General features: G+C 36.4%; 49 protein-coding genes and 3 pseudogenes (1 of these 52 cut by a window edge). 51 read left to right on the top strand and 1 reads right to left on the bottom strand.

Annotated elements, in window-relative coordinates:
- From leuA to HMPREF1135_RS08920, 12 genes are all read left to right on the top strand, one after another.
- Positions 1–1374, top strand: the 3' portion of a protein-coding gene (gene leuA / locus HMPREF1135_RS08980; RefSeq protein ID WP_007594418.1) for a 2-isopropylmalate synthase. It extends 291 nt beyond the left edge of the window; only the last 1374 of its 1665 coding nucleotides appear in the window; its start codon lies beyond the left edge, outside the window; its stop codon occupies positions 1372–1374.
- A gap of 78 nt (positions 1375–1452) precedes the next feature.
- Positions 1453–2433, top strand: coding sequence for a glycosyltransferase family 8 protein (locus tag HMPREF1135_RS08975; protein ID WP_007594410.1), 981 nt, complete (start codon positions 1453–1455; stop codon positions 2431–2433).
- Positions 2434–2442: 9 nt separating this feature from the next.
- Positions 2443–3321, top strand: a complete 879-nt coding sequence (locus HMPREF1135_RS08970; RefSeq protein ID WP_007594408.1) for a glycosyltransferase — start codon at positions 2443–2445, stop codon at positions 3319–3321.
- Positions 3322–3329: 8 nt separating this feature from the next.
- Positions 3330–4310 (top strand): glycosyltransferase family 2 protein, encoded by a 981-nt coding sequence (locus tag HMPREF1135_RS08965; protein ID WP_007594406.1) that lies wholly within the window; start codon positions 3330–3332, stop codon positions 4308–4310.
- Complete coding sequence (locus HMPREF1135_RS08960) at positions 4310–5737, top strand: lipopolysaccharide biosynthesis protein (RefSeq protein ID WP_007594404.1); 1428 nt, start codon at positions 4310–4312, stop codon at positions 5735–5737. The genes HMPREF1135_RS08965 and HMPREF1135_RS08960 overlap by 1 nt, the downstream gene beginning before the upstream one ends.
- A gap of 2 nt (positions 5738–5739) precedes the next feature.
- The gene (locus tag HMPREF1135_RS08955) at positions 5740–6747 is read left to right on the top strand and encodes an ATP-grasp domain-containing protein (protein WP_007594402.1); all 1008 of its coding nucleotides are present in this window, start codon (positions 5740–5742) and stop codon (positions 6745–6747) included.
- 13 nt (positions 6748–6760) lie between these two features.
- Entirely contained in the window at positions 6761–7993 is a 1233-nt protein-coding gene (locus tag HMPREF1135_RS08950) for a lipopolysaccharide biosynthesis protein (protein ID WP_007594399.1), read from the top strand.
- Positions 7990–8925, top strand: a complete 936-nt coding sequence (locus HMPREF1135_RS08945; protein WP_007594397.1) for a glycosyltransferase family 2 protein — start codon at positions 7990–7992, stop codon at positions 8923–8925. Before HMPREF1135_RS08950 ends, HMPREF1135_RS08945 begins: the two co-directional genes overlap by 4 nt.
- Before the next feature lie 2 nt (positions 8926–8927).
- The gene (locus HMPREF1135_RS08940) at positions 8928–9620 is read left to right on the top strand and encodes a glycosyltransferase family 2 protein (protein WP_007594394.1); all 693 of its coding nucleotides are present in this window, start codon (positions 8928–8930) and stop codon (positions 9618–9620) included.
- Positions 9617–9976, top strand: coding sequence for a DUF2304 domain-containing protein (locus tag HMPREF1135_RS08935; RefSeq protein ID WP_007594393.1), 360 nt, complete (start codon positions 9617–9619; stop codon positions 9974–9976). Before HMPREF1135_RS08940 ends, HMPREF1135_RS08935 begins: the two co-directional genes overlap by 4 nt.
- A gap of 470 nt (positions 9977–10446) precedes the next feature.
- A complete protein-coding gene (locus HMPREF1135_RS13780; RefSeq protein ID WP_007594391.1) occupies positions 10447–11844 on the top strand; it encodes an Rpn family recombination-promoting nuclease/putative transposase in 1398 nt (465 codons plus the stop codon).
- A 61-nt stretch (positions 11845–11905) separates the two neighbouring features.
- On the top strand, positions 11906–12391 hold the full coding sequence (locus HMPREF1135_RS08920; protein ID WP_007594383.1) for a flavodoxin: 486 nt from the start codon (positions 11906–11908) through the stop codon (positions 12389–12391).
- A 452-nt stretch (positions 12392–12843) separates the two neighbouring features.
- Here the strand turns inward: HMPREF1135_RS08920 and HMPREF1135_RS13775 are convergent.
- Positions 12844–14167, bottom strand: a pseudogene (locus HMPREF1135_RS13775) (IS1380 family transposase).
- 355 nt (positions 14168–14522) lie between these two features.
- Between HMPREF1135_RS13775 and HMPREF1135_RS08905 the strand changes: the two are divergent.
- From HMPREF1135_RS08905 to HMPREF1135_RS08715, 39 genes and pseudogenes are all read left to right on the top strand, one after another.
- Positions 14523–15350, top strand: a pseudogene (locus HMPREF1135_RS08905) (Rpn family recombination-promoting nuclease/putative transposase).
- Between the two features lie 393 nt (positions 15351–15743).
- Positions 15744–17168, top strand: coding sequence for an RNA-binding domain-containing protein (locus HMPREF1135_RS08900; protein WP_007594373.1), 1425 nt, complete (start codon positions 15744–15746; stop codon positions 17166–17168).
- A 177-nt stretch (positions 17169–17345) separates the two neighbouring features.
- The gene (locus HMPREF1135_RS08895) at positions 17346–17528 is read left to right on the top strand and encodes a hypothetical protein (RefSeq protein WP_007594371.1); all 183 of its coding nucleotides are present in this window, start codon (positions 17346–17348) and stop codon (positions 17526–17528) included.
- Between the two features lie 42 nt (positions 17529–17570).
- Entirely contained in the window at positions 17571–17771 is a 201-nt protein-coding gene (locus tag HMPREF1135_RS08890; RefSeq protein ID WP_007594365.1) for a helix-turn-helix domain-containing protein, read from the top strand.
- Positions 17772–17933: 162 nt separating this feature from the next.
- The gene (argC, locus tag HMPREF1135_RS08885) at positions 17934–18974 is read left to right on the top strand and encodes an N-acetyl-gamma-glutamyl-phosphate reductase (RefSeq protein ID WP_007594364.1); all 1041 of its coding nucleotides are present in this window, start codon (positions 17934–17936) and stop codon (positions 18972–18974) included.
- Positions 18941–19432, top strand: coding sequence for a GNAT family N-acetyltransferase (locus tag HMPREF1135_RS08880; protein ID WP_051007202.1), 492 nt, complete (start codon positions 18941–18943; stop codon positions 19430–19432). Before argC ends, HMPREF1135_RS08880 begins: the two co-directional genes overlap by 34 nt.
- 69 nt (positions 19433–19501) lie before the next feature.
- Complete coding sequence (argJ, locus tag HMPREF1135_RS08875) at positions 19502–20728, top strand: bifunctional ornithine acetyltransferase/N-acetylglutamate synthase (protein WP_007594362.1); 1227 nt, start codon at positions 19502–19504, stop codon at positions 20726–20728.
- An 11-nt stretch (positions 20729–20739) separates the two neighbouring features.
- Positions 20740–21606: pseudogene (gene argB / locus HMPREF1135_RS08870) on the top strand (acetylglutamate kinase).
- Positions 21603–22790 (top strand): aspartate aminotransferase family protein, encoded by a 1188-nt coding sequence (locus HMPREF1135_RS08865; RefSeq protein ID WP_007594359.1) that lies wholly within the window; start codon positions 21603–21605, stop codon positions 22788–22790. Before argB ends, HMPREF1135_RS08865 begins: the two are co-directional and overlap by 4 nt.
- Before the next feature lie 14 nt (positions 22791–22804).
- Complete coding sequence (gene glnA, locus HMPREF1135_RS08860) at positions 22805–24109, top strand: type I glutamate--ammonia ligase (RefSeq protein ID WP_007594358.1); 1305 nt, start codon at positions 22805–22807, stop codon at positions 24107–24109.
- Between the two features lie 42 nt (positions 24110–24151).
- Positions 24152–24703 (top strand): ANTAR domain-containing response regulator, encoded by a 552-nt coding sequence (locus tag HMPREF1135_RS08855; protein WP_007594356.1) that lies wholly within the window; start codon positions 24152–24154, stop codon positions 24701–24703.
- A gap of 18 nt (positions 24704–24721) precedes the next feature.
- Entirely contained in the window at positions 24722–25525 is an 804-nt protein-coding gene (gene dapF, locus HMPREF1135_RS08850; protein WP_007594354.1) for a diaminopimelate epimerase, read from the top strand.
- A gap of 326 nt (positions 25526–25851) precedes the next feature.
- Positions 25852–26940, top strand: a complete 1089-nt coding sequence (locus HMPREF1135_RS08845) for a PucR family transcriptional regulator (RefSeq protein WP_007594353.1) — start codon at positions 25852–25854, stop codon at positions 26938–26940.
- Positions 26941–27043: 103 nt separating this feature from the next.
- Positions 27044–28369 (top strand): S41 family peptidase, encoded by a 1326-nt coding sequence (locus HMPREF1135_RS08840; RefSeq protein ID WP_007594351.1) that lies wholly within the window; start codon positions 27044–27046, stop codon positions 28367–28369.
- A gap of 2 nt (positions 28370–28371) precedes the next feature.
- A complete protein-coding gene (locus HMPREF1135_RS08835; RefSeq protein WP_007594348.1) occupies positions 28372–31797 on the top strand; it encodes a DEAD/DEAH box helicase in 3426 nt (1141 codons plus the stop codon).
- 35 nt (positions 31798–31832) lie between these two features.
- Positions 31833–32762, top strand: coding sequence for an HPr(Ser) kinase/phosphatase (hprK, locus tag HMPREF1135_RS08830; protein WP_007594346.1), 930 nt, complete (start codon positions 31833–31835; stop codon positions 32760–32762).
- Positions 32763–32792: 30 nt separating this feature from the next.
- Positions 32793–33674, top strand: coding sequence for a UDP-N-acetylmuramate dehydrogenase (gene murB / locus HMPREF1135_RS08825; protein WP_034243472.1), 882 nt, complete (start codon positions 32793–32795; stop codon positions 33672–33674).
- Between the two features lies 1 nt (position 33675).
- Complete coding sequence (gene rapZ / locus HMPREF1135_RS08820) at positions 33676–34551, top strand: RNase adapter RapZ (RefSeq protein WP_007594342.1); 876 nt, start codon at positions 33676–33678, stop codon at positions 34549–34551.
- Positions 34552–34559: 8 nt separating this feature from the next.
- Positions 34560–35522, top strand: coding sequence for a DNA-binding protein WhiA (gene whiA / locus HMPREF1135_RS08815; RefSeq protein ID WP_007594340.1), 963 nt, complete (start codon positions 34560–34562; stop codon positions 35520–35522).
- On the top strand, positions 35515–35775 hold the full coding sequence (locus tag HMPREF1135_RS08810; protein ID WP_007594339.1) for an HPr family phosphocarrier protein: 261 nt from the start codon (positions 35515–35517) through the stop codon (positions 35773–35775). The genes whiA and HMPREF1135_RS08810 overlap by 8 nt, the downstream gene beginning before the upstream one ends.
- Positions 35776–35987: 212 nt before the next feature.
- Positions 35988–36791: a basic amino acid ABC transporter substrate-binding protein gene (locus HMPREF1135_RS08805; RefSeq protein ID WP_007594337.1), complete on the top strand. Its 804-nt coding sequence runs from the start codon at positions 35988–35990 to the stop codon at positions 36789–36791.
- A gap of 1 nt (position 36792) precedes the next feature.
- The gene (locus HMPREF1135_RS08800) at positions 36793–37485 is read left to right on the top strand and encodes an amino acid ABC transporter permease (protein ID WP_007594330.1); all 693 of its coding nucleotides are present in this window, start codon (positions 36793–36795) and stop codon (positions 37483–37485) included.
- Positions 37475–38212 carry an amino acid ABC transporter ATP-binding protein gene (locus HMPREF1135_RS08795; RefSeq protein ID WP_007594329.1) on the top strand — a complete coding sequence of 246 codons (738 nt, stop codon included), beginning with the start codon at positions 37475–37477 and terminating at the stop codon, positions 38210–38212. Before HMPREF1135_RS08800 ends, HMPREF1135_RS08795 begins: the two co-directional genes overlap by 11 nt.
- A 93-nt stretch (positions 38213–38305) precedes the next feature.
- Positions 38306–39703 (top strand): ATP-dependent Clp protease ATP-binding subunit ClpX, encoded by a 1398-nt coding sequence (gene clpX / locus HMPREF1135_RS08790; RefSeq protein ID WP_007594326.1) that lies wholly within the window; start codon positions 38306–38308, stop codon positions 39701–39703.
- Positions 39704–39711: 8 nt separating this feature from the next.
- Positions 39712–40191: a signal peptidase II gene (locus HMPREF1135_RS08785; protein WP_007594324.1), complete on the top strand. Its 480-nt coding sequence runs from the start codon at positions 39712–39714 to the stop codon at positions 40189–40191.
- A gap of 19 nt (positions 40192–40210) precedes the next feature.
- Positions 40211–41476 carry an HlyC/CorC family transporter gene (locus tag HMPREF1135_RS08780; protein ID WP_007594322.1) on the top strand — a complete coding sequence of 422 codons (1266 nt, stop codon included), beginning with the start codon at positions 40211–40213 and terminating at the stop codon, positions 41474–41476.
- Positions 41476–42120 (top strand): HAD-IA family hydrolase, encoded by a 645-nt coding sequence (locus HMPREF1135_RS08775; protein ID WP_007594321.1) that lies wholly within the window; start codon positions 41476–41478, stop codon positions 42118–42120. Before HMPREF1135_RS08780 ends, HMPREF1135_RS08775 begins: the two co-directional genes overlap by 1 nt.
- Positions 42114–42434, top strand: a complete 321-nt coding sequence (locus HMPREF1135_RS08770; RefSeq protein WP_007594312.1) for a hypothetical protein — start codon at positions 42114–42116, stop codon at positions 42432–42434. The genes HMPREF1135_RS08775 and HMPREF1135_RS08770 overlap by 7 nt, the downstream gene beginning before the upstream one ends.
- Positions 42422–42964, top strand: a complete 543-nt coding sequence (locus HMPREF1135_RS08765) for an NUDIX domain-containing protein (protein ID WP_007594311.1) — start codon at positions 42422–42424, stop codon at positions 42962–42964. The genes HMPREF1135_RS08770 and HMPREF1135_RS08765 overlap by 13 nt, the downstream gene beginning before the upstream one ends.
- 114 nt (positions 42965–43078) lie before the next feature.
- Complete coding sequence (locus HMPREF1135_RS08760; protein ID WP_007594309.1) at positions 43079–44218, top strand: trans-sulfuration enzyme family protein; 1140 nt, start codon at positions 43079–43081, stop codon at positions 44216–44218.
- A gap of 12 nt (positions 44219–44230) precedes the next feature.
- Positions 44231–45409 carry a MalY/PatB family protein gene (locus HMPREF1135_RS08755; protein WP_007594306.1) on the top strand — a complete coding sequence of 393 codons (1179 nt, stop codon included), beginning with the start codon at positions 44231–44233 and terminating at the stop codon, positions 45407–45409.
- 156 nt (positions 45410–45565) lie between these two features.
- Positions 45566–47824, top strand: coding sequence for an endopeptidase La (gene lon / locus HMPREF1135_RS08750; protein WP_007594304.1), 2259 nt, complete (start codon positions 45566–45568; stop codon positions 47822–47824).
- A 66-nt stretch (positions 47825–47890) separates the two neighbouring features.
- A complete protein-coding gene (locus HMPREF1135_RS08745; protein WP_007594302.1) occupies positions 47891–49060 on the top strand; it encodes an iron-containing alcohol dehydrogenase in 1170 nt (389 codons plus the stop codon).
- 119 nt (positions 49061–49179) lie between these two features.
- Positions 49180–49689: a QueT transporter family protein gene (locus tag HMPREF1135_RS08740; protein ID WP_007594299.1), complete on the top strand. Its 510-nt coding sequence runs from the start codon at positions 49180–49182 to the stop codon at positions 49687–49689.
- A gap of 287 nt (positions 49690–49976) precedes the next feature.
- On the top strand, positions 49977–51395 hold the full coding sequence (locus HMPREF1135_RS08735; RefSeq protein ID WP_007594297.1) for an S-layer homology domain-containing protein: 1419 nt from the start codon (positions 49977–49979) through the stop codon (positions 51393–51395).
- Positions 51396–51402: 7 nt separating this feature from the next.
- Positions 51403–55833 carry a S8 family serine peptidase gene (locus HMPREF1135_RS08730; protein ID WP_007594289.1) on the top strand — a complete coding sequence of 1477 codons (4431 nt, stop codon included), beginning with the start codon at positions 51403–51405 and terminating at the stop codon, positions 55831–55833.
- Positions 55834–56526: 693 nt separating this feature from the next.
- The gene (locus tag HMPREF1135_RS08725; protein WP_007594287.1) at positions 56527–56703 is read left to right on the top strand and encodes a type II toxin-antitoxin system HicA family toxin; all 177 of its coding nucleotides are present in this window, start codon (positions 56527–56529) and stop codon (positions 56701–56703) included.
- A gap of 49 nt (positions 56704–56752) precedes the next feature.
- Positions 56753–57181: a type II toxin-antitoxin system HicB family antitoxin gene (locus tag HMPREF1135_RS08720; RefSeq protein ID WP_007594266.1), complete on the top strand. Its 429-nt coding sequence runs from the start codon at positions 56753–56755 to the stop codon at positions 57179–57181.
- Between the two features lie 252 nt (positions 57182–57433).
- A partial coding sequence (locus HMPREF1135_RS08715; protein WP_007594263.1) for a DUF1722 domain-containing protein occupies positions 57434–57671 on the top strand: 238 nt, incomplete at its 3' end.

Genomic DNA, 57671 nt, shown 5'->3' with positions numbered 1-57671 from the left:
CAGATACTTTGCCAGTGTAGAGAGCATCTTATAAAAAGAAGCTTTGAAGCTATAAAGGGAATTAAAAAATGTATAATGCATATCTATAATTCCACCGATACATTACAAAGAGATGTGGTATACGCTCTTGACAGAGAAGGAATAAAAAATATTGCACTTGAAGGTGTGGCTCTTGTTAAGAAGTATATGAAAGACCATGACGGTGAAATTATATTGGAATATTCACCTGAGAGCTTTATGGGAACAGAACTTGACTTTGCACTTGATGTATGTGATGCCGTAGTTGATGCATGGGGTGCTACAAAGGATAATAAGATAATAATCAATCTGCCAAATACAGTGGAGATGACAACACCTAATGTATTTGCAGACAGAATAGAGTGGATGAGTACCCATCTTAAGAACAGGGAGGCAATAATACTTTCCACACATCCTCATAACGACAGAGGTACAGGTACAGCTGTTGCAGAGCTTGCACTTTTGGCAGGAGCCGACAGAATGGAGGGTACTCTTTTTGGAAACGGTGAGAGAACAGGAAATGTGGATATATTAAATATAGCCTACAATATGTTTTCACAGGGTATTGATCCGAATCTTAATATCAGCAATATCAAAGAAATCATAGATGTATATGAGAGAACCACAAAGATGCGCATCGACCCGAGACATCCATATGCCGGAAAGCTTGTATTTACGGCCTTTTCAGGTTCACATCAGGATGCAATCAATAAGGGTGTTCAGGCTATGAGACAGAGAAACAACCCATACTGGGAGGTTCCTTATCTGCCTATAGATCCTGCAGATATCGGTCGTGAGTATGAGCCTGTAGTAAGAATAAACTCACAGTCAGGCAAGGGCGGAGTTGCATTTGTTATGGATACATTCTACGGCTTCAAACTGCCGAAGGGTATGCATAAGGAATTCGCAGATATTATCCAAAAGATTTCAGAAGCACAGGGTGAAGTTTCACCGGAAGAAATCTACAAGGAATTTGAAAAGAATTACATTGAGAAGAAAGAACCTCTGCATTTTGAAAAATGCATTATTACAGATGCCGATGAGGACGGAGATTTCTCTACATATGTCAAGGTTACATACACATTTAACGGCGAAGAGAAAGTATTTGAGAGTACCGGAAACGGTCCTATCGATGCTGTCAAGAGAGGTCTTGAAAATGTGGTCGGCAAGGGAATTAAGGTTCTTGATTACAATGAGCATGCTCTTGCATCAGGTTCAAACGCAAAGGCGGCTTCATACATCCATATGCTTGATGTGGAAAGCGGAAAGACCACTTATGGTGTAGGTATTTCAGGCAATATTACAAGATCATCTATCAGAGCTTTATTCTCTGCAGTAAATAGATTGTTCTATTAAAAGTACTTTTAATAAAGGAATACATGCGTATTAAAGTGTGTATTCCTTTATGTTCATATAATAATAAATGAGGTAAGTATGAATATAGTTTATATAGCAAATGAGAAATTTGCAGTGCACCTGGGTGTCAGCTTATATTCGCTATATGAGAGAAACAGATACGAAAAAGATATCAGAGTCTTCATCATTTCCACAGGAATTGGTGAGGACTCTTTGGGCAAATTGAAAAGTATAGCAAAAAAGTTTGGTAGAGATGTAGAAATAATAGAACTGAATGACACATCAAAATATTTTGATACAGGTATACAGGACGCTACATTTGATATCAGCAAGATGGGTAGACTGCTTGTAGGTGAGATATTGCCGGAAGATGTCGATAGAATACTTTATCTGGATTGCGATATGGTTATATTGCATTCTATAAGGGAATTATACAATACAAAGCTTGGAGAAAATATAATAGCTGCAGTGGAAGAGCCTACAGTACTTGAGAGAGTCAGGTATGAAATAGGACTTGACTATGAGGCATCTTATGTAAATGCCGGACTTTTGCTTATAGATTTGAAAAAGTGGAGAGAGAATAATCTTGGAGAAAAGACTATAAGCTACAGCAAAAGTATATGGGATAAGAGCCTTTTCGGGGAGCAGGATGCCATAAACGGTGTACTCAGATGGAAGATAAAGAAGCTTTTGCCTAAGTATAATTTCTTTTCAAATTATAAATATTTTTCATACAATTCATTTATTAAAGTTTATGGTGCAAGCCTTTCCTACACAAAGAAGGATCTTAAAGAAGCAAAGAGAAGACCGGTAATATTACATTTTGCCGGAGATGAGAGGCCTTGGATTGCGGGAAGTTTTAATCCGTATAAGAAAGCATATAATTACTTTAAGAAGAAGACTCCTTTTAAAGATGTTCCTATAGAAAAGGGGAAGAATCTGTATATGCTTATATATCATATGATGGATTTGGTTACGTTTATTTGCCCGGTGGTAAGAAAAAGAATATCCGAGTATTATATAGATAAAGCATATAAAAAGCATTCTGAAAGAAAATAAGGAGAGCAAATGAAAACAGCTTTAGTAGTATTAAATTATAATGATGCGGATAATACCTTAAAGGTCCTTGGAAAGACGGCAGACTATGGTGTATTTGATAAAGTAATTGTGGTAGACAATGACTCAAATGACGACTCAAGAATCAGATTGAAAAGCTACTGTGAAGATAATGAAAAAATTTACTTTGTAGAAAACCATGAAAACAAGGGATATGGAGCAGGAAATAATATCGGTATTTTTGTGGCGAAAAAGCTTGGAATGGATTTGGCTTTGATTGCAAATCCCGATACGGACTTTGAAGAGCGAGTGATTAAAGTTTTAAAGTCCGCTATGGAAAAAAATGTGGATATCGGTATATGCGCTCCTTTGGTAGAGACAAATGATGTATACGGCAGCAGAGAAAATGTACTTAAAGGTGCTTCATGTTGGCCGATGAGAGATTTTCTTCATTCCTTAGCGGAGAACGGTCCGATATGCAGGCGAATCTTTACAAAGGCTCTTCATTATGACAGAAACTTTTATAATGCCAAGATAAGAAAAGTAGGTGCCGTACTTGGTGCACTTTTGATGGTAAGAGTTGACGCCTTTATAAAGGTCGGAGGCTATGATGAAAAGATGTTTTTATACGGTGAGGAGGATCTGCTTTCAAAAAAGATGGAAGGCATAGGCTTAAAGACTGCCGTTATTACAGGGTATAAGTATAAGCATATACATTCCGCAAGCATCAAAAAAAGTTTAAAAAGCCTCTACTCACGTCAGAAAATCAGAGAAGAGTCCACAATGTATTTTTATAAAAATTATCTGAAGATAAACCCTCTTTGGCAGATATTTGCAAAAGTTTTCTTTGCATTTGTAAGGCTTGAAGTGATTATTTTCGGATTACTCTAGGAAAGTTTATGATAGAAATTTTACTTGCGACCTATAACGGTGAAAGATTTTTGCCTGAGCAGATAGAAAGTATAACAAGTCAAAGTTTTGAGGACTATAATATACTTGCAAGTGACGATAATTCAAGCGATTGTACTTTTGAAATATTAAGAAGCTATGAGAGTGTATTTGGCGAGAAGATAAAGGTTGTTCAGAGCAATACTCACAGTGCAAAAGAAAACTTTTACAATCTGCTTGATATGGCTGATGCCGAATATATTGCGCTTTGCGATCAGGATGACTTTTGGGAAAGCGACAAGCTCGAAAAAAGTTTGAAGGCCATACAAAGGCTTGAAAAAAAGTATGGTAAAGAAACGCCGATACTTGTGCATTCGGATTTGGAGATAGTGGATGGAAACCTGAATTCACAAAACAAAAAAATGAGTGAGCTTACAGGTATAAGTGAAGCCATAAAGTATGCAAAAAAGGAGTCAAAATACCTTTATACAATAAGTACAGAAAAAAGCTTTTCAAGATATCTTGTTGAAAACAATATTACAGGAAATACGGTGATTATAAATAAAGCATTGCTTGATATATATAAAAGGCCTAAAGTATCTTTTATGCATGACTGGTGGCTTGGACTGATCGCTTTTACATTCGGTAAGGTTGGTTTTCTTAATGAGTGCCTTGTAAAATATCGTCAACATGAAAGCAATGAACTTGGTGCAAAGAATCCACTTGAACTTCACAATATAAAAAAGAGAAACAAAAAAAAGATAAGAGAAAACTATGACTGTATGTTTGCACAGGTAGAGGAGTTTTTAAGATTATATAAGGATGAACTTGGAAAAAGCAGGTCGGCCGATACATATTTTGCACGTAAATATTTAAATGCCTTTGCAAATATGAAATCTAAAAACAGAGTATCAAAGATAAGAGATATCTTGAAATATTCATTTTTTAAAAGTTCAAAAATACTTACAATAGGAGAGATGTTGAATATCTGATGAATAAAAAAAATAAAAGTGAGATTTCCACATCTCTTTTTTGGAAAATACTTGAAAACGGAGGTTCGCAGGGAGTCCAGTTTATAGTGTCGGTACTCCTTGCAAGGCTTTTGAGTCCGTCAGAGTATGGAATAGTTGCAATAGTTTTGATATTTACAACAATAGCCAATGTTTTGGTGCAAAACGGATTTGCTTCAGCACTGATACAAAAGTTTCATGCGGATGATTTGGACTTTTCATCTGTGCTGATTTTTAATGTACTCTTATCACTGGCAATATATATACTGCTATTTTTGGGCTCTCCCATAATAGCGGATATATATAAAAATCCCGAGCTTATCGACATACTTAGAGTTATGGGCATAATAATACTGCCCGGAAGTATTATATCAATAGAAAATTCATATGTTGCCAGAAATATGAAGTTTAAAACTCTTTTTATAGCAACATTTCTTTCGTCTGTAATTTCAGGCAGCGTGAGTGTAATTATGGCACTTGAGGGAGCAAAGGTCTGGGCTTTGGTTTTTCAGCAGATAGTATATTATTTTGCACTCCTTATAATACTCGGTATAGGTATAAAATACTTTCCGGGACTTAAGTTCAGCTTGGAGAGATTAAAAACCATGTTTGCCTATGGCTCAAAGCTCTTGGTGGCATCACTGATAGATACGATTTTTACAAATATACACGGACTTGTTATAGGTAAGGCATACAGTGAAGATATGCTCGGCTCATTCAACAGAGGTGAGCAATTTCCAAAGCTTGTAGTAAGCAATCTTTCATCCGCCATACAGTCCGTACTTCTTCCTGCCATGTCAAAGAAACAGGAAAGTAAGGAAGATGTAAAAGCACTTTTAAAGTCCTCGGTAAGACTTTCCACATTTGTGGTGGCGCCTATGATGTGCGGGCTGGCGGCGGTCAGTGATAATCTGATACTTTTACTGCTTGGAGAGAAGTGGAGGATTGCAATACCGTTTTTGCAGATGATGTGTTTTTCATATGTATTTTGGCCGATTCATGTATCAAACCTTGAGGCGTTAAATGCTATGGGTAGAAGTGATATATTTTTAAAGCTTGAAATTATAAAAAAGATTCTTGGAATTGCCATATTACTGATTGGAATAAGGTATAATGTATTTGTGTTTGTGGGGCTTAAGGCCTTTTCGGATCTGATTTGTGCATATATCAATGCCACGCCGAACGGAAAGCTCTTAGGGTACACCCTAAAAGAACAGAGTTTGGATGCTTTAAATAACTTCATCCCTGCTATAATTATGGGAATTATTATTTACATTGCAGGTAAGCATATAGGAATCGGTATTTTAAGTCTTCTGATACAGATAGTGCTTGGTGTAATTATTTATATAGCATTGGCTGTAGTTATGAAAAATGAGAACTTTAAGATGATAGTGAGTAAGGTGAGATAATAATGAATATACTTTTAACCAGTGTGGGTAGAAGAGCATATATAATTGATTATTTAGGGAGTATATATAAGGACCTCGGATTAAGCGGAAATATTGTGGCGACAAATTCGGATATGAATACCACCGCTATGAGTGTAGCCGATAAGGCTTTTGAGTCACCGCTTATATATGACGAAGAATATATTCCGTTTCTACTGGAAATATGCAAAAATGAAAAAATAGATATTTTAATTTCACTCTTTGACATCGACCTTATGATACTTGCAAAGAATAAAGCCGAATTTGAGGCTTTGGGTATAAAGGTCATTGTTTCAAATGAGGACGTTATAAATATTTGTAATGATAAGTTTGAAATGCTTGAGTATCTTGAGAAGATAAAAATGCCTGTGCCTGAAACCTATTTGGATCTTGATAAGGCAATTGAATATGCAGATTTTAATAATAAAACTTATATTTTAAAACCCAGATGGGGAATGGGCTCACTAAGTATCTTTGAAGCTGAGGATAAAAATGAACTTGAAGTTCTTTATGAAAAGGCAAAGAGAAGTATTCAAAAATCATATTTGAGATTTGAGTCAAATGCCGATATGAACAGGGCAATACTTATACAGGAAAAGATCAAAGGCGATGAGTTCGGACTGGATATTTTCAATGATCTTGAAGGTGAGAATCTAAGTGTTACGGTAAAGAGAAAATATGCCATGAGATCGGGTGAAACCGATATTGCAGAGGTCACCGAAAACAGTGAGCTTGAGGCTGTAGGAAAGAAGATTGCAAAAAGCCTTTCTCATATAGGAAATCTTGATATGGATATACTCTTATCGGAAGGTAAAGCCTATATAATAGATATGAATGCAAGATTCGGCGGAGGCTATCCTTTTACTCACAATGCAGGAGTAAACGAACTGGAGGCGATTATAAGACTTTGCAGAGGCAAAGAGCTAAATGATTTAAGTGTCAAAAAATACGGACTCTTTGCAAAAGAAATAACCATGGTGGAATTAAAATAGATTTGGATATATTATGGACAGTAAAGAAAGAAGTGCATATTTTTGGAATATGCTTGGGAGTCTCGTATATGCTGTTACAAGCATGCTGCTTGGTGTGGCTGTAACAAAGCTTGCAGGAGCATATGCAGGAGGAATATTTTTCTTCGGATTTTCCACATTGGGCCAGCAACTTTATATAGTTTCATACTTTGGAATGAGGCCGATACAGGTTACCGATGTTTCAAATGAATACAGTTTCGGAGATTATCTTAGGCTTAGAGTTATTACCTCAGCTTTGGCTGTTTTGGCAGGCTTTGTATATACAATCATTATGACTAAAGACAGCTATGTCTTTGAAGTATATATGATATTGTCACTGTATAAGATTTTAGACGGATTTTGTGATATATTTGAGTCTGAAATGCAAAGGCAGGACAGGCTTGATATGACCGGAAAGGCAACGCTTTTCAGAACAATATTTTGTGTAGGCATATTCCTTGCGACACTTGGTATTACAAAGGATTTAAAATTAAGTTCTTTGGCGCTTTTACCAAGTATAGTGATAGCCGCAATAATATTTGATATACTGCCCTTAAGAAGATTAAGACCTGATAAAGTTGTAAAAAAGAATTCTTATATAACTTTGATAAATAAGAGTAAATGGCTTTTTTTGGGAGCTTTTATAGATCTTTATATATTTGCAGCCGCAAAGTATGCTGTAAATTACACGCTTGGAGAGGAGCTAAACGGCTACTTCAGTATAATATTTATCCCGACATCCATTATAAATCTGATGGCAGGTTTTATAATAAGGCCGATACTTACAAAGCTTTCATTGCTGTATAAGACAGGTAACAGAAAAAAGTTTGTTTCGACCATATCAAAGATTGCGGTATTTATATTTGTAGCAACTTTATTCGGAATGGGAATGGCATATACTCTCGGAATTCCTGTTTTGAAACTTGCACTTGGAAGTGTCGGAAATGCAATAGAGCCTTATAGAATAGCCTTGGTTTTGGTAATACTTGGCGGTGGACTTTATGCAATAGTAAATCTCGGATATTACTGTTTGGTTATCTTTGAAATGACAGGAGTTATATTTTCAATATATGCTGTAGGGGCAGTGTTTGCATACTTTATCAGTGATTTTATGGTAAAGAGTTTCGGAATGAACGGAGCGGCTTTTGCATATATGATAATAATGCTGTTACTTTCAATATCCTTCCTTGTTGCAGTGATTTTCGGACTCAGAAAGGTTAAAAAATGAATTTAGTAGATGTAATAATACCTACATACAAACCTGACAATAAATTTTTGGTATCAATAAAAAGACTTCTGGCTCAGACAGTGGCGCCCGGTAAGATTATTATTATAAATACAGATAAAAATGTATGGGATAAGACCGGAATAGAAGAGAAATTAAAAGAGCTTTTTGAAGAAAGCGATACTGAACTTATATTGGAGCATATAGAAAAGCAGGATTTTGACCATGGAGCCACCAGAAATTTCGGGGTGTCAAAGTCAAAGGCCGAGTATTTTGTTTGCATGACTCAGGACGCAGTCTGCTTTGATAAGAAAACTATCGAATATTTGCTTAGAGGGATGGATAAGTCTATTAAGATGACTTATGCAAGACAGGTACCGGATAAAAATGCAAATAAAATAGAGAAGTTTACAAGAGAATTTAATTATCCTATAGAGTCAATGATAAAGTCATTTAATGAAAGACAGACTCTTGGAATAAAGACATATTTTGCTTCAAATGTCTGTGCGGCATACGAAAGAGAGACCTTTGATGCTTTGGGCAGATTTGATACCGGACAGATTTTGAATGAAGATATGCTTTATGCCTACAAGCTTATAGAAAACGGCTATTTTATAAAATACGAAGCATGGGCAAAGGTAGTACATTCTCATAATTACAGCGGAGTCGCGCAGTTTAAAAGAAACTTTGATATCGGAGTTTCACAGGCAAGCAATCCTCATATCTTTAAGAATATAAAAAGTGAGAACGAGGGCAAGAAAATGGTATTAAAAACCATGGAGCATCTTCTTTCAACACATTCATATATCAGTGCAATCAGGCTTGTATATATAAGTGCCTGCAAATATGCAGGATTTTTGGCAGGAAAAAACTATAAGAAGTTGCCAAAAAGTGTTGTCGGAGCCTTCAGTATGAACAGAGAGTTTTGGAGATAGATATGGCTGATACATTGGTAATAATACCTGCGTTTAATGAAGAAAAGAATATTGCAAATGTAATAGAGCGACTTACAAATACATTAAATGATGTGGACTATGTGATTGTAAATGACGGCTCCATTGACTCTACATCTAAAATCTGCAGAGAAAGAGGATTTAACATTATAGATTTGCCGGTAAACCTGGGCCTTGCAGGTGCATTTCAGACAGGGATGAAGTATGCCTACAAGCACGGCTACAAGTATGCGGTACAGTTTGACGGTGACGGACAGCACAGACCTGAATATATACCTGAAATGAGAAAAAAATGTGAGGAATGTGATATAGTTATTGTTTCAAGATTTGTAACCAAGAAAAAGCCGTTTACAATGAGGATGCTGGGCTCAAGACTTATTGCCCTTGCAATAAAGATAAGTACGGGTGCTACAATCCATGATCCTACATCAGGCATGAGAATGTATAATGAAAAGCTGATTACAGAGTTTGCGCTCAGACTTAACTATGCACCGGAGCCGGATACGGTATCCTATCTTATAAAACAGGGCATGATAGTCTGTGAAATACAGGGCGAGATGGATGAAAGAGTGGCCGGAATAAGTTATCTTACTCCTATAAATGCCGCAAAATACATGTTTAGAATGCTTTGCTCCATTATATTTATTCAAAGTTTTAGAGAGAAGAAAAAAATATGACTGCTATACTAAGAATAGGTTTGATTTTAATATCTGTAATGTCGTTTTTGGTCATTATAAGAAAAATAAGAAAATCAAAGATAAGAATAGAGGACGGACTCTTCTGGGTGGTCTTTGCCATCATACTGATAATTTTTGCCATATTCCCAAGAATAATTTATTTTATATCGGACCTGGTCGGCGCCAAATCCCCGGCCAATATAGTCTATCTGATAATAATAGGCATGCTCCTTATCAAGCTTTTCTTTATGAGCATACAGATGTCGCTCCTTGAAAACAAGGTAGTGAATCTGGCTCAGGAGATGGCGCTGAAGGAGAAGGAGGATAGGGATAAGATAGAAGAGGCATCGAAATAGTAAGTAGGAGTTGTGGAAATAGCAAAGGGAAATCTTACATTAAGGATGGACAGTGAGTTGAAAGCGCTCTTAGATGTCATGGTCTACCATTTGAGGTGAAAATAGATGAGCCTAATGAAACCACATATAAAGCTATGTAGTCTGCTAAAAATAATGAAGACTTATACGGCCCTTTTGATAGTGTAAAAGATTTGATGAGTGATTTATTTTGATTTTCAGTCCCAGGGAAACCGGGGCTTTTTTGTTGAGAAAATTTATAAAAGAGTAATTAGTCAATAAATTTAAGAGAAATCAAAAGTGTGTTGTATTTCTATCAAGTATAAAGTGTGTTGTATTTCTATCAAGTATATTGATTTAATCGATAGCATTTATTATAATAGTTAAAAGGGCAGTTCATTATATCTAATAATTCTATATCTATATTTCTTATATTTTCTAATTTTAAAAGGTTCTATTTATAAAGGAGGTTTATGTCTGACAGGTCTATACAAAAATTCAAAGAATATGTACAAAAGTTAAATCCCATTGATGATATTATATTTAGAAAGATGGCAGAGAATAAGGAGTTTTGTGAAGAAATATTAAGAACATTTTTGCAAGATTATCAGCTGAAAGTCTTAAATAATAAGTCGCAATATGCTATAACTAATATAGAAAGACGCTCTGTTATACTTGATGCTTATTGTGAGTTAAGAGACGGAAGGCGAGTGAATATTGAGGTTCAAAATGCCGATAATGTAAATCATCAAAAGAGAGTGAGATATTACAGTAGTGTATTGACTACAAGCTTGATGAAAAAAGGCGAAAGCTTTGATAATGTGCCGGAAGTGTGCATGATATATATTTGCAATTTTGATATATTCAAAGAAAACAAGAGCTCATATTTAATAAAAAGGGTGATAGCCGGAAGTAATACGGAAGTTGATAATGGGCTTAAAGAAATATATATCAGTGCCAATATAAATGACGGTACTATACTATCTGAACTGATGGGAGTTTTTACAAAAGATGATTGTTACAGTGACAATTTTCCTGTAACATCTAAAATGAAATATGATTTTAAGTATGTTAAGGAGGGTAATAAGATGACAGATGCAATGAAGGAGTTATACGACATATTTAAAGAAGAATCTAAAGACAAGTGGATAAAAGAGGGTAAAAAAGAAGGTAGAAAAGAGGGTATAAAAGAAGGTGTTATAAATACATTACTTATGCTTGTAAAAGACGGAATAATATCAGTAGAAGATGCTGCAAAAAGAGCAAACCTAAGCGTAAGCACATTTCAAAATCCCGATGCGGGGGTACATTGGACTGTGGGCAGGAAGTATTGGCAGATTATAAGGGATAACTGGCCGGCATATGATAAAAAGCTTACCCCCACCAATACAATGGGTGCGGTGGCTGAAATGTTTCGCCTGTGGGAAGGCACTGTCAGAAGCGATCATCCGGCAAGATCGGTTGCGGCATGGGGAAAGAATGCCCTGTATTTAACAAAAAATCATGACCTGTCAGACATTTTAGGCAAGGCTTCACCGGTGGGGAGACTGTATGAACTTGACGGAAAGGTGCTTTTAATAGGTGTGGGCTATGATAAGAACACCTCACTTCATCTGGCGGATACTGTTGCAAATTATGGAGGGAAGCATAATGTGACTGAGCACAGTGCGGTCATGGAAGAGGGTAAAAGGGTGTGGAAAGCCTATGAAACTTTGTATGTGAACGGAGAGGACTTTAATGAAATCGGAGAGGCCTTTGAAAGGGAGAGAGATGTAAAAAAAGTTAAATTGGGAAATTGTGAAATTAGATTAATGAGGCAAAGGGATTTGGTGGACTTTGCAAAGAAATGGATTGAAGAAAACAGAAGATGATAAAGTCTTTATAGAAAATATAAATTTTAACAGCCGATGGCTGAAGAAGGGATAAAGTACAATGATTGAGAAAAAGATATTGGTAGCATATTTTACTGCCAGTGAGGGCAGGGTTACAGAGAGGGTGGCAAAAAATCTGGCGGCTGCCGTAAGTGGAGATATTTTTGAAATAGCGGCCAAGGACAGGTATACAAAGGCGGATATAAACTGGGTAAATCCACTGTCCCGTTGTAATAAGGAAAAGCTTGGAAAAAAGGATGTGGAAATCGCCGGTAAATTGCAAAATATACAGGACTATGATTTGATTTTAATAGGTTTTCCGGTGTGGTACGGAGGAGCCCCCAATATTATAAATACATTTTTAAAGGGATATGACTTTTCTGGCAAAAAGATTGCCCTGTTTGCCACATCAGGAGGCGGAGGAATGGGAAGAAGTAAGGAGAAGCTGCAGTCACTTTTACCGAATGCAAGGATAATGGGTGCGAAGCTTTTTAAGATAAAGGCAGGCTCTGATGAGATGAGAGCCTGGGTGGAGGAAATGCAGTAAAATCCTAAATTAGTATATTGTGCAATCCATAGACTGTATGATAGAATAATCGTGTTAATAAAATATTCAACCTAAAAAAATAAAAAAGATAGGATATGATAGATAAAATAAAGAAAAAAGTTATCTTTAGAGTAGGCTTTATTAACATATAAAGAAGATTTGCGGAAGTTGGATGATGGTGCATAATAACGAGACTTTATGCTTAAGGGTATAATAAAGCATTGGATATAGAAGCAGAGGGCTTAGGATTAAGCTGCTCTGCTTTTTTTTGAGCAAAATTATAAAAGATCCTGAATTATTCACGACACAATATTTAAATTAAGTACCGTGCTATAAATCTTTAAACTTAATCCATGACGCTGTAACTGACTTAATACACCTAAAAATGGGTGGACTTCCCCTAGGTAAGGTTTACAAGTAGTTATTAAGCTGTCAAGGTTCACTATTAATTGTTATTCAAGCTGTATACATAGCTTGCTGATATTGGATAGAGTCTCATAGAACTCATTCTTATATGGGCAACTGCTACACAGCTTAAATGTTATATACCTTGCTGAACGAATTATTTTTGCAGCAATCTTTAGCAGTTTTAGACGGACAGTATCAATACGTTGTTTTCTCATGTTTGCAGATAATACCAATCGTCTAAACCAATTAAATATATTATAAGCAAGTGCATGTATTTGGAGCCTGTTGGCATTTACAATCCTTGTATGACTGCTGACAGAGGCAAAGTCAAAACCTGTTTTACTTTCCTTTATGAAGTTTTCCATCAAGCCTCTTTTACAATAGAACTTGATTAGATATTCAGGGGATGACTCCATGTTTGTAACAACGAATGTATACATATATGTCATTTGGTTTTCAGGTTTTTCAGCTTTACAGACAACACGTCTTTCATAAGGCCAAGGACCTGCCTGATACATGAATTCACCATAAGCTACAGCATAATCTACTTTGTTGTTTTTTGTGATTTCATCAAGTTCATCTACAAGATATGATGCCTTATCACGAAGTACAGCATTTTCTTTCAAACGAATTACATAGCCGGTACCGTTTTCTTCACACTGTTTATATAAACTCGGTGTTGCAAAGCCACTATCTCCGCGAAGGAGAAGTTTAATTTCCGGAAAGTCTTCAAGATATTCATCAAGTATAGGCTGAAGAAAGTCCACAACCCCTGTACTTGAATACTGAGTTCCATCCCGGAGCTGAATTTTAATTAAATCTCCGGTAATTCCATCGTAGCAAACAAGCGGATGGTAACCGTTACTTTGATAGTGAAAGTTAAATGCTCTGCCTTCCTGCTTGCCGTAGGCATTAAGAAGTGTTGAATCCAAATCTAAAATGATAGCTTCAGGCATCTGAATACTATAAACTTTCTTTCGAAGAATTTGATTTATTGAAAGGAACTGATTCAGAGAATCTTCATCCATTCGATTATGAAATCTTGAAATAGTCGGTTGTGATTAAAGTGTCTTTATTAAGCACTGCTTTAAACACAGGATCATTTGTAAGTTCATCTGAAGTGTCATCTTCAAAATAGCCTGCAATGATCATATATATCATCTGAAGAAGGTTTTCTTTATCAGTATGATAACGGAATAATGCAGAATCATTGGTTTTAAATGATTGACTGAAAAGTTTATCAATGCCAAGTTTACTTACGAATTCTTTTATAAGAAGTAAGCCTGCATCGGAGGATAAATCGCCTCCATCGAAATTAATTTTAATTTTTCTATTGCTTTCAAGTGATAAGGTGTTTACAATACTCATAGAGGGCTCCTTTGTGTGATTTTTGAGTTTTAGCACCTTAAATTTACCACAAATGGACGCTCTTTTTTCATTCACTTGATAAGTGAATGGTAATATTTAGTAAAAACATAGTAATAATGAGGCTTTAAGCCACTTTCATGGCATTGACATGAATAATCTAGGTTAAACCTCCAAAATCTGAAATATTTTTATATGTTGGTTATAGTACAGAATGTTATATTTCTATCAAGTATATTGATTTAATCAATAGCATTTATTATAATAATTAAAAGGGCAGTTCATTATATCTAATAATTTTATATCTACATTTCTTATATTTTCTAATTTTAAAAAGTTCTATTTATAAAGGAGGTTTATGTCTGACAGGTCTATACAAAAATTCAAAGAATATGTACAAAAGTTAAATCCCATTGACGATATTATATTTAGAAAGATGGCAGAGAATAAGGAGTTTTGTGAAGAAATATTAAGGATATTTTTGCAAGATTATCATCTGAAAGTCTTAAATAATAAGTCGCAATATGCTATAACTAATATAGAAAGACGCTCCGTTATACTTGATGCTTATTGTGAGTTAAAAGACGGAAGGTGAGTGAATATTGAGGTTCAAAATGCCGATAATGTAAATCATCAAAAGAGAGTGAGATATTACAGCAGTGTATTGACTACAAGCTTGATGAAAAAAGGCGAAAGCTTTGAGAATGTGCCGGAAGTGTGCATGATATATATTTGTAATTTTGATATATTTAAAGAAAACAAGAGCTCATATTTAATAAAAAGGGTGATAGCCGGAAGCAATAGAGAAGTTTACAACGGGCTCAAAGAAATATATATCAGTGCCAATATAAATGACGGTACTATACTATCCGAACTGATGGGAGTTTTTACAAAAGATGATTGTTACAGTGACAATTTTCCTGTAACATCTAAAATGAAATATGATTTTAAGTATGTTAAGGAGGGTAATAAAATGACGGATGCAATGAAGGAGTTATACGACATATTTAAAGAGGATTTTGATCAGGAAGTATTAGAAAAGTCTAAAAGCAAGTGGATAAAAGAGGGTGTAATAAATACATTGATTATGCTTGTAAAAGACGGAATAATTTCAGTAGAAGATGCTGCAAAAAGAGCAAACTTAAGCGTAAGCACATTTCAAAAATATTTGAATAAAAAAATGTAAATACTTTATTAGGGCTTAAGACAATGAGGACACTGTAAAAGGTGTCCTTTTTATTATGACAGACAGGTTGTCAATCCTTTGTGAAAGCCTACAAGGTGAGTAGTTACTGATGAACCTCTTAGTTAATCATAAGGTTTATCTCATGAGTTATCACAGATGGTTTCGATAATCAAACAGGGCAACTATATGAGGATAACTCCAAGTTTTTAAAAAAGAGGTATGAACTCAAAGAAAACTTCAAAATAGAGGTGATACGTGAAAATGTGTTACATGTGCTTATTCACTTATTAATATTCATAAGTGAAATGTAGTAGTTTTGTTACATTGTATGGTCTATCACCATTGTGATATAATCTAATATATGTAGTAGTAAATTGTCGGGAGTAAAATAATATGAATAGCACATTGATTTCAAAAATTGATGAACTTAGACAATATGATACGGAACGTGAGTGGTTTGAGTTTAAAGAAAATTGGAATGATCCGAGGGAATTGGGAGAATACATATCCGCAATTTCAAATAGTTCAGCCTATGAAGGTAGGGAGTGTGGATACTTTATATGGGGGATTCATGATAAGACGCATGAACCGGTTGGAACTAAATTCGATCCGAATCAAGATGTGAAAGGAGAGCCTTTAAAGCACTTTCTAGCCAGACAAATATATCCTGATGTTAATTTCCACTTTGAAGAAATTTATTTAGGGGATAAGAGAGTGGTTGTATTGGTTATTCCGGCAGCTAAGACAATACCTACTTCTTTTTCGGAAGAGAGATATATAAGAATCGGATCAAGCAAGGAAAAGCTGAGAAAGTATCCGGAAAAAGAATCTTTTTTATTTTCTATTTTGAGAACCGGATTTCCAACAATAGAGAATACAGCAAGTGAGTATCAAGAACTATCTTTTGAAAAGCTGATAATTTATTATGGAGCAAAGGGAATAAAACTGAATACCACACAATATAAAAAGAACCTGGGATTATATACACCGGATGGTAAGTATAATATTATGGCACAGCTGCTATCAGATAATTCACATATTCCTGTTAGAGTGGCTATATTCTCAGGAAAAAGTAAATCTGACAATATGTATTCAGTACGTGAATTCGGATTTCAGTGCTTGTTATATACATTAGATGAAATATTAAGATATGGGGATGTGTTAAACATTATACAAGCAGATGAGGCGGATAGAGTTGTGGAAAGGAAAGAAGTGCCTCTATTTGATAAAGATGCTTTTAGAGAAGCTATAATTAATGCCTTCTTACACAATAAGTGGGTAGAAATGAATGAACCCATGGTAACGATTTACTCTGACAGGATGGAGATTTTATCAAGAGGAACAATACCACAGGGACAGACTGTAGAAGGATTCTTTTTAGGTGAGTCCATTCCTGTTAATAAAAAATTGTCTGAGATTTTTTTACAACTGCATATCAGTGAGAAGACAGGTAGAGGTGTTCCTAAAATTACAGAGAAATATGGAAAAGAAGCATTTGAATTCAGAGAAAACTCTATTATAGTAAAGATTCCTTTTAATTGGATTAATACTATGTATGATAAAGAGGGTAATAAAGAGGGTAATAAAGAGGGTAATAAAGAGGGTAATAAAGTTGTAAGTTATTCAGATTTAAATGAAACACAGAAGGTTATTCTTCAAGAAATAAAAAACAACCCCAATATTACAAAGAGAGAGATTCAAGAAAAAATAGGTAAAGGAAAGACTGCAGTAGATCGTGGGATTTCCAATTTAAAAGAAAAAGGGTATATAGAACATATCGGTTCAAATAGAACGGGGTATTGGAAAATACTTATATAAAAGTATTTGTAATAAGTTTTTAAGTAACCTGATATTGAGTTTTTATCTTAGCTATATTAATGATAATAAATGATTTTATCATTAAGTATCGGAAGCTTTGGAACTTGATAACTTTTGGACTGATTTTATAAATAAGTGTAAATAAAATACTTTATAGTTAAAGGAATAAAGACAATAATGGCACAAAATAGTTTAAGAATTGATGATGCAAGGGTAAACACAGAGAGACGAATACCGTTCGAAGTATCGACGGATCCTTTTTACAGTAAAGAGAATATGGATGAATTGGTGCGGAGAGTTGCCAATATTCGCACAGGAAAAAGTGTGTTAAAAGAACATGACTTAATAGGAGAAAAATGATGTGAAAAATATGATTTTAAGTATGTTAAGGAGGGTAATAAGATGACGGATGCAATGAAGGAGTTATACGACATATTTAAAGAAGAATCTAAAGACAAGTGGATAAAAGAGGGTAAAAAAGAAGGGGCTATAAATACATTACTTATGCTTGTAAAAGATGGAATAATTTCAGTAGAAGATGCTGCAAAACGAGCAAATCTAAGCGTAAGCACATTTCAAAAATATTTGAATAAAAAAATGTAAATGCTTTATTAAGGCTTAAGACAATGAGGACACTGTAAGAGGTGTCCTTTTTTGTTCAAAAAATTTTTATGCACGAAACCTTGATTTTATTCATAAAAAGTGTATAATTATGAAACTATAAAAGTAATTATAACAAAGTGGGAAAGGAAGAGAGGTGTTTTTATGATAAAGGTAGGTATTGTCGGAGCTACAGGATATGCAGGAGCCGAGCTTATTAGACTGTTGTTACAAAGAGATGATGTGAAAATAGTCGGATTCGGTTCAAAGAGCTTTGCAGGCGAGAGTTACTCGAAGGTATTTAGAAGTATGTATAAATATGCAGATGAAATCTGCGAAAACGACAATGTCTTTGAACTGTCAAAGAAAGCGGACATTATATTTACGGCTACACCTCAAGGCTTTCTGGCTGAGAATATAAATGATGAGGTACTTTCAAATGCCAAGATAATAGATCTTTCGGCGGACTTCAGAATAAAAGATGTGGATGTATATGAAAAGTGGTATAAGCTTGAGCACAAGTCAAAAAATCTTATAAAAGAGGCTGTATACGGCCTGCCTGAGCTTTACCGTGAAGATATAAAGAAAGCAAGGCTGATTGCAAATCCCGGTTGTTATCCGACCTGTTCGATACTTTCGTTGCAGCCGCTGTTAAAGCATAAGCTGATAGATAAAAACAGCATTATAATAGATGCAAAGTCGGGAACTTCGGGAGCCGGAAGAAGTGCGAAGGTTGACAACCTTTTTTGTGAAGTAAATGAAAATATGAAGGCCTACGGAATCGGAAGCCACAGACATATGCCTGAAATAGAAGCTCAACTTTCAAAGGCGGCAGGAGAAGATATTGTGATTAGTTTTACACCTCATCTGGTTCCTATGATGAGAGGAATTCTGGTGACTGCATATGCCGCATTGAAGTCGGGAGTAAGTGAAGAAGATATAAAAAATGCCTATGAGAGCGAGTATGCAAATGAGAAGTTTATAAGGCTTCTTAGGAAAAATGAGAATGCAGAAACAAGATTTGTTAAGGGAAGCAATTTTGTGGATATAGGCTATGTAACAGATAAGAGGACAAACAGGATAGTGGTGACCGGTGCCATTGACAACCTTATAAAGGGGGCTGCAGGTCAGGCCATCCAGAATATGAATTTAATGTTTGGGATAGATGAAGAATGTGGATTAAAAAGTTTACCGATGTCAATATGATGAAAAAAGATATAGAAATAAGGACAATGAAAATAGAGGACTATACTGAGGTGATGGCGCTTTGGAAAAGTATAAAGGGCTTCAGAATCAGGGCGGTTGATGATGATTTTGAACATATAAAAAGATTTCTTGACAGAAATAAGGGGCTTAGTGTTGTGGCCGTAAAGAATAATCAAATAGTCGGAACCATACTTTCAGGTCATGACGGCAGGCAGGCATCGTTTTACCATGTATGTGTGGATTCAAAATGCAGAGGAGAAAATATAGCGGCAAAGATGGTAAAGGAAGCTATAGAGAGGGTAAATGCCGAAGGAATAAGTAAGATAACTCTTATAGCATTCAAGCAAAATCTTGCAGGAAATATTTTTTGGAAGAGTCAAAACTGGAAGCAAAATAAGGATATAAACAGCTATGAGCTTGTACTGAATGAGGAAAATATTTCAAGTATCGTAGCATAACCGGCTATACAAGGCTTAAAGCTTGGCATAAAGAGTATATTTAATCTTAACAATATATAAGGAGAATGTATGAAGATAATAAAAGGCGGAATATGTGCACCGAAGGGATTTTTTGCAAGTGCAACCGAGGCGAATATAAAATATAAAAACAGAACCGATATGGCCATGTTTTTTTCAAAAGTTCCGGCAATATCTGCAGGAACATATACTACAAATCTTGTAAAGGCGGCACCTGTACTCTGGGACAGAAAAATAACGGACAGTGAAACTTATGTGAATGCAATAGTTATAAATTCAGGTATTGCAAATACCTGCACCAAGGATGAGGGTATGGAGCATTGTAAGCAGAGCGCAAAGAAGGCTGCATCCGAACTTGGAGTCAAAGAAGATTCAATACTTTTGGCATCCACAGGTGTCATCGGTATGCAGCTTCCTATAGAAAAGATTTGCGCCGGAATAGAATCGCTTTCAAATTCTTTGGAGCAGAGCGAAAAGGCTGCCAATGAAGCCGCAAAGGCCATAATGACTACGGATACCGTTTCAAAGGAAATCGCGATAGAGTTTGAAATATCCGGAAAGACGGTAAAGATGGGTGCTATGTGTAAGGGTTCGGGGATGATACATCCGAATATGTGCACGATGCTCGGATTTATCACAACAGATGTGAATATTTCAAAAGAGCTTTTATTAAAGGCGCTTAGAGAAGATGTGGTGGATACCTTCAATATGGTGAGTGTAGACGGTGATACATCCACAAACGATTCTCTTATAATACTTGCAAACGGACTTGCGGATAATGAAAAGATAGCCTGTGAAAGCAGTGAGGAATACAAGGTATTTAAGAGCAATCTGAATTTCGTTACAACCGCTCTTTCAAAGATGATTGCAGGAGACGGTGAGGGAGCCACAGCGCTTTTTGAAGTGGTGGTAGAGGGAGCAAAGACTAAGGAGACTGCAAGAACTTTGGCAAAATCTGTAGTTACCTCATCACTTACAAAGGCGGCAATATTCGGACATGATGCCAACTGGGGAAGAATTCTTTGTGCGCTTGGATACAGTGGCGAAAAGTTTGATCCCGACAATATGGAGCTTTACTTTGAGAGTGAAAACGGAAAGATTTTGATATATAAGGACGGTGTATCTGTAGGCTTTGATGAAGAAAAAGCAACCAAGATATTATCTGCAAAGGAAGTCAGAGCTTTGGTAAAGCTGAATATGGGAGATTTTAGTGCAACGGCATGGGGATGTGATTTGACATTTGACTATGTAAAAATAAATGCGGACTACAGAAGCTAGAGAGGTGTTTTATGGATAAATTACTTGAAAAGGCGGGAACTCTTATTGAAGCACTGCCGTATATACAGGCGTTTAATAAAAAGATAGTGGTTGTAAAGTATGGTGGTTCCGCAATGCTTGATGAGAACTTAAAGAAAAAGGTAATACAGGATATCGTGCTGTTAAAACTTGTAGGTATGCAGCCTGTTATAGTCCACGGAGGAGGCAAGGAGATTTCCAAATGGCTTGAAAAAGTAAATATTGAACCTCATTTTGTAAACGGGTTAAGATTTACAGATGATGCAACCATGGAAGTTGTGGAAATGGTACTTAATAAAGTGAATAAAGAGCTGGTACAGATGATAGGAGAGCTTGGAATGAAGGCTGTAGGTATCAGCGGAAAGGACGGCTCGCTCTTGCATTGCCATAAAAAGGAAGTGGACGGAGAGGACATAGGTCTGGTCGGAGAAGTGAGTGAGGTAAACCCCGATATTATTTTTGACCTTTTGGAAAAAGATTTTTTACCTGTTATATGCCCTGTAGGTTTTGATAAGGAGTATACAAGCTACAATGTAAATGCTGACGATGCGGCATGTGCTGTTGCAAAGGCACTGAAGGCCGAGAAACTGGCATTTCTTACGGATGTTTAAGGTGTATACAAAGACTTTAATGATAAGAGCAGCCTGATAGAAAAGATAAGTATAAGCGAGATTGAAAAACTTATAGAAAACGGACAGATGGGCGGAGGTATGCTGCCGAAGCTTTCAAACTGTGTGGATGCGGTGAAAAACGGAGTAAACAGGGTGACGATTGCAGACGGCAGGGTTGCGCATTGCCTTTTGCTTGAAATGTTTACAAACAAAGGTATAGGTACCATGATAGTAGGAGATCAGTTATGAAGATGAAAGATTCAATAGATTGCGCCGAGCAATTATTATTAAAGACATATAACAGGTATCAGGTTGTTTTTGACCACGGTGACGGAATAAAGCTTTTTGATACCGACGGAAATGAATATCTGGATTTTTTTGCCGGTATTGCTGTGCAGGGACTGGGATATAATTATAAAGGAGTGAATGAAGCCCTGAAGGATCAGGCTGATAAGCTTTGGCATATATCAAACTATTTTTATAATGTGCCGGTTATAGAGGCGGGACAAAAGCTTCTTGAAATAAGCCAAATGGAAAAGGTGTTTTTTACAAACTCAGGTACCGAGGCTATAGAGGGTGCGATAAAGATTGCAAAAAAATACGGTACAAAGACAGGCGGCAGATTTGAAATAATTGCTATGGAAGGAAGCTTTCACGGCAGAAGCCTCGGAGCGCTTTCTGTAACGGGAAATGAGCATTACAGAGAGGATTTTTATCCGCTGATTCCGGGAGTAAAATTTGCAAAATATAATGATATAGAGTCTGTAAAAAATCTTGTTAGTGACAAAACCTGTGCTATAATACTTGAGACGGTACAGGGTGAGGGTGGAATTCATCCTGCAACTAAAGAGTTTCTTGAAGGTATCAAAAAGCTTACGGATGAACATGATTTGATATTGATTTTGGATGAGATTCAATGTGGAATGGGAAGAACAGGACAGTATTTTGCCTGGCAGGAATACGGCATCAAGCCTGATGTTATGACGGTAGCAAAGGCACTTGGTAACGGTGTGCCTATAGGTGCCTTTTTGACATCGGGTAAGGCAAGCGGTGTACTAAAGCCGGGAGACCACGGTTCTACATATGGAGGAAATCCTTTGGTATGTGCGGTGGCATCCAAGGTGCTGGATATCTTTAAGGAAGACGACATAACAGGAAATGTAAAAGCAGTGGGAGATTATCTCAAAGAAAAACTTGAGGGTATGGTAGAGGAATATCCTTTTATAATGGAAGTCAGAGGAAAGGGATTGCTTCTCGGTATGGAGTTTGACAGACCTGTGGCCGATATTATAAAGTATGCGCTCCTTGATGAGAAAATGGTACTTATCAATGCCGGAAGCAATGTTTTGAGATTTATTCCGCCGCTTATTATTTCAAAAGAAGATGTTGATGATGCACTCGAAAGGTTAAAAAGGGTGCTTAATAAGTTTTAAAGAAAAGGTGAGCGATGACGAAGGAAGAGATTTTTGCCATAGTTGAAGAGGAAGATGTAGAATTTATCAGATTGCAGTTTACCGATATTTTCGGAACTTTGAAAAATATCGCAATAACTGCAAGCCAGCTTGAGGATGCGCTTGAAAATAAAATTCTGTTTGACGGTTCAAGTGTGAAGGGATTTGCACCTATAGAAGATTCGGATTTGTATTTGCATCCGGATCTTTCCACGTTTTGTATATTTCCATGGAGACCGCAGCAGGGTAAGGTTGCAAGATTTATCTGCAATATTCACAGAACGAACGGAAGCATTTTTGAAGCTGACCCGAGGGCGGTATTACTTGATGCATATGATAAAGCAAGGCAGTTAGGACTTAATATATTTATTGAAGCCGAGTGCGAATTCTTTTTGCTTAACACTGATGATAAAGGTGAAGTGAGTTTGAATGTAAAGGAAAAGGCCAGCTATTTTGATATCGGCCCTCTTGATATGTCTGAAAATATCAGAAGAGATATTGTGCTGACTTTGGAAGAGATGGGTATAAAGATAAAGTCTTCACATCATGAGATAGCAAAGGCACAGCATGAGATAGATTTTACGGATCAGGATGCGCTAAAATGTGCCGATGCCATTCAGACATTCAGAATGGCGGTAAAAACTTTGGCAAAAAGACATGGTCTCAGTGCTTCCTTTATGCCGAAACTTTTTGAGAATGAAAACGGAAGCGGAATGCATTTTAAAATATCCGCTTTTGACGATAACGGAAAAAATATATTTGAAGATAATGCAAGGCTAAGTTCAAAGGCAAAATCAACAATTGCGGGAATTCTTCATCATGCAAGGGAATTATCACTTATAAATAATCCTTTGGTAAATTCTTATAAGAGATTGAAGCCGAATTTTGATGCACCGGTCTATGTGTCGTGGAGCTCAAATTCAAACAGAAGTGCTCTTCTTAGAATACCGACAGAAAGAAACAATCAGATAAAACTTGAACTTAGAAGCCCGGATTCCGCTACAAATCCGTATCTTTGTATTGCGATGCTTATATATTCAATACTGGACGGGATTGAAAACAATATGGAGCTTGAAGATGCCATTAATGAAAATATGTACTCGGGAAAAAATTATAATATTAAAAAGCTTCCGGATACATTAAGTGAGGCAATAGATGAATTTGAAAATTCAAATTTTGTGAAGGAAAAACTTGGAGCTCAAATATTTGATGAGTACATAGAGGCAAAGAAAATCGAGTGGAACGAATTTAACAATGCTATAACAGACTGGGAGATTAAGAAATATCTGGAAAGATTCTAGTAAAGAACTTTTTCAGTTTTTAATCAAGGAGAAAGGACAGTAATGTCAGATATAATCATTGCATTTCCAAATCCTAGTGACAGCAAGGTTTTGAGGTCGATTTTGATAAAAAACGGATATTCTATTGTCGGAGTGGTGGCATCAGGTGCTCAGGCAATAAATCTGTCTGACGATATTGATTATGGCATTGTGGTCTGTGCTTATCAGCTTAATGATATGCAATATATGGAGCTTAAGGAGAATATGAATGAAACCTGCGAGCTTTTGCTGGTGTGTTCACCCGGTAAGCTTGATGAAAACCCGGATGAAGATATAAACTTTTTACCGATGCCTTTTAAAGTAATAGAACTGGTAAAAAAGGTGAGTGAAATATCGGATAAACTTTATTATGAGAGAAAAAGAAAGAAAAAGCAGGAAGAGCGTGGCAGCAAGAATTTTATGGCTATACAAAAAGCCAAGGAACTTTTGATAAAGTATAAAAATATGACTGAGCCTGAGGCACATAAATATTTGCAGATCAGCAGTATGAAAAACGGAGAAACCATTATCAATACGGCAAAAAAGATTTGTTTGTTATATGGTGGTAAGGAATAAATATAGATGGAGAATTTTATGAAGTTTGTAAAAATGCAGGGAGCGGGAAACGACTATGTATATGTGGACTGCTTCAAGGAAAAGGTGGAAAATCCAAGTGAGGTTGCTATAAAGGTAAGTGACAGACATTTCGGTATCGGCAGTGACGGTCTGATACTTTTATGCCCTTCAGATATAGCGGATGTAAAGATGGATATGTACAATGCCGACGGAAGTAGGGGGCTTATGTGTGGAAACGGCTCAAGATGTGTGGCAAAATATGTATACGACCATGGCTATGTGAAGTCTGAAAAGTTTACCATGGAAACAGGCGCAGGCATTAAGTACATTGAAGTGGAACCAAAAGACGGTGTTGCCGAATATATTAATGTAAATATGGGCAAGGCAAAAATTACATCGGATTTTCCTGAGAAGATATTGATAAACGGTGAAGAGAAAGAGTTTATAGGAGTGGATATAGGAAATCCGCACGCCGTATATTATGTAGATTCTTTGAAAGAACTTAAAGAGATGAATCTTGAAAATGTCGGCGAGTACTATGAGAAACATGAGAGATTTCCGCAAAAGGTAAATTCCGAATTTATCTATATAGAAGACAGAAAGAATATTCATATGAGAGTATGGGAGAGAGGATCCGGAGAAACTCTTGCCTGCGGCACGGGAGCATGTGCAAGTGCGTTTGCCACAATGAAAAGAGGATTATGTGAAACTACCGTAAGAGTTCACCTGCTTGGAGGAAATCTTGACATCAGTCTTGTCGGTGATGAGATATATATGAGAGGTAAGGCCGAGTATGTATTTACCGGTGAAATAAACTTTTAAAGTTTTTATATAATATCTACAATAAGTGAAAACGGCACATGACGTTCTTTATAGATATGGTAAATTTTTAATAGAACACTCGTATACCCTATTATGTATGGGCAAAATTACATAAACAAATTAAAAAAATCGTATTTCCTATTGATTTACTTGTGATAATGCATTATTATTTATGTGAAACTTGTTAATATCTGCTATCAGGTATTTAGAGCAGATCGGATTCGAAAATTAATTGTTGTCAAATATGACGGCTGATTAATGACTGTCTCATTCTGATTTTTGTATGAGATGGTAGAGAAAAGTAATAGAGTAAAGGAGATAATTATATGATCTCAAACCAGATTCTTCAAAATACCATAGATGGTTTAAAGAGTATTACGAGAACAGAACTTTGTGTTTGTGACATTGAGGGTAAGGTTTTAGCAACAACTTTTGCCGAGGCCGATACTTACGGATTACAGGTAAGTACATTTGCGAGTTCTCTCGCAGACTCTCAGGCAATAGGAGGATTCCAGTTTTTTAAGATTTTTGATGAGCATCAGCTTGAGTATGTTCTTATGGTTGAGGGAACAACCGATGACACCTATATGGTGGGAAGAATGGCATCATTCCAGGTAGAGAACCTTCTTATAGCGTATAAGGAGAGATTTGATAAAGACAACTTTATAAAGAATCTCTTGCTTGACAATTTGCTGCTTGTAGATATCTACAACAGAGCAAAGAAATTACATATCGAGACTACTGTAAGAAGAGTGGTATATATCATTGAAACAAAGAATGAGAGAGATGTATCAAGCCTTGAAGCTGTAAAAGCTCTTTTTGCATCAAGAAATAAGGACTTTGTTACGGCTGTTGATGAGAGAGATATCATTCTTGTAAAAGAGATGAAGGAAGGATCTGCATACGAGGATTTGGACAGGGTGGCAAGATCTGTTATAGATGAGCTTAATTCTATCGGAATCTTGAACGTTACAGTTGCTTACGGAACTATAGTAAATGAGATCAAAGAGGTGTCAAAGTCTTATAAAGAAGCTAAGATGGCACTTGATGTAGGTAAGATATTCTATGCTGCAGAGAACATTGTTGCATATTCAAGACTTGGAATAGGAAGACTTATTTATCAGTTACCTATACCTCTTTGCAAGATGTTTATCAAGGAGATATTTGACGGAAAGAATCCTGAGGATCTTGATGAAGAGACACTTACTACAATCAACAAATTCTTTGAAAACAGTCTGAATGTATCCGAAACATCAAGACAGCTCTTTATCCATAGAAATACTTTGGTATATCGTTTGGATAAGCTTCAAAAGAGTACAGGACTTGACCTTAGAATGTTTGAGGATGCAATCACCTTTAAGATCGCATTGATGGTTGTAAAGTATATGTCATACATGGATAAACTCGGCTACTAAGTTTGAAAATAAAATTTAATAAATTAGTATATGGGGAGATTTATATCTCCCCTTTATTTTTAATGTGTGATATAGTAGGGGATAGAGAAAATGGAGGTGTTATATGTTTGAGCATCGTGAAATAGATGACTATGAGAAATATATCAATGAAAGACAACAAGGAAGAGCCGGTGCAAACGGTTCCGGCCTAAGAGATGATAGGAATCGGGAAAGAAATCAAAAAAGAAAAGGGAGAATGAACGGGGTTATAGGATTTATTCTGGGAATCATGACATCGTTTGTTTTGGTATATGTAGGATTTGCTTTTGCATTCAATAACGGAAATGTACTTTCGCTGTTTTTAAAGAGAAACAGTAAGCTGGACTATAAAAAAATAGAAGAAAAGACATCGGTTTTACAAAATATCATAGACAGGTATTTTCTGTTTGATGAAGATATGACAAAGTTGGAAGACGGTATTTACGCCGGAATGATGAACGGACTTGGAGATCCTTATACGGTATATTATACAAAGGAGGAATACAAGGCGCTCAATGAAGATACCGAGGGTAAGTACTCAGGTATTGGTGCCGTGGTTTCACAAAATCCGAATACCAAGATTATCACCATTGTAAAGATATTTGATAACAGTCCGGCAAATGATGCGGGGCTTCAGGTCGGAGATATTATCTATAAAATAGACGGTGAAGAAGTTGCCGGAACGGATATGGATATACTTGTAAAGACCAAAATCAGAGGTGAAGAGGGCACAAGTTTTAAAATGACAGTCCTCAGAGGTGATGAAAGAAAAGAAGTTGAACTTGACCTTACAAGAAGATCTATAGAGGTGGAGACCGTAGCAGGTAAAATGCTTGATAACAATATCGGCTATATAGCTGTAAGTCAGTTTGATGCGGTTACCTCGGAGCAGTTTAAATCAAATATAGAGTCGTTGCAGTCACAGGGAATGACAAAGCTGATAGTGGACCTTCGTGGAAACCCGGGAGGATTGCTTGATCAGGTGGTGGATATGCTTGATTATATACTGCCTGACGGATTGGTTTTATATACGGAAGACAAGTACGGAAAAAGAGAGGAGTATTATTCTGACGGAAGTCATGAGTTGAAGATTCCTATGGTTGTACTTGTAAATGAGAACTCGGCATCCGCATCGGAAGTTTTTACAGCCACATTCAGAGACTTTGAGTGGGGTACAGTGGTAGGAAAAACCACATTCGGTAAGGGTATAGTACAAAATGTACTTCCGCTTGGAGACGGTACGGCAGTTAAAATTACTACACAGCATTACTATCCTCCGTCAGGTTATGACTTACATAAGGTAGGAATAAAGCCTGATTTAGAGGTGGATTTAAATGAAGGTGCAAAGATAGGAACTGATTCCGACAATCAGCTTAGTGCTGCTATTGATATATTAAAGAATGAGGAATAAAAATGGATTTTCGTTTTCTTGACGGCGTGAAAACAGCCGCTGATTTAAAAAAAGAAAAAGAAGATATGGAAAATATAAAGGCGGATATGATATCCGCTTCGGATACGGAAGAGAAAAAGGCTATTTATAAATACTTCGACGGAGAGGCTATTATAGATAGCCTTTCTATGTCTGCCGATACTGCAAAGAAGGCTAAAGAGCTGATAAAAAACAATCAGGTACGTTTGACTGAAGTAAGCGACGGTATAATATCATATGGAAATGCATACGGATATTATACTCAGGATCCTAACGTTTGCGGAATAGCGGTTGCAAAGGTTGAATCATCTGAAAATTGCAAAGTGGATATAGAGTTTGGCAAAGACAGATTAAAAAGAGCATATTGTAGTTGTTCGAAATGTTCTGATAAAAACAGAATCAGAGGGTACCTTAATGATACAAGGAACTGCGAACATGTGGTTGCAACGGTGTTTCTTTTAAATGCATATTTAGACAGCCATGAGCTGGGGGATGAAACAAATTACTTCGGGGAAGCTTTTCTTTCGCATTTTGATGAAGAAACCGACATTAATGAAGAACCTGTACATATAGTACCTAAGCTTATAATGTCGTATAAGAGCGAGTATGATACAAGCTTATATATACAGTTTAAAATCGGCAGAAAAAAGCTCGTGCAGATAAAAAGTTACAGAAATTTTGTTGATGCACTAAGAGATAATGAAATTTATCCTCTTGGGAAAAACGACAGTGTTAAGCTTGGCTATGGGGCATTTGACGATAAGAGTATAAAATATGTAAAGTTTATTGAAGAGCTTGTGGATACAGAGGCTTCTATAAGCTATAAACTGCTTGACTATGTAAAGACAGGTCTTAATGTATCAAAAATACAGGTAGACGGAGCAAATATAGATGATATTTACAACTTACTTGTCGGAGAAAAAGTAGAGCTTACAACAGAGTACTTCTCAAAGAAAACCGTTACGGATATTGAACTTAGAGATTTCAATGAAAAGATTACTATCGAGATAAATCCTATTTATGACAGAGATCTGTTTGCAGGTATAAACCTGGAAGTGGATTTTCCTCTGTCGTTTATATCAAACAATTATGTATACTGCATTAAAGATAATTATCTTAACAGATGTGATGAAAATCTTTTGAAGATATTTAAAGCAATGAATGATTCGGGGTACGGATATCGGGAGATAAAAATAGGAAGAAAAAATATAGGCAGGTTTTATTCCAATGTATTGCCAAGTATAAAAGATTATGCGAATATAGTAGATAATGCTCCAGAGGCAATAAGTTTTGTGCCTGAAAAGCCGGAGATTACATATTATCTTGATATGGAAGATAACATTGTAACGGGAAGAGCGGAAGCGACTTATACCGGCGGCAGAGTGGATATTTTATCGGGGAAAATATTTGAAAGAAATGATAATGAGCTTTTAAGAAATCAAAAACGGGAAGAAAAGGCTATAGAGGCTTTAAAGATATATCTTCCCTATGAGGATAAGCAAAATTTCCTTAGTGCAGAGACAGAAGAGGAACTTTATGAGCTGAAGGTTTCGGGTATTGATAAATTAAATAAATACGGGAAGGTACTTGGAAGTGAGGCTTTCAATAATATCAGAGTATACAAAAAGCCTGCTGCCGGAGTTGGAGTATCTGTAAATTCAAATCTTTTGCAACTGGAATTCTTATCAGATGATATGAGTGTAGAGGAACTTGCAAATATTGTTACAAGTTACAGAAAAAAGAAAAAATATTATCGTTTAAAGAGCGGAGCTTTTATAAATATGGATTCCGAGTACATGAAGAATTTCAATGAGATGCTGAATGTACTGGAAATTTCTCCGAAAGATTTGAGAGCCGGTGCACTTACAGTGCCTTTGTATCGTTCACTCTATATTGATGAAATGATGGAAGCGCATAATGAACTGGTAGAAAGAAGAGATGAGAGTTTTGTAAAACTGATTGAGAAATTTGACAATATAAAATCCATGGACTTTGTTCCGCCGGCTGAAGTGTCAAATGTTTTAAGGAAATATCAAAAAGAAGGCTTTAAATGGTTGCGTTCCGTGGAAGAGCTGGGATTTGGCGGAATTTTGGCAGATGATATGGGACTTGGAAAGACCCTGCAGATTATATCTCTTTTGATAGATGCAAAAAAGAACGGAAGGCTTAAAAAAGCTCTTATAGTATGTCCGGCATCTTTAGTATATAATTGGAGTGAGGAAATATCAAAATTTGATACAAAGGGTGAACTTAGAGTATGTGTACTTGCGGCCGCCAAAGAAGAAAGGCAAAAAAGTATTGAAGAGCATGAAGCTTTTGATATCTATATAAGTTCTTATGATACCTTAAGAAGAGATATTTCACTGTATCATGATATGAGATTTTCTCATCAGATAATTGATGAGGCCCAGTTTATAAAAAATCAAAATACCGGAGTTGCAAAGGCGGTAAAAACTGTGAAAGCTGATGTAAAGTATGCTTTGACCGGAACACCGATAGAGAACAGATTAAGTGAGCTTTGGAGTATTTTTGATTATATAATGCCGGGATTTTTGTACAGTTATAATTCATTCAAATCAAAGTATGAAAATACGATAGTAAAAGACGGTAATGATGAAAGCGCAAAGCTTCTTTCAAAGATGATCAGTCCTTTTGTACTTAGAAGGCTTAAGTCCGAGGTGGCAACGGATTTGCCGGATAAGATAGAAGAAGTCAGAGTATCAAGGTTTGATAAAAAGCAGCAGTTGGCATATGATACCGAGCTTACCAAACTGAAAAATGTATTAAACGGCAATGAAGAATATAACAGTTCAAAGATGATAATATTGTCGGAGATTACAAAGCTAAGACAAATCTGCTGCGATCCGGGGCTTATTTTTGAAGATTATACCGGAGATTCAGCAAAACTTGAAACCTGTATCGATCTTGTAAAGAGCGGTATAGAAGCAGGACATAAAATTCTTTTATTTTCACAATTTACTTCAATGCTTGATATAATAAAGAAGAGATTTGAAGAAGAAAATATAAGCAGCTACGTTATTACAGGTTCTACAAGTAAAGAAAAAAGAATCAAGCTTGTAAATGATTTTAATAATGACGATACAAATGTATTCCTTATTTCATTGAAAGCGGGAGGTACAGGTCTTAATCTTGTAGGTGCCGACATAGTTATTCACTATGATCCGTGGTGGAATTTTGCGGCACAAAATCAGGCCACAGACAGAGCCCACAGAATAGGGCAAAAAAATAAAGTAACGGTTTACAGACTTATTGCAAAGGGAACTATAGAAGAGAAGATAGTTAAGCTTCAAGAGTCAAAGAAGGATTTGGCTGACAGAGTATTAAACTTTGAAGAGGGCATATCCTTGGCAAATATTTCAAAAGAGGAATTGCTTGAGCTTTTGGGATAAGTCTTAAGATAGGGGGAATCATGATAGGAGGTACTATGGGAGAAAACGTAACAATCAAGGAACTAATAAAGGATTTGAATCTGGAAAACTTCACACCGGATATAGATACGGAATCTATAATATTGAAGCATCCTGATATAAACAGACCGGCATTACAGTTGGCAGGTTTCTTTGATCATTTTGACAGTGAAAGAGTACAGATAATAGGTAATGTGGAGAATGCATTTATTCAGACATTAAATGACGAAAAGAGAAAGGAAACCTATGATAAGCTGCTTTCATATAAGGTTCCATGTGTATTATATGCAAGAGGAATAAAGCCGGATGAGGATATGATTTCTTACTGTGTACATTACGGTGTACCATGTCTCGGCATTGAACAGTCTACAACTTATATTACCGCAGAGCTTGTAAGATGGCTTAATGTACAATTGGCTCCTGTTATTTCCATACATGGTGTTTTGGTGGATGTATACGGTGAAGGAGTACTTATAACCGGAGACAGCGGTATCGGAAAGAGTGAGGCGGCTCTTGAACTTGTAAAGAGAGGTCACAGACTTGTATCCGATGACGTTGTTGAAATCAGAAAGGTGTCACAGCAGACTTTGGTAGGAACGGCACCTGATATAACCAAGCATTTTATTGAGCTTAGGGGAATAGGAATTATAGATGTAAAGGCGTTATTCGGTGTACTCAGCGTTAAGGATACCCAGTCCATCGATCTGGTAATACAGCTTGAAGATTGGGTACAAAATAAGGACTATGACAGACTCGGACTTGAGGATAATTATATAGAGTACTTGGGAAATAAGGTTGTATGTCATGTTTTACCTGTAAGACCCGGAAGAAACCTTGCAATCATTGTAGAAACCGCGGCTGTAAATCACAGACAGAAGCAGATGGGATACAATGCGGCAAAGGAACTCTACAACAGAGTACAGGCAAATATAGCCGGAAAAGATTGATATTAAAATAGTAGCGGAGACAAAATGCAGATGGATTTTAAAAGTATCCTTGGTGAAAATTGCAAAACAGGTGAATTGTTAAAAAAGCATACTACTTTTAAAGTAGGAGGGGAGTGTGATTATTTTCTGACTCCCGTCACTGAGGAAGAACTGAGCCGATGTATGGATATAATAAAAAAAGGAAACTTAAAATATTATATTTTTGGAAAAGGCAGTAATATACTGGCTGATGACAAAGGATATGACGGGGTGATTATCTCCACGGTTTGTTTGAATAACAGTATTACACATGAGGGCAATATTATAGAAGCAGGTGCCGGAGTGGGACTTGATAAGATAAGTGACTATGCTATGGAAAATTCACTTACAGGATTTGAATTTGCCTGCGGTATACCGGGAAGCCTTGGCGGTGCGATAGTAATGAATGCAGGTGCATATGGCGGAGAGATGTCAAATGTACTGACGAAAGTAAAGGTGCTTTGTGCTGACGGAAGCATTAAATGGAAAGATGTTTCAGAACTTGATTTGGGTTACAGAAAGAGTAATATTTTAGCAAATAAAGAGATTGTACTGGCTGCAAAGCTTAAACTTGAGTATGGCAACAAGGATGAAATAAGAGCACAAATAGAGGATTTAAACAACAGGAGAAGTGAAAAACAGCCGCTGGAGTATCCCAGTGCAGGTTCAACATTTAAGAGACCTGAAGGGTATTTTGCAGGTAAACTTATAGATGATGCCGGACTTAGAGGCTTCAGGCTCGGAGGTGCCGCAGTATCTCAAAAACACTGCGGTTTTGTAATAAATTATGACAATGCCTCATCTGATGATATAAAGAAGCTGATAGAACATATAAAGAAAGAAGTATGTGAAAAGTTCGGTGTAAAACTTGAATGTGAAGTAAGGATGATTTGATATGAAGATGATAATTGTAACAGGAATGTCCGGTTCAGGTAAGACTGTTGCATTAAAGATGTTTGAGGATTTCGGATATTACTGTGTCGACAATTTGCCGGTAGAACTTTTGTTAAACTTTGTAGATCTTACAATCGAATCCGAAAGAGGTATGAAGGGCATAGCTTTAGGTATCGATATCAGAAGCGGACTTAACGGATTACAGGAAGTATTTGATGAACTCAGCCATAAAAAAATCAATATGGAAATTCTCTTTCTTGAAGCGGATGATGAAACATTGATAAAAAGATATAAAGAGACAAGAAGAAATCATCCTTTAGCCGCAGAGGGCAGACTTATAGACGGAATAAATCTTGAGAGAGAAAGATTGGCATTTTTAAGAGAGAGAGCGGACAGAATACTTGATACAGGCAGATTTTTGACTAAAGAGTTGAAACAGGAACTTAAAAAAATCTATGTTGACGGAAAGTCTTTTAATAACCTTTTTGTCACAGTGCTTTCATTCGGATATATGTACGGTATACCTGATGATCCCGATCTGTTATTTGATGTAAGATTTTTACCGAATCCTTTTTACGATCAAAAGCTCAGGCTGAAAACAGGTGAAGAAAAGGAAGTTTCGGATTATGTTTTCTCAAATAATGATGCGGATATTTTTCTTGACAAGCTGGATGATATGATTAAATTTCTGATACCCAGATATATTGATGAGGGTAAGAGCGCTTTGGTAATAGGCATAGGTTGCACAGGCGGACAACACCGTTCGGTAGCTATTGCGGCGGCTCTTAAAGAAAGACTTGATAATATAGAGGGTATCGGTGTCAGACTGGAACACAGAGATATGGGCAAAAATATTTCAAGAATTTCACAAAGATAGGAGAGCGGATGACATTTTCTTCAGAAGTGAAAAATGAAATCGCAAGGATAAATCCTACGGTTAGGCATTGCATACTTGCAGAAATTTTGGCAATTGTTTACTTCATTGGTACTGTTTCTTTATCACAAAGTGGTGAATTGTCTTTAAAAATAAACACTGAATTTTCAGGACTTGCCAGAAAGTACTTTACATTAATAAAAAAAACATTTAATATTAATACAGATGTAGTGATAAGCAATAGTACATTGGTTAGGCGTAAACGTCTATATTCTGTAAGCATTGTAGACAGCGCAGGAGCCAAAGAAGTGCTTAAAGCTATAAAGCTTCTTAAAAATCAAGAGTTGATTGATAATTTGCCGCTTGGCAGTAATACAGTCTTACTGAATTCATGTTGTAAAAAGGCCTTTTTCAGAGGAGCATTTCTTTCCTCGGGCTCTATAACAGATCCTGAGAAGGGATATCATCTTGAGATAGTATGTTCGACTATGGAGAATGCACTCATTTTAAAGGAATTGATGGAAGACCTGTCACTCTTACCAAAGATTACTGTAAGGAAAAAAGCTTATGTAGTATACATAAAGGACAGTGAGCAAATATCTTTGGCACTTGGTCTGATGGAAGCACCTACATCGCTTATGAGTTTCGAAAATATTCGAATCTTAAAAGGAATGCGAAACGATGTAAATCGAAAAGTGAATTGCGAGACTGCAAATATAAATAAAACGGTTTCAGCATCACTTTCTCAACTTGAGGATATACAACTTATTAAAGAGATGATGGGACTTGATAAATTGACATCAAATCTGGAGGCGGTAGCCAATGCCAGACTGGAAAATCCTGATGCTTCATTGGTGGAACTTGGAAAAATGATTAGTCCACAGCTCGGGAAAAGTGGGGTTAATCATAGGTTGCGTAAACTCTCAAACATCGCAAGCCAGTTAAGAGAACAAGTAAGGAGAGAAAATGGTTAGGAAGTCAGTTAAGGTTGCAATTGATGCAAAAACTGAAGCCAGACCGGTAGCTATGCTAGTACAGGTGGCCAGCCAGTTTGAAAGCAGGATTTATGTGGAAAGTGGTACTAAAAAAGTAAATGCAAAAAGTATCATGGGCATGATGACATTGAAGTTTGGTGATGGCAAAGAGGTATACATATCAGCAGACGGTAATGATGAAGAACATGCCGTGAACGAGATGGAAAAATATTTGACTTCAGCAGCAGTATAAGCTGAGAAAATATATTGCATTTATGGGGTATGAAACGCTGGGATTTAGGACTCTAATTTTGTATGGACTATTATGGTTAGGATTATAACCTTATAAAAATACAGAGTTGGAGTCTTTTCCTATGTTTATTTTTAAAAATACTCTTGCATTCTTATGAAAAAGAGTGTATTATTATGCAATAGTGATTGATAAATATACAAATGGAGGATATTATGAAGAAGAAAATATTAGCATTGGTTATATCGGGATTGATGGCAACAAGTTTGGTAGCATGTGGCGGTTCAAAGACTGCCGAAACAAAGGCTGCAAATGAGAGTGCGGCAGATACAGCTTCAGGAGAAGTAAAAACTATACAGTCAGGAAAACTTATAGTGGCAACAAATGCGGAGTTTCCACCATATGAGTACCACGACGGTGATAAAATTGTAGGTATTGATATGGAGATAGCGGAAGAAGTTGCCAAGAAGCTCGGACTTGAAGTTGAAGTGGAGGATATAGCATTTGATTCCGTTATCCTTGAGGTAACATCGGGTAAAGCTGATGTAGGTATTGCAGGTATTTCAGCTACAGAGGAGAGAAAGCAGAGTGTTGATTTTTCAGACACATATACAACATCAAAGCAGCTTATCATAGTAAAAGATGATTCGACTATAGCTTCAGGTGCGGATCTTGAAGGCAAGACACTCGGTGTACAGACAGGTACTACAGGAGATATCCTGGTTAGTGATATAAAGGGTGCAACTGTTGAGAGATATGCAAAGGGTATGGATGCGGTTCAGGCACTCAGCCAGGGAAAGATAGACGCGGTAGTTATCGACAGTGAGGTGGCAAAGAAGTTTGTTGAAGAGACAAACGGACTTAAGACTTTAGACGAGGCATATGCAGAAGAGGAATATGCCATTGCAATCAAAAAAGGTAATACAGCACTTTTAGATGCGGTTAATAAGGCACTTTCAGAGTTAAAGGCTGACGGAACAGTGGACAGCATTATTGCAAAATATATCAAGGCTAATTAATATGTATGAAGAGTTAAAATCACAATTTATTTTAAATTTTATAACGGATAACAGATGGCTTTTACTCATAAACGGACTTGCCGTCACATTAAAGATTACATTTTTTGCCGTAATCCTTGGTTTTATACTGGGGTTTGGAGTGGCTGTTGTAAGAAATATATACGATAATACAAAGAAGTTGAAGTTTTTAAACTTCCTTTGCAATATTTATATTACAGTAATAAGAGGAACACCTGTAGTAGTTCAGCTCCTTATAATATACTTTGTTATATTCAGTTCTGTAAGAATAGATAAAAGCTTTGCCGCAATACTTGCATTCGGTATAAACTCGGGAGCATATCAGGCAGAAATATTCCGTTCGGGTATAAACTCAGTACCGAAAGGACAAATGGAAGCCGGAAGAAGTTTGGGATTTAGTTATCCTCAAACAATGATAACTATAATAATGCCACAGGTTATAAAGAATATATTGCCTACTCTTGCAAACGAGTTTATAGTTTTGATGAAGGAGACCTCGGTAGCAAGTTATATTGCTTTGGATGATCTTACAAAGGCGGGAGATGTTATAAGAAGCAAAACATATTCGGCAATGATGCCTTTCCTTGCGGTTGCTCTACTCTATCTTATCATGGTAATGCTTTTCAGCTATTTGGTAAAATTACTTGAGAGGAGGTTGGCTAGAAGTGGAAGGTAAAAAACTTATTGAAGTAAGAAATTTAAGCAAGCATTTTCATAAAAAGCAGGTACTTAAAGATATATCTCTGGATATAAATAAAGGAGATGTAGTATGTCTTATCGGACCTTCCGGTTCGGGTAAGTCAACATTTCTCAGATGTTTGAACAGACTTGAGGAAGCAAGCAGCGGTGAGATATTGTTTGAAGGAACGGACATATGTAAAAAAGATGTAAATATAGATTTACACCGTCAAAAAATGGGAATGGTTTTCCAGCAGTTTAACCTTTTCCCACATATGACAGTTCTTAAAAACTTGATTATAGCACCTATGAAGCTTCAGGGTGTTGACGAAGAGTCTGCAACGGCGTATGCCATGAGCCTTTTGGAAAAAGTAGGACTTGCGGACAGAGCAAATGAATATCCTTCAAAGCTTTCAGGCGGACAGCAGCAAAGAGTTGCTATAGTCAGAGCACTTTGCATGAAACCTGATGTAATGCTTTTTGATGAGCCTACCTCAGCCCTTGATCCCGAGATGGTAGGAGAAGTGCTTACAGTTATGAAGGATCTTGCACAGCAGAAGATGACCATGGTAGTGGTAACACATGAGATGGGCTTTGCCAGAGAGGTGGCAAACAGAGTGGTTTTCCTTGATGAAGGTGAGTTTGTGGAAGAGAATGCACCTGAGGAATTCTTCACAAATCCCAAAAATGAAAGACTTAAGACCTTCCTCAGTAAGGTTTTATAAATATAAAAATGTGCCGTATTTCCCTAATATGGCACATTTTTTCTTTTTGTGCTAGAATAACATAAAACTGTTTGAAACATTAGGAATGGAAAAATGGAAGACAAGATAGATTATAATAAAAACGATAAAGATGATAAAAATAATAATTATGAAAAGATTTGTTATATGTGCAGGAGACCGGAATCAAAGACCGGTACAATGATTTCAATGCCGGGCGGCATAGATATCTGTCCCGACTGTATACAGAAAACCTTCAACTCTATGCAGAGTATGGATATGAGTAAGCTTACCAATATGTCAAAAATCAATATGGATGATTTAAAAAATGTGGACCTTGGCAGCTTTACAATACCGAATATGAATTTGAACCCCATACCCGAAAGAGCCAGAGTCAAGAAAAGAGATGAAAAGAGAACAGAGCCTCTCTTTACAATGAAGGATATACCTGCGCCACATAAAATAAAAGAAATGCTGGATGAATATGTAATAGGACAGGATCAGGCCAAGAGGATAATCTCTGTTGCAGTATACAATCATTACAAAAGAATATTTTTAGACAAAGATAAGGAAGGAACAAGAGTTGATAAGTCAAATATCCTGATGATTGGACCGACGGGAAGCGGAAAGACTTATCTGGTAAAGACACTTGCAAAACTTCTTAATGTGCCTTTGGCTATAGCCGATGCAACTTCTCTTACAGAGGCTGGATATATAGGTGATGATATAGAAAGTGTTATATCAAAGCTTTTACTTTCAGCAGGTAATGATGTGGAAAGAGCTGAATGCGGCATCGTATTTATAGATGAGATAGACAAGATTGCAAAGAAGAAAAACACAAATTCCAGAGATGTAAGCGGTGAGAGCGTACAACAGGAGCTTTTAAAACTTTTGGAAGGCAGCAAGGTAGAGGTACCTGTAGGTACAAATCAAAAGAATGTTATGGCACCTATGGAAACTGTAAACACTGATAATATACTCTTTATATGCGGTGGAGCCTTCCCTGCGCTTGATGATATTATAAAGGAAAGACTACAAAAAAATACAAGCATGGGATTTAATTCGGATCTTAAAGATAAATATGATAATGATGAAAATCTCTATGCAAAGGTCACAAATGAGGATATCAGAAAATTCGGTATGATACCTGAGTTTATAGGAAGACTGCCTGTTATATGTACTCTTTCAAAGCTTGATAAAGAGGCTTTCAAAAAGATACTTATAGAGCCTAAGAATGCTATTTTAAAACAGTATAAGCGACTTTTGGAGCTGGATGAAGTGGAGCTTTCATTTGATGATGATGCGATGGATTGGATTGCCGAACAGGCTATGAAAAAGGATACGGGTGCGAGAGCACTTCGATCCATTATTGAAGAGTTTATGCTCGATATAATGTATGAGACACCGAAGGATAAAAATATCGGTAAAGTTATTATTACAAGAGATTATTTGGAGCATAAGGGCAGTCCGAATATAGTGTTCAGAAATATATAGGAGGATATATGTTTGCTGTTTTGATACCGATACTTGCAGGTCTTGATATAGTTTTGAAATATGCAGTAAATTCAATGGACAAAAAAGAACTGCCGAGAACTTTTGCAAAAAAGATAGAAATAGATAAATTTCACAATGACGGCTTTGTATTCGGAAAGCTTAAGAAAAAGAAGAAAATAGTAAAGTATGTTCCGGTATTTATTACCTCAATACTGGTGGGAGTACTGTCTGTTTTACTTCCTAAAAAAGGAAATAATATCAGAAAGTTATCTCTAATCCTTATTATTGCAGGTTCACTGAGCAATATCTTTGACAGATTTACAAGAGGCTATGTGGTGGATTATATACGCATAAAGACTAAGGGTGCCGATAAGGTGATTTTTAATCTGGGGGATATATTTATATTGTTTGGCAGTCTGATAATGCCTTTCGGAGTAAAGAAAAAAACAAAAGAAATATTGCCGGATATTGTATCCGAAGAAGAGTAATTCGATTATAGGAGAAATTTTGGAAACGAGTGACATATTACAGTTAGTCATTTTGGTATTATTATTGTCTGCTTCAGCATTCTTTTCATCTGCTGAAACAGCCCTCATGACTTCAAATAAATTAAGAATAAGAAATTTGGCGGAAAACGGTGATAAAAGAGCTGAAAAGGTTTTGGAAATCACAGCAAATACGGATAAGATGCTTTCCGCTATTTTGATTGGAAATAATATAGTAAACCTTTCCGCTTCGGCACTGTCCACGACACTTACATTAAAGATGTTCGGCAGCAGTCTGGTAGGTATTGCTACAGGTATATTGACATTCCTTATACTGGTATTCGGTGAAATCACACCTAAGAATGTAGCATCAAAGAATGCAGAGAATATTGCATTAAAATATATCGGAATTATTTCCGTATTGGTTGTTATTTTGACACCTGTAATCTATGTGGTAAACAAGGTGGCGGGAATTGTTATTTCCCTTTTCGTTAAAAATAATGATGACAATAATATGGTGACAGAGGACGAGCTTAGAGCAATGGTGGAGGTCAGCCATGAGGACGGAGTTATTGAAAAAGAAGAAAAGAAGATGATTGTAAATGTGGTGGACTTCGGAGATACGGTTGCGGGAGATATAATGCTTCCGAGAGTCGATATGGTGATGGTGTCTGTAGAATCCTCTTATGAAGAGATACTCAAAATCTTTCGAGAAGAGAGATACACCAGAATACCGGTGTACGAAGAAAGCCCTGATAATGTTATCGGAATACTTAATGTAAAAGACTTCTTGCTGATAGAGGATAAGGAGAATTTTTCTGTAAAGGAGCATTTGAGAGAACCTCTTTATACCTATGAATATAAAAAGACTTCATCACTTATGGTGGATATGAGAAAGACAGGTGCCAATATAGTAATAGTGCTGGATGAATACGGTACAACTGTAGGACTGATTACTCTGGAAGATATGCTTGAAGAGATTGTAGGTGAAATCAGAGATGAGTTTGATGCGGATGAGGATGAAGGTATAACAAAGATTTCCGAAACGGAGTACCTTATAGACGGATCTACAAATCTGGATGATGTCAATGACAGAATAGGACTGGAACTGAGTTCCGAGGAGTATGAGTCTATAGGGGGAATCATAATGGAGAAGCTTGGAAGACTGCCTGTAGAGGGAGAAGTTATCACATTTGACAATATTATTTTGACAGTAAAGAAAATGGATCATGCGAGAATTGAGAAGGTGGGATTGAAGTTAAAGCCTTCTTTAGTTAAGGAGCAGTAATGAAGCAAAAGCATATTTTATTTGATTTGGACGGCACTATAGTAAGGTCGGATCTCGGTATCACAAAGGGTGTACAAAAATCACTCGAGCACTTCGGTATATATGAAGAGCTTGATGATTTAAAAAAGTTTGTTGGGCCTCCGATGGTTGAAAGCTATACAAATTTTTACGGATTCAGTCTGGAGCAATATAAGGAAGCGCTTGATGTATTTCATGATTATTACAGAACTGTAGGTATATTTGAATGTGAGCTTTATGACGGTATAGAAGAGATGCTTGATAGTCTGTCAAAAGAATATAAGCTTTATTTGGCGACTTCAAAGCCTGAAAGAGAGGCAAAAAGAGTTATAGAGCATTTCGGGCTGGACAAATACTTTACATTTGTAGGCGGCTCAGACGGAGATTTTAACACAAAGAGAGCCACAAAGACAGCTGTGATTGAGTATGTGCTGGAAACAAACAAAATAATGGACAGGGGCTTTGCTATAATGGTGGGAGACAAGAGCCATGATATAGTAGGTGCAGGTAATGCAGGTCTTAAGAGTATCGGAGTACTTTACGGTTATGGCGGCTTGGAGGAGTTTGAAGGCGCAAATTACATTGTAAAGAATGTGGAAGATTTGAGAGATATGTTTTTATGTTAAAAAAAGGTGATTTGTTAAATATAGGATATTATGATTATGGCCAATATTTCACAGGAAGTCTGGAGGGCGTAAGATTCAGGCTGGGAAGAGATCCGCTTGAAAAGGTAAATTTTACGCCAAAGGATAAGAGGGGCGAGGCCAAGCTGAAACTGACAGTATGGCCTGAGCCCTTTAATTTTGACCATACTGAAGATGATAAGAAAAAATACCGGTATTTTGATTATACAGGTGAGGGCCTTAATGAGGCGATTGAATTTTTAAACAATATGGCTGATACATTAAAGTCGGATAAGGAGAAAGCATGGGAGATATAATCAGGGAAAAAAGAGAGCTTGCCTATGAGGGGGCAATAGTAAAGGTCTATAAAGACCATATGTTGATAGACGGCAGAAAAGCCGTATGGGATTATATACAACATAACGGTGCGGCTGCGGTAGTACCTGTACTTGAAAACGGAAAGATACTTCTGGTACGTCAGTACAGAAATGCGCTTAACAGATATACTCTTGAACTTCCCGCAGGAAAGGTTGATTCAAAGGATGAGCCCGGAAGAATATGTGCATTCAGAGAACTTGAAGAAGAGACCGGTTATAAAGTTGCTTCACCTGATGAGCTTGAGTTCTTGATAAGAATTGATACTATGGTGGCCTTCGGAGATGAGGAAATTGATATCTTTGTGGCAAAAAATCTTATTAAGAGTGAGCAGCATCTTGATGAAGATGAGAGCATTGATGTGGAAGAGTGGGCACTTGAAGATCTGGTGGATTTGATTTACAAGGGTGAATTGAAGGATTCAAAGACGGTAGCCGCTATTATCGCTTATAAGAATAAGTATAATTTATAGATATAGTCTTTCCTTATAACCAGAGCAAGAAAACATCTTATTGACCGGGAAAATATGAGATTGTAAAATATTTCCTATTGTTAATAATAGTTTTTAGAAAAGTCAGGTGAATTTATGAATATTGAAACATTATGTGTACACAGTCCAAATGAAGATAAGAATGCTCATGCATACGGTGCAATGACGGTGCCGATATTCCAGACGGCTACTTTCTCTCATCCGGGAGTAGGCGAAAGTACAGGATATGACTATTCACGTCAATCAAATCCTACAAGAACGGAGCTTGAGGACTGCATAAGTGCTATGGAAGGTGCTTATGATACGGTGGCTACCTCTACCGGAATGGCGGCATGTTCTTTGGTGCTTGAGCTTTTTAATGCAGGTGATCACATAATATCTCAGGAGGATATTTACGGCGGAAGTACCAGACTCTTTAATACACTTGGAATTGACAGAGGCAGAAAATTCAGCTATGTCGATACAACAAATCCTGAGAATGTAATAAACGCAATAAATGAAAATACAAAGGCTATATTTATTGAAACACCAAGCAATCCTACAATGCTTGTTACAGATATAAGAGAGATGGCAAAGATTGCAAAGAAACATAATCTTTTATTGATTGTTGACAATACATTTTTAAGTCCGTGTTTTCAAAACCCGATAAAGCTCGGTGCGGATATTGTTATCCACAGCGGTACAAAATATATTGCAGGTCACAATGATACTTTGGCAGGATTTATATGTACTGCAAATGAAGAATTATCTGAAAAAATCAGATTTATGTATAAGACAATCGGTCCAAGCCTTTCACCTTTTGACAGCTTCCTTGTACTTAGAGGACTGAAAACATTGGCAGTAAGAATGGACAGAATACAGGAAAATGCATTAAAGATTGCAAATTTCCTAAAAACAAATAAAAAGGTTACAAATGTATATTATGTAGGTTTGTCTGAGCATCCGGGATATGAGATAAACAAATCTCAGTCAAGAGGCTTTGGGGGAATGATTGCATTCACAACGGATACTGCCAAAACTGCAAGAGATGCATTTGAAAAAATTGAAATAATAAAATATGCGGAAAGTCTTGGCGGAGTAGAGTCTTTGATTACCTTCCCCATGATACAGACACATGCGGATGTACCGGTAGAGGTAAGAGAGAGACTTGGAATAACAGATACATTTTTAAGACTTTCTGTCGGAATAGAAAATGTCGACGATCTGATAAAGGATCTGGAAAGAGCATTGGAATAATAAGGGGGTTATATGTACGATTTTGATAAGATCATAGACCGAAAAGGTACAGACAGCTTGAAGTTTGACTGTGCAAAGCTTAGAGGTAAAAAAGGTGACGAGCTTTCACTCTGGGTTGCCGATATGGACTTTCCTGTGGCACAGCCGATTACAGACGCTTTGCAAAGAAGAGTTGACCATGGAATCTACGGATACACGGAAGTACAGTCCGACTATTTTGAAGTGGTAAAAAACTGGTTTGTAAAGAACTTTTCATGGGAACCTAAAAAAGGTACATTAGTTAAGACACCGGGAGTGGTATATGCCATAGCAATGGCTGTAAAGGCATTTTCAAAAGAAGGAGACGGTGTTATCATACAGCAACCTGTATACTATCCTTTCAGTGAGATGATACTCAGCAATAACAGAAAGCTTATCAACTCGCCGCTTGTAATTAAAGACGGCAGATATGAGATGAATTTTGAAGATTTTGAAAAGAAGATAGTGGAAAATCAGGTAAAACTTTTCATACTTTGCTCTCCACATAATCCGGTAGGTAGGGTTTGGAGTAAGGAAGAGTTAAAAAGAATAGGTGATATCTGTATTAAGCATAATGTGGTAATCTTCAGTGATGAGATTCATGCGGATTTTGTATATCCCGGAAATAAGCATACGGTATTTGCTTCATTGGGAGAGGAGTATGCGGCAAATTCGGTAATTGCTACAGCACCAAGTAAGAGCTTTAATATAGCAGGTCTTCAGGTTTCAAATATTTTTATAGAAAATAAGAAGCTTAAAGATGCTTTTAAAAATGAGATAGTAAAATCCGGATATTCACAGATGAATACTATGGGACTTGTAGCTGCAAGAGCTGCTTATGAGTCAGGACAGGAATGGCTGGATGCTGTAAGAGAGTATATAAAGGGAAATCTCGATTTCCTTAGAGACTATTTAAAAGAGAATATCCCACAGGTAAAACTTATAGAGCCGGAAGGCACATACCTTGTATGGGTGGATCTTAGAGAGCTTGGTCTTACCGAAGAGGAGAGAGAGGATCTGATAGTAAATAAGGCTAAACTTTGGATCGACTCAGGCGCAATGTTCGGAGTAGACGGAGAAGGATTTGAGAGATTTAATATCGCATGTCCGAGAGAATATTTGAAGATGGCACTTGACAGCTTGGCAAAAGCGATTAAAGGTTTGCAGAATTAATTTTACAAAATCTAATTATCACTTGACGGATGAGAGTGCCAGTGATATAATTTAGCCATATAGATGGGGAGGTTGTAAACAAGCCATTGTTTCAACCTCTTTTTTATAAATTCACTTTAGCACTCTTTAATAATAAGTGCTAATAAAGGAGGTTATATGATATTAATACCGACATATAATACGGTGGTTTTACCGGGTTCAAAAATATATTTCAGAAAAGACTATTTACAGGAGGCCGGTGTAGATAAGATATCTGTTGGCGAAAAGGTAACATTTCTCTACCTGAGAGAGCCGAAAGATAAAGATATTACAATGGAAGATATCTATCCTATAGCTGTTGCGGGACAGGTGCTGTCTGTAGATGATGAGGGTGGTGCCAACCTTGAGGCATTTAACAGAATAAATGTTGAATATATAGACTTTGATACTCAAAATGTTATTGGAGTACAAAGACCTGAGATAGACGATTTGGATCCTAATGATGCAAATGCAATGCTTGTCGGACTTAGAGATGAACTTTTAAGTTATGTTACCAAGTTTCAATGGGGACTTATGGCAAGAGGCTATGTACTGGCATGGAAGAATATGAATGAGGTGATGGTAGGACTTTCGCCTTTTATGAATATTACTCCTGAAGAAAAGTATGCTGTGCTGTCGGAGGATTCAACCAAAGCAAGAGCTGAGCTTATAGCTCAGTATGCCAGAGAGTTTATGGCTATAAATGAAGTAAGTGAAGAGGCAAAGCAGGCACAAAAAGAGCTTCATGAGAAGGCTTATAGGGAAGATGCTATCAAAAAGCAGATAAATTTCCTTCAAAAAGCCTTGGATGAGATGCATCCCGAAAACATTTCCGAAGTAAGAAAGTTTGAAGAAAAAATAGAAAACTCCGGAATGAATGAGACTGCAAGAAAAGAAGCCGACAATGTGCTCAATCGAATGAAGCAGGAGGGTAAGGACAGTCATGAGTATGGACTTCTTTACAATTATTTGGATTTTGTCACTTCTCTACATTGGAAAAAAGAAGAGCCGAAGGATATAGAGCTTGATAATGCTATGGAAGTCCTTGACAGAGAGCATTATGGACTTAAAAAGGTTAAAAAGAGAATTATAGAGCAACTGGCGGTGATGTCTCTAAATAAAAAGCAAAGCGGTTCAATACTGCTCTTTGTAGGTGCGCCGGGTACAGGTAAGACCAGTATCGGAAAGAGTATTGCAGAGGCACTTGGCAGAGAGTATGTAAGAATCTCACTCGGCGGTGTAAGAGATGAGGCAGATATCAGAGGACATAGAAGAACCTATATAGGTGCAATGCCCGGAAGAATAATGGACGGTATGAAAAAGGCAGGTACATCAAATCCTGTAATGGTACTGGATGAGATTGATAAGCTCGCATCATCATACAATGGAGATCCTGCAAGTGCACTTCTTGAAGTACTTGATCCCGAGCAAAACAATACTTTCACAGATCATTATATGAATGTACCGTATGATTTGTCAGATGTATTATTTGTATGTACCGCAAACTCTCTTGATACCATACCGGGACCACTTCTTGACAGAATGGAAGTAATCAGATTTACAGGATATACTGCACTTGAGAAGTTTTCTATTGCAAAGGATCATTTGATACCTAAGGCAAAGAAAAAGGCAGGTATCAGTGAGGACAATCTTATAATAGAAGATGAGACCATAAAAGCGCTTATAAACGGATATACTATGGAAGCCGGAGTACGTGGATTAAAGAAGCAAATAAGTGCTCTATGCCGACATGCCGCAGTTGAGCTTGTTAAGAACAATAAAGAAATATTGGATGTAAAGCCGGAAGAATTACAGGATTATCTTGATCAAAGACCTGTCAGACATGAGGGAATCTTAGAGAAGAAGCAGGCAGGAGTAGTTACAGGTCTTGCATGGACTGCTGTAGGCGGAGAAATACTCTTTATCGAGACAATACTTACAAAAGGCAAGGGCAAGGTGAAAATCACAGGTCAGCTTGGTGATGTAATGAAGGAGAGTGTGGATATTGCACTCAGCCTTGTAAAGTCTATGTATCCTGAAAGCTATGAAGTATTTGAAAAAAATGATATTCATATCCATGTACCGGCAGGAGCGGTACCAAAGGACGGACCGAGTGCAGGTATTACAATGACTACAGCGCTCTCATCACTTGTAAATAATATTCCGGTATCACCCGAGTATGCCATGACGGGAGAGGTTTCTCTAAGAGGAAATGTAATGCCAATAGGCGGACTTCCGGAAAAACTTATGGCTGCCGCCAGAGCGGGAATAAAGAAAGTATTTATTCCTGATGAGAATAAGGATGATTTAAAAGAAGTTGCAGAGGAAGTTTTGAATGAGCTTGAAATAATACCTGTAAAAAGAGTTGAAGATGTACTGAGCATTGTATTAAAATAAAGCTAATATTATAGGGATTTTGAAAATATAATTCCCCTGTTGTGTATATGAAAAGTGGAGGTACATATGCTTAGTTTCAAACATGATATTCCTACCAAATTGTATTTTGGTGAGGGACAGATTAAAAGACTGGCAAAATCATTGGAGCCTTTCGGTAAAAATGTTTTGCTTGCCTATGGCGGCGGCTCAATCAAAAAGACAGGGCTTTATGATGAAGTGATAAAGATTTTAAAAGAGAATAATTTCAATATCACCGAATGTGACGGAATAGAGCCAAATCCAAGAATAACTTCAGTAAAACGTGGAGTCAAACTTTGCAAGGAGCATAATATAGATGTGATCTTGGCGGTAGGTGGAGGAAGTACCATTGACTGTGCAAAGGCAATAGCGGTAGGATATTACTATGAGGGTGATGATCTTTGGGAAATGGTAAAAACAAGTTTTAGAAGAGCAAAAGCACTTCCACTTGTAGATATACTTACACTCAGCGCAACAGGTTCGGAGTTTGATGCCGGAGGAGTAATCTCAAATCTTGATACAAATGAGAAATTGGGTGCGGTATATACATATCCTGCAGTAAGTATATGCGATCCTACATATACTTATACGGTATCACCTTATCAGACAGCTGCAGGTAGTGCGGATATAATGAGCCACATATTTGAAGGATATTTTTCAAGAACACCGGACAGCGATTTAGCTGACGGAATAGCGGAGACTATATTAAAGTCCGTTATGAAAAACTGTAAGATTGCACTTAAAGATCCTACAAACTATTCTGCTAGAGCAAACCTTATGGCTAATTCTTCAGTAGCCTGCTCGGGAATCCCTGAGTATGGTAAACAGGAAACAGGATGGCCATGTCATGCAATGGAGCATGAGCTCTCCGCATATTATGATATTACTCATGGAGTAGGTCTTGCTATTTTAACCGTAAGATGGATGCGCCATATTCTTAATAAAGATGCAAGTGCTACAGAGAGATTTGTAAAATTTGCAAAGAATGTAATGGGACTTAGCGGTGATGATGAGAGAGCGCTGGCATTTGCCGGAATAGATGCACTTGAAAATTACTTTAAAGAAACAGGTATTCCTATGACTCTTACAGAGCTTGGTATTGACGATAAGCATTTTGTGGCAATGGCTGAGCATGCAAATACCGGAGGATATTTAAAAGATGCCTTCGTAGAACTTACAAATGAGGACATAGTTGAAATCTATAAGGCATGTTTATAGTATAAAACATATGGATACCGAGAAAACACTTGATTTATTCTTTAAAATACCGTAAAGTATCTAGCGTACTTGGTGAGTTCGAAACCTTCCTCACCTAAAACAAAACTAAAGGAGAAGATATGAAAAATACTACAACAAAAATGATGGCACAGGGTGCAGTCATAGCGGCAGTATATGTAGTGCTTACACTTGCATTTGCCCCTATCAGCTTCGGTGCTATCCAGTTCAGAATTTCTGAGGCACTTTGTATTCTGCCGTTTTTTACAGTGGCGGCAATACCGGGAGTAAGTATAGGATGCCTTTTGGCAAATATACTTGGCGGAGCGGCACTTCCCGATATTATATTCGGAACACTCGCTACACTTATAGGTGCAATATTAAGCTATAGACTCAGAAGTATTTCAAAATGGTTGGTATGTGTACCCCCGATACTTGCAAACGCAATTATTATTCCGTTTGTACTGAAGTATGCTTACGGTTTACCGGATTTGATACCTTATATGATGCTTACAGTAGGTGTTGGAGAAGTCCTTGCGGTAGGTGTTTTAGGTAATTTATTGATGCTTGCTCTTGAGCCGAAAAGTTCATTTATTTTCGGTCATGAAAACAAGGTCAGCCAAAAAGCTTAGAAAATAAAATTTTTTATAATGAATATCCTGACAAAGTCACAAGGACAAAATGCCTTGTATTTGTCGGGATATTTTTGTTTTTATTTAGAGATTAATTTTTTTGAAAAAAAATATGCATATTATTTACATTTCACTTTTTCCTGATATAATTTACTACAATATGTATATATAGATATTGTTTAGCCAATAAGTGCGATTAAAAAAATTAAAGTGCTTTATCTTCTTATGTCCGGATAAATTCAGAAGATAAAACACTTAAAAAATAAAATCAGGAGAAACAAATTAGTATGAAAAAAGCAATAAAATTTACTTTGTTGTTAAGCATAGCTATATGTGTTCAATTATTTTTTATTGCTCCAATTGCAAAAGCGGAGCAAAAAACATATACGGATAACGAAGTAAATATCAGCAAAAGAGACTTGATTATATTACTTGAAAAGCTTTCAGGCAACTTGGGATCCGACATAGCGGACATAGGAAATTACGCAAATGCGGATGAAGAGTATGTTAAAAGCTCTATAGAGAAATTAAAAGGACTAAATATAATAGATGAGCATGTATCATTTGCCAATCTTTATGAAAGTCCTAAAAAGGAAGAGGTCTATTACCTACTTGCAAAGTATATAGGTATTGAAGCGGCTGAGGGTAAAACAGCTTTTATTGATGACGAGAAATTACAGTCATGGTCAAGAGGCTATATAAAAGAACTTGAAAACCTTGGTGTTGTTGAAGGAAAAGATAAGAACTTTGAGCCCGGTAAAGTGTTAAACAGAGGTGAGTTAAGGGATGTAATTAAAGAGCTTTTCCTTACGATCATCAATACCTCTCAAAATTTTAAGGCGGATGAAAACAATAAGTCAAAGGCTTTTATAGTTGTCAATACCAATGATGCCGTTATAGAAAATATAAAAATACAGACTCCGATACTTATAAACCAAAAGTCGAGTAACGGAAGGTTAAGGATTATAAATTCAGATATAAGTAAAATATATATTGCCGCAGGAAGCCAAAACTTTGAGGTGCAACTTTCAAACTCAAAGTTACAATCGGCAAAAAGCCTCGGTAAAAATATTTCCTATACAAATTTGGGACCTGACGGGAAGGTAGGACCTTTGCCAAATCCGGAGGAGTATAAGCCTGAAGGCGGAAGATCGGTTAAGAGGATAATAAAGGGAAGTAGAAGTAACGGTTCATCAGACAGTTATTTCGGAAGCAATAATCAAAAAGAAAATAAAGCTCAAAGTGACAAAGAAACCGAAGAAAAAGTAACACCACAAAATAAAGATACAGTTAAGCCGGAGGAGAAAAAAAGTACCGGAAAGATTACTGAAAATAAGAAAACTCAGAGTGAAGTACTGCCCAAAGTAAATGAAGGTACCCCTAATGAAGGCGAAAAAAACAGTGCAGCGGAAAATTTGAGTGAAGACTTTATAGTACTGAACGAACATTTATATGCGGATAAAACATTAAAATATAAAGCCGTTAACGGAGTGATTCTTGAAGACAAAGCACTTATAGGACTTAAATTAAGCGGAGAAAATAACGGAGTAAAGCTTAATGTAAAGTGGGAAGGTGAGAGTCTTAATCAGGTGAAAAACGCTCAAAAAGGAGAATATAGGCTTGCTGTAAGCAGCTTAGAGGATCTTGTAATCAACGACAAGAACTATGGCAAGATAAAATTTATAGTTAAAATAATTATAGAATAGGTGATTTATGAATAGAATAAGTAAAAAACTTGCCTTGTTTTGTGCCGTACTTCTTATAAATCCCTTGGTTTCTACAGCTAAGCCGGGATTTGCGGCACAAAATAACGGGGACAGAGTTTCAGAGTATGTAAAAGAGGCAGATAAAAAATTGAATTCGGCTGATAACGATGCCGAAAAAAATGAAGATAAGCCGAAAGAGCTTAGGCTTATAATAGAGCTTGATAAGGACTCCTTGATAGAAGAAGCCATAAATAAAGATATGGACTATGATAAACTGGATGATTCCTTTATAGATGAAAAAAAGCAGGAGCTGAAAGAAGATCAGGATAAGCTTGTAAAAGATATAAAAAATGAGGATATAAAGGCGGATACTAAGGAAGTAAGGCACTATGATACAGTATTTAACGGTATATCACTAAGTGCCGATGCGACTGAGATAGAAAAAATAGAAGCGCTTCCCGGAGTAAAAAGTGTTTATGTATCACAGGAGTTTCAAAGACCTTATCTTAAGTCATCCAACAGTATAATAGGTTCGGGATATGCGTGGAATACACTTGGATATAAAGGCGAGGGAAGTGTTATTGCGGTAATAGACTCAGGTATAGACTACAGACATAAGGCACTTAGACTGGATGAATCTGTACATCCTATGTATACAAAGACAGATATAGAAAAGATTATAGCTGAAAACGGATTAAAAGGCTCTTATTATTCGGATAAAGTACCTTATGGCTATAATTATTATGATTTTAATAAGAACTTACGTAACAGTTACGGTGTAATGCACGGTATGCATGTATCAGGAATAGCTGCCGCCAATGATATTGAGAGCGGGACTTTCGGAGTGGCACCTAATGCACAAATACTTGCGCTTAAGGTATTTTCAGATGACCTTGAGTATCCTACAACTTTTACCGATATTTGGTTGAAAGCCTTGGATGATGCTATAACATTGAAGGCCGATGTAATAAACTTAAGCCTGGGAACGGCAGCCGGATTTTCAATGGAGAACAGAGCTTATCCGGAAAATGAGGTTATAGAAAAGGCAAGAAAAGCCGGGATAGTAATTTCAGTTGCTGCCGGTAATGACGGAAATATTACTTCCGGAAATATAAATAATGTGGAGCCTTTAAAAGAAAATTATGATACCGCTTTAATTGCAAATCCTGCTGTAAATGAAGGAACTATAGCGGTTGCATCTATGGAAAATACTAAAAGGCATATGTATGTCATAAGGTGGAAGGACAGCTGGGATGCCTATGTAAATGAAGAGATGGATTTGCATAAAGGAGAAAATCCGAAAAAGATTATAAGTGCAGATATATTTGATTTAAAAAACGCTAAGCAAGAGCTTATTAAAAAAGAAAATATAGAAGGTAAGCTTGTACTCTTTGAGATTCCTACAACAAAAGACAGCTTAGGATTCGGTGATAAACTTGAGGCAATAGCTGAATTAAAACCTGCCGCCATTGTTTTTTACAACAACAGGAGCATGGCTGAGCAGATAGGCGGTAATCTTGAAGTTCCGGGTAATGCGGGAAAGCTTACCTGTATCCGTATAAAAAGAAGTACCTATGATAAGTTAATGGAGGAATACGGTTATAATAATAATCTGAGACCTGAGATATTTACTGAAATGACGGATGTCGACAATGTAGCGGGAGGAAGCGTTTCAAAGTTTTCTTCATGGGGGCCAACTCCGGATCTTAGAATTAAGCCGGAGATAACCGCTCCGGGAGGACATATATACTCAATTGTTGAGGACGATAAGTACAAGGATATGTCCGGTACTTCAATGGCTGCTCCTCAGGTAACGGGAGCTACAGCCATACTTAAACAATATATAAAGGCAAAGAATATACAAACAGATAACAGTTCGGAATTTATAAAACTTTTACTTATGAATACCGCAACTCCTTTAAAGGATGAGGGAATATTTGAAGATATACCCTACTTTGTAAGACAACAGGGAAGCGGTGCTCTAAATATTGAAAATGCCTTAAAAACCACTGTAGTAGTAAGGGCACAGGGAACCAATGACAATATAGCCGACGGAAAGCTCGAGCTTAAAGAACTTAAGGATAAAAGGTTTGATGTCAAACTCAGTCTTGAAAACTTTGGTGACAGTACAAAAAGCTATGATATAAATTCAGTTGCACTTTATGAGCCCACAGACGGTACATATAGGTTGCAAAGATCTGAAATATTACATTCAAATGAGTCTAATATAAGCAGAGAGATAAGCGTGGAAGCACATTCATCCGCAAGTATAGATTTCACTATGGATTACTCGGATGCGGAAAACCTTGAAGAGGATAACTTTATAGAAGGTTTTATAAGTCTTAAGGACAAAGAGGGTATATCAAATCTTAATATACCTTTCCTCGGATTTTACGGAGATTGGGGTAAACAAAGAGCTATAGATGCATTTCAGCTTCCTGAGATCGGAAGTGAAAAAAGAAATGTACAATTTTTTGTAAATAAAAATGCCGGAGTAAGCTCTTCAATGCTTGGAACAAGTATGATGCTTAAACTTCCACTGTACAATAATGAAATATATTTTTCGCCGAACAGTAAGTACTATCCCGATGTTGCGGCAAGAATAGCACCACTCAGAAATATGGAGCAGGTAGAGTATTCGATACTTGATGCGAAGACAGAGGAAACTTTAAGAGTTTTAGGAGTTTCAAAGCAGGTAAGGAAGCTTAGCAGACTTTCGGTCAATAAAAGCTTTAAGTTTATGCCGGAGTCGGTATGGGACGGAAAAATCGGTGAAGGAATTGCAGAGGACGGTACCGAGTACATATATTGTATAAAGGCAAAGCTTAATACTAATAATGTAGGAGGCAACGGAGAACAGGTCTATAAATTCCCTGTGCGTGTGGACAGCATGGCTCCGAATCTAAGCACGGCTAGTGAAGTGCAGGTGAATGATATTGACGGCAATATGAAGGAGATAGTATTTAATGTTCATGATAAGGGCATAGGTATAGAGAATGTATATTTGCAGTCGATAAGATATGCACAGGATGATAAGGCCGATACAAGTATAAGATACGGAAAATCCTTTGTTATAAGATTCCAAGATGAACCTGTGAAGGACGGAAAGGAACTTGTAAAAGTTGAAGACGGCAAGCTTAATATACCTGTAGAAGCGGTACCGGACAGTCCAACCGCAAGAGGGGAAGTATATGTTTATACCAACGGTTACAGAAATTCGGATATTGAAGTACATTGTCCGTATTTTGCGGATACTTCAGATCTTATAATAGATGCCGTTGACTATATGGATAATAAAAGCAGAACCACTCTTTCAGATGTCAGAGAAGGCAATTATAATCAGATTAATTTCCTTAACTTTTTTGACTATATAAGCAATAAAAATGCAAGCGTTTATGTAAACGATATAAAACTTGATGATATGACTTACAGTCTGATAGAAAAGGAAGCGGTGATTAGGATAAAGTTGGCGGATGAAGAGTCACATTTGCATAAACTTACTTTGAAACATGATAATATCGAAGAAAATATAATTTTGGATAATAAAGTAAATTCCGAAATATCAAAAAAATATAATTTCAAATATGATGAGGACAAGCTTTGTTATGAATTTACAATAAATCCTGTTGAAACAAGCTTTGATATTATAACAGTATTTAGAGACGGAAAGCCTATGCAAAATACTCATGAGAGAATAGAAGAAGCAGGTATTACAGATATTACAATTAATAATGCTACCGCATCAAATGCGGAAAGAAAGCCATATCCTGCAGTATTCCTTAAAACACCTGAGTTTTTTGATGTACTTGGCAATACAGAAGGTGAAGAAAAGCAGATAGATGTATCAGGTTTTGTAGGATATGTGGACGAGGATGACAGTGTAGAAAGTGTGCAAATAAAGCTTGTAGATAATGAAGGAAATGAACTTTCAAGTCCGATAAATATAGGAAAAGAGGATCTTGTAAAAAGCAATATTATCTACAAAAAGAACGGAAATGTAATATATAAGGGAGAGGCATATTCTTTTGAAAGTAAACTGAAACTTGAAGCATTTAATGTTAATATAAAAGTTGAGGTAAGTACTAAAAACGAAAAATCGGCAAGTATGGTAAGAAGATTATTCTACGATAAGATAAATCCTTTTATTGATTATAAGGTCTATGAAAGAGAGCTTGATTCCGATACGGTAAAAATAAAGGTTCGCTCACGTGATAATTCATTTAAATTAAGTCTCTATAACGGAGACTCACTTATAGATACTGACGATAAAACCTCAATTTCTTATATTGAAGGTAAAGACGGTAATACTACGCAGATAGTTACACAAATAGAAGTTCCGCTAAAAGAGGGGCAAAACAGTATAAAAATAAGTGCCATAGACCTTGCCGGCAATAAATCGGAAAAGACCATATATATTTACAGAGCAAAAAATAATTAGTACATAAAAAGGAGAGTCGAGTAAGGCTCTCTTTTTTATATTTTGCACAATCTATCTTGCCATATATCGACCGAACAACTATTCCATATTGCGTGTAAAGCGTTTGAGGGTTATAATTTATATAAAGACGGAGAAAGGAGAAATTTATAAATAACTTTTATAAATGATAGTTTAGCCATCAAAGTCCCCAATATAAAAGTTAAAATTCTAAAATTCAATTTCTATGAAATAAACCTGTCAATCTGCAGAACAGGAAATCATAGTATTCTAAATGATTATTCAATCTGAAAATCCCAAATACGATTTTTACATACAAAAATATATAAAAATACTACCTAAAGCAAAGCCCACGCAGGTTATAGCGAGTATATAAGTTGCAGACAGATATGTTTTTATATATTTTATAAAAACCGTCTGAATCCATGTAAAAATCAAATAAAGAATGGTTTATAACTGCGAAGTATCAATGAAAGAAGTGTCACAGTTAAGGCTTACTAGGTAGCCGCTCATTGATACCTAACATATTGAAAAATAAAGAAAGCCATGTAAGTATAACTGTCAGGATATGAGATATATTTTGGCAGTTTTTGTATTAGATATTTATATTGTTGTTTCTTGAAAAAATAAATAAAGTAAAAATATTGACAAGTACGCATAAAGTACGTACAGTATAAATGATATCAGGAGAAAGTGATGAAGCGTAGAGATTTAATAAGAAAGCTGGAAGAGGCAGGATTTAAACTCAAACGACATGGAAAAGAATATGATATTTTTGAAAGAGGAGAAGATGAATCTGAGACAGTACCAAGACATCGTGATATAAATGAAATCACTGCAAAGGGGATATTAAGGAAATGGGGAATAAAATAGATACCAATCGAATTTTGTCAAGATGTTTAAGATTAAAAGGAGTAAGAAAATGAGAGTTGTATATCCAACATTGATTGAGAGGTCGGATGATATTTACTTAGTATTTGTTCCGGATTTGATGATATATACAGAGGGCAAAGATCTGCCGGATGCTATTGAAATGGCTAGAGACGCTATAAGCTTAAAGTGTTTAAGTATTGAGGATAGCAAAAAAGAAATTCCGGGACCGTCAAATTATGAAAAGGCTATAGATTTAGCTAAGAGTATTCATGAGGGTGAAAGCTTCGATTATACAAAAGGTATAATTACAACTGTAGATGCAGACTTAACAAGATACAGAAAAAAACTGGATAAGAAAATGGTTAGGAAAAATTTGACTATACCGAGTTGGATGAATGTTGAGGCAAAACGGTTGAACTTAAATATTTCAAGAGTTTTACAAGATGCACTTGAAGAAAGGTTTCATGCATTAAATTAGTATATATAAAAGAAAGCCATGTAAGTATAACTGTCAGGATGTTAGATATATTTTGGCAGTTTTTTTATTGGAAGTTGTGATTAATCAAAGATTTGTTTTTAACTTTTGACTATATTATTATAATTATATTTGATACAATATGACGATATAAGTTTTGAATCTGTTTAATCTTACATAAGTTATTATGATATTAAACATTCAATTATTTTGAAAGAAAAGAGAGTATGAGTTATAAAAATATAAGGAAAGAATGTGAAGAGTTATGGGCAAAAAAAATACTATGTACTGAGTAAATCACATAAGGAATATCTCCGGATAAGAGAGTACCTGAAAGGGAATGAATTGGATGCTTCATTTCTGAAAGAGAAAATACAAAAAATAAAAGACATGAATGAGAGCAGGAAAGATTTCAGTAATGCCGTTCTTCATGTGTGGGGATATTTAAAAAAAGATGCAAGTGCCATAGAAAAACAGGAACTGTTTGATAGAT

Source organism: Lachnoanaerobaculum sp. OBRC5-5 (assembly GCF_000296385.1).
Lineage (GTDB): Bacteria > Bacillota > Clostridia > Lachnospirales > Lachnospiraceae > Lachnoanaerobaculum.
Note: the sequence above shows the minus strand (reverse complement) of the source record. Positions and strands in the feature narration are given on the sequence as shown.

Excerpts from the sequence above, each read along its gene's own strand:
- HMPREF1135_RS08745 (WP_007594302.1), top strand. The coding sequence starts at position 47,891 with ATGCTTAGTTTCAAACATGATATTCCTACCAAATTGTATTTTGGTGAG.
- HMPREF1135_RS08960 (WP_007594404.1), top strand. The coding sequence starts at position 4,310 with ATGAATAAAAAAAATAAAAGTGAGATTTCCACATCTCTTTTTTGGAAA.
- HMPREF1135_RS08935 (WP_007594393.1), top strand. The coding sequence starts at position 9,617 with ATGACTGCTATACTAAGAATAGGTTTGATTTTAATATCTGTAATGTCG.
- HMPREF1135_RS08775 (WP_007594321.1), top strand. The coding sequence starts at position 41,476 with ATGAAGCAAAAGCATATTTTATTTGATTTGGACGGCACTATAGTAAGG.
- HMPREF1135_RS08845 (WP_007594353.1), top strand. The coding sequence starts at position 25,852 with ATGATCTCAAACCAGATTCTTCAAAATACCATAGATGGTTTAAAGAGT.
- rapZ (WP_007594342.1), top strand. The coding sequence starts at position 33,676 with ATGAAGATGATAATTGTAACAGGAATGTCCGGTTCAGGTAAGACTGTT.
- HMPREF1135_RS08890 (WP_007594365.1), top strand. The coding sequence starts at position 17,571 with ATGACGGATGCAATGAAGGAGTTATACGACATATTTAAAGAAGAATCT.
- glnA (WP_007594358.1), top strand. The coding sequence starts at position 22,805 with ATGACGAAGGAAGAGATTTTTGCCATAGTTGAAGAGGAAGATGTAGAA.
- HMPREF1135_RS08880 (WP_051007202.1), top strand. The coding sequence starts at position 18,941 with ATGTGGATTAAAAAGTTTACCGATGTCAATATGATGAAAAAAGATATA.
- dapF (WP_007594354.1), top strand. The coding sequence starts at position 24,722 with ATGAAGTTTGTAAAAATGCAGGGAGCGGGAAACGACTATGTATATGTG.
- lon (WP_007594304.1), top strand. The coding sequence starts at position 45,566 with ATGATATTAATACCGACATATAATACGGTGGTTTTACCGGGTTCAAAA.
- HMPREF1135_RS08725 (WP_007594287.1), top strand. The coding sequence starts at position 56,527 with ATGAAGCGTAGAGATTTAATAAGAAAGCTGGAAGAGGCAGGATTTAAA.
- HMPREF1135_RS08950 (WP_007594399.1), top strand. The coding sequence starts at position 6,761 with ATGGACAGTAAAGAAAGAAGTGCATATTTTTGGAATATGCTTGGGAGT.
- HMPREF1135_RS08835 (WP_007594348.1), top strand. The coding sequence starts at position 28,372 with ATGGATTTTCGTTTTCTTGACGGCGTGAAAACAGCCGCTGATTTAAAA.
- HMPREF1135_RS08720 (WP_007594266.1), top strand. The coding sequence starts at position 56,753 with ATGAGAGTTGTATATCCAACATTGATTGAGAGGTCGGATGATATTTAC.
- HMPREF1135_RS08865 (WP_007594359.1), top strand. The coding sequence starts at position 21,603 with ATGAAGATGAAAGATTCAATAGATTGCGCCGAGCAATTATTATTAAAG.
- HMPREF1135_RS08810 (WP_007594339.1), top strand. The coding sequence starts at position 35,515 with ATGGTTAGGAAGTCAGTTAAGGTTGCAATTGATGCAAAAACTGAAGCC.
- HMPREF1135_RS08755 (WP_007594306.1), top strand. The coding sequence starts at position 44,231 with ATGTACGATTTTGATAAGATCATAGACCGAAAAGGTACAGACAGCTTG.
- HMPREF1135_RS08740 (WP_007594299.1), top strand. The coding sequence starts at position 49,180 with ATGAAAAATACTACAACAAAAATGATGGCACAGGGTGCAGTCATAGCG.
- hprK (WP_007594346.1), top strand. The coding sequence starts at position 31,833 with ATGGGAGAAAACGTAACAATCAAGGAACTAATAAAGGATTTGAATCTG.
- argC (WP_007594364.1), top strand. The coding sequence starts at position 17,934 with ATGATAAAGGTAGGTATTGTCGGAGCTACAGGATATGCAGGAGCCGAG.
- HMPREF1135_RS08730 (WP_007594289.1), top strand. The coding sequence starts at position 51,403 with ATGAATAGAATAAGTAAAAAACTTGCCTTGTTTTGTGCCGTACTTCTT.
- HMPREF1135_RS08855 (WP_007594356.1), top strand. The coding sequence starts at position 24,152 with ATGTCAGATATAATCATTGCATTTCCAAATCCTAGTGACAGCAAGGTT.
- HMPREF1135_RS08765 (WP_007594311.1), top strand. The coding sequence starts at position 42,422 with ATGGGAGATATAATCAGGGAAAAAAGAGAGCTTGCCTATGAGGGGGCA.
- HMPREF1135_RS08975 (WP_007594410.1), top strand. The coding sequence starts at position 1,453 with ATGAATATAGTTTATATAGCAAATGAGAAATTTGCAGTGCACCTGGGT.
- HMPREF1135_RS08940 (WP_007594394.1), top strand. The coding sequence starts at position 8,928 with ATGGCTGATACATTGGTAATAATACCTGCGTTTAATGAAGAAAAGAAT.
- HMPREF1135_RS08785 (WP_007594324.1), top strand. The coding sequence starts at position 39,712 with ATGTTTGCTGTTTTGATACCGATACTTGCAGGTCTTGATATAGTTTTG.
- HMPREF1135_RS08760 (WP_007594309.1), top strand. The coding sequence starts at position 43,079 with ATGAATATTGAAACATTATGTGTACACAGTCCAAATGAAGATAAGAAT.
- HMPREF1135_RS08955 (WP_007594402.1), top strand. The coding sequence starts at position 5,740 with ATGAATATACTTTTAACCAGTGTGGGTAGAAGAGCATATATAATTGAT.
- HMPREF1135_RS13780 (WP_007594391.1), top strand. The coding sequence starts at position 10,447 with ATGTCTGACAGGTCTATACAAAAATTCAAAGAATATGTACAAAAGTTA.
- HMPREF1135_RS08840 (WP_007594351.1), top strand. The coding sequence starts at position 27,044 with ATGTTTGAGCATCGTGAAATAGATGACTATGAGAAATATATCAATGAA.
- HMPREF1135_RS08800 (WP_007594330.1), top strand. The coding sequence starts at position 36,793 with ATGTATGAAGAGTTAAAATCACAATTTATTTTAAATTTTATAACGGAT.
- argJ (WP_007594362.1), top strand. The coding sequence starts at position 19,502 with ATGAAGATAATAAAAGGCGGAATATGTGCACCGAAGGGATTTTTTGCA.
- HMPREF1135_RS08735 (WP_007594297.1), top strand. The coding sequence starts at position 49,977 with ATGAAAAAAGCAATAAAATTTACTTTGTTGTTAAGCATAGCTATATGT.
- HMPREF1135_RS08965 (WP_007594406.1), top strand. The coding sequence starts at position 3,330 with ATGATAGAAATTTTACTTGCGACCTATAACGGTGAAAGATTTTTGCCT.
- HMPREF1135_RS08920 (WP_007594383.1), top strand. The coding sequence starts at position 11,906 with ATGATTGAGAAAAAGATATTGGTAGCATATTTTACTGCCAGTGAGGGC.
- HMPREF1135_RS08970 (WP_007594408.1), top strand. The coding sequence starts at position 2,443 with ATGAAAACAGCTTTAGTAGTATTAAATTATAATGATGCGGATAATACC.
- HMPREF1135_RS08770 (WP_007594312.1), top strand. The coding sequence starts at position 42,114 with ATGTTAAAAAAAGGTGATTTGTTAAATATAGGATATTATGATTATGGC.
- murB (WP_034243472.1), top strand. The coding sequence starts at position 32,793 with ATGGATTTTAAAAGTATCCTTGGTGAAAATTGCAAAACAGGTGAATTG.
- whiA (WP_007594340.1), top strand. The coding sequence starts at position 34,560 with ATGACATTTTCTTCAGAAGTGAAAAATGAAATCGCAAGGATAAATCCT.
- HMPREF1135_RS08900 (WP_007594373.1), top strand. The coding sequence starts at position 15,744 with ATGAATAGCACATTGATTTCAAAAATTGATGAACTTAGACAATATGAT.
- HMPREF1135_RS08945 (WP_007594397.1), top strand. The coding sequence starts at position 7,990 with ATGAATTTAGTAGATGTAATAATACCTACATACAAACCTGACAATAAA.
- clpX (WP_007594326.1), top strand. The coding sequence starts at position 38,306 with ATGGAAGACAAGATAGATTATAATAAAAACGATAAAGATGATAAAAAT.
- HMPREF1135_RS08895 (WP_007594371.1), top strand. The coding sequence starts at position 17,346 with ATGGCACAAAATAGTTTAAGAATTGATGATGCAAGGGTAAACACAGAG.
- HMPREF1135_RS08805 (WP_007594337.1), top strand. The coding sequence starts at position 35,988 with ATGAAGAAGAAAATATTAGCATTGGTTATATCGGGATTGATGGCAACA.